Annotated in this window: 47 protein-coding genes and 1 pseudogene; 30 read left to right on the forward strand and 18 right to left on the reverse strand. The window is 54.1% G+C overall.

Going from position 1 to position 52,282, the window contains the following annotated elements:
• From atpD to ACLQ7H_RS27870, 7 genes are all read left to right on the forward strand, one after another.
• The coding region (gene atpD, locus ACLQ7H_RS27840; protein WP_411755466.1) for a F0F1 ATP synthase subunit beta at positions 1–873 on the forward strand (873 nt) is incomplete at its 5' end.
• Between the two features lie 20 nt (positions 874–893).
• On the forward strand, positions 894–1,313 hold the full coding sequence (locus tag ACLQ7H_RS27845) for a F0F1 ATP synthase subunit epsilon (RefSeq protein WP_004933814.1): 420 nt from the start codon (positions 894–896) through the stop codon (positions 1,311–1,313).
• Between the two features lie 294 nt (positions 1,314–1,607).
• Positions 1,608–2,978, forward strand: coding sequence for a bifunctional UDP-N-acetylglucosamine diphosphorylase/glucosamine-1-phosphate N-acetyltransferase GlmU (gene glmU / locus ACLQ7H_RS27850; protein WP_411755467.1), 1,371 nt, complete (start codon positions 1,608–1,610; stop codon positions 2,976–2,978).
• A 349-nt stretch (positions 2,979–3,327) separates the two neighbouring features.
• The gene (gene glmS, locus ACLQ7H_RS27855; RefSeq protein ID WP_411755468.1) at positions 3,328–5,157 is read left to right on the forward strand and encodes a glutamine--fructose-6-phosphate transaminase (isomerizing); all 1,830 of its coding nucleotides are present in this window, start codon (positions 3,328–3,330) and stop codon (positions 5,155–5,157) included.
• 114 nt (positions 5,158–5,271) lie between these two features.
• Positions 5,272–6,387, forward strand: a complete 1,116-nt coding sequence (locus ACLQ7H_RS27860; protein ID WP_411755469.1) for a hypothetical protein — start codon at positions 5,272–5,274, stop codon at positions 6,385–6,387.
• A 1-nt stretch (position 6,388) separates the two neighbouring features.
• A complete protein-coding gene (locus tag ACLQ7H_RS27865) occupies positions 6,389–7,468 on the forward strand; it encodes a GNAT family N-acetyltransferase (RefSeq protein ID WP_411755470.1) in 1,080 nt (359 codons plus the stop codon).
• Positions 7,465–8,463 (forward strand): Rieske 2Fe-2S domain-containing protein, encoded by a 999-nt coding sequence (locus ACLQ7H_RS27870; protein ID WP_411755471.1) that lies wholly within the window; start codon positions 7,465–7,467, stop codon positions 8,461–8,463. The genes ACLQ7H_RS27865 and ACLQ7H_RS27870 overlap by 4 nt, the downstream gene beginning before the upstream one ends.
• Positions 8,464–8,496: 33 nt before the next feature.
• Here the strand turns inward: ACLQ7H_RS27870 and ACLQ7H_RS27875 are convergent, their stop codons facing one another.
• From ACLQ7H_RS27875 to ACLQ7H_RS27900, 6 genes are read right to left on the reverse strand one after another with little or no spacing between them, the layout of a single operon-like run.
• Positions 8,497–9,912, reverse strand: a complete 1,416-nt coding sequence (locus ACLQ7H_RS27875; protein WP_411755472.1) for an alginate export family protein — start codon at positions 9,910–9,912, stop codon at positions 8,497–8,499.
• Between the two features lie 4 nt (positions 9,913–9,916).
• The gene (locus ACLQ7H_RS27880) at positions 9,917–12,208 is read right to left on the reverse strand and encodes a phosphotransferase (protein ID WP_411755473.1); all 2,292 of its coding nucleotides are present in this window, start codon (positions 12,206–12,208) and stop codon (positions 9,917–9,919) included.
• Between the two features lie 27 nt (positions 12,209–12,235).
• Positions 12,236–14,041, reverse strand: coding sequence for an ABC transporter ATP-binding protein (locus ACLQ7H_RS27885; protein WP_411755474.1), 1,806 nt, complete (start codon positions 14,039–14,041; stop codon positions 12,236–12,238).
• On the reverse strand, positions 14,038–15,183 hold the full coding sequence (locus ACLQ7H_RS27890; RefSeq protein WP_411755475.1) for a glycosyltransferase family 4 protein: 1,146 nt from the start codon (positions 15,181–15,183) through the stop codon (positions 14,038–14,040). The genes ACLQ7H_RS27885 and ACLQ7H_RS27890 overlap by 4 nt, the downstream gene beginning before the upstream one ends.
• Positions 15,180–16,427: a glycosyltransferase family 4 protein gene (locus ACLQ7H_RS27895; RefSeq protein WP_411755476.1), complete on the reverse strand. Its 1,248-nt coding sequence runs from the start codon at positions 16,425–16,427 to the stop codon at positions 15,180–15,182. Before ACLQ7H_RS27895 ends, ACLQ7H_RS27890 begins: the two co-directional genes overlap by 4 nt.
• Positions 16,417–17,628: a glycosyltransferase family protein gene (locus ACLQ7H_RS27900; RefSeq protein WP_411755477.1), complete on the reverse strand. Its 1,212-nt coding sequence runs from the start codon at positions 17,626–17,628 to the stop codon at positions 16,417–16,419. The genes ACLQ7H_RS27895 and ACLQ7H_RS27900 overlap by 11 nt, the downstream gene beginning before the upstream one ends.
• A gap of 603 nt (positions 17,629–18,231) precedes the next feature.
• Between ACLQ7H_RS27900 and pstS the strand changes: the two genes are divergently transcribed.
• From pstS to ACLQ7H_RS27940, 8 genes are all read left to right on the forward strand, one after another.
• On the forward strand, positions 18,232–19,272 hold the full coding sequence (gene pstS / locus ACLQ7H_RS27905) for a phosphate ABC transporter substrate-binding protein PstS (RefSeq protein ID WP_411755478.1): 1,041 nt from the start codon (positions 18,232–18,234) through the stop codon (positions 19,270–19,272).
• Between the two features lie 90 nt (positions 19,273–19,362).
• On the forward strand, positions 19,363–20,319 hold the full coding sequence (gene pstC, locus ACLQ7H_RS27910; protein ID WP_024484694.1) for a phosphate ABC transporter permease PstC: 957 nt from the start codon (positions 19,363–19,365) through the stop codon (positions 20,317–20,319).
• A gap of 1 nt (position 20,320) precedes the next feature.
• Positions 20,321–21,211, forward strand: coding sequence for a phosphate ABC transporter permease PstA (pstA, locus tag ACLQ7H_RS27915; protein ID WP_411755479.1), 891 nt, complete (start codon positions 20,321–20,323; stop codon positions 21,209–21,211).
• A 53-nt stretch (positions 21,212–21,264) separates the two neighbouring features.
• Complete coding sequence (gene pstB / locus ACLQ7H_RS27920) at positions 21,265–22,035, forward strand: phosphate ABC transporter ATP-binding protein PstB (protein ID WP_411755504.1); 771 nt, start codon at positions 21,265–21,267, stop codon at positions 22,033–22,035.
• 12 nt (positions 22,036–22,047) lie between these two features.
• Positions 22,048–22,779 (forward strand): phosphate signaling complex protein PhoU, encoded by a 732-nt coding sequence (gene phoU, locus ACLQ7H_RS27925; RefSeq protein ID WP_411755480.1) that lies wholly within the window; start codon positions 22,048–22,050, stop codon positions 22,777–22,779.
• Between the two features lie 167 nt (positions 22,780–22,946).
• A complete protein-coding gene (locus ACLQ7H_RS27930; RefSeq protein ID WP_411755481.1) occupies positions 22,947–23,786 on the forward strand; it encodes an ABC transporter substrate-binding protein in 840 nt (279 codons plus the stop codon).
• Positions 23,787–23,856: 70 nt separating this feature from the next.
• Positions 23,857–24,582, forward strand: a complete 726-nt coding sequence (locus ACLQ7H_RS27935) for an amino acid ABC transporter permease (protein WP_248945222.1) — start codon at positions 23,857–23,859, stop codon at positions 24,580–24,582.
• 1 nt (position 24,583) lies between these two features.
• Entirely contained in the window at positions 24,584–25,324 is a 741-nt protein-coding gene (locus ACLQ7H_RS27940; protein WP_411755482.1) for an amino acid ABC transporter permease, read from the forward strand.
• A gap of 57 nt (positions 25,325–25,381) precedes the next feature.
• Here ACLQ7H_RS27940 and ACLQ7H_RS27945 read toward each other — a convergent pair whose 3' ends face one another.
• Together ACLQ7H_RS27945 and yieH are read right to left on the reverse strand one after the other, a co-directional pair.
• Positions 25,382–25,618 carry a hypothetical protein gene (locus ACLQ7H_RS27945; RefSeq protein WP_411755483.1) on the reverse strand — a complete coding sequence of 79 codons (237 nt, stop codon included), beginning with the start codon at positions 25,616–25,618 and terminating at the stop codon, positions 25,382–25,384.
• Between the two features lie 80 nt (positions 25,619–25,698).
• The gene (gene yieH / locus ACLQ7H_RS27950) at positions 25,699–26,364 is read right to left on the reverse strand and encodes a 6-phosphogluconate phosphatase (protein ID WP_411755484.1); all 666 of its coding nucleotides are present in this window, start codon (positions 26,362–26,364) and stop codon (positions 25,699–25,701) included.
• Positions 26,365–26,576: 212 nt separating this feature from the next.
• Between yieH and ACLQ7H_RS27955 the strand changes: the two genes are divergently transcribed.
• The gene (locus ACLQ7H_RS27955) at positions 26,577–27,914 is read left to right on the forward strand and encodes an NCS2 family permease (RefSeq protein ID WP_024484702.1); all 1,338 of its coding nucleotides are present in this window, start codon (positions 26,577–26,579) and stop codon (positions 27,912–27,914) included.
• An 87-nt stretch (positions 27,915–28,001) separates the two neighbouring features.
• On the opposite strand, the gene ACLQ7H_RS27960 is transcribed toward ACLQ7H_RS27955, so the two are convergent.
• The 8 genes from ACLQ7H_RS27960 to rpmH all read right to left on the reverse strand — a co-directional run bounded on the left by ACLQ7H_RS27960 (position 28,002) and on the right by rpmH (position 34,729).
• A complete protein-coding gene (locus ACLQ7H_RS27960) occupies positions 28,002–29,054 on the reverse strand; it encodes a hypothetical protein (protein WP_411755485.1) in 1,053 nt (350 codons plus the stop codon).
• 92 nt (positions 29,055–29,146) lie between these two features.
• Complete coding sequence (locus ACLQ7H_RS27965; protein WP_411755486.1) at positions 29,147–29,713, reverse strand: NADPH-dependent FMN reductase; 567 nt, start codon at positions 29,711–29,713, stop codon at positions 29,147–29,149.
• Between the two features lie 188 nt (positions 29,714–29,901).
• A complete protein-coding gene (locus ACLQ7H_RS27970) occupies positions 29,902–30,621 on the reverse strand; it encodes a 4'-phosphopantetheinyl transferase family protein (RefSeq protein WP_411755487.1) in 720 nt (239 codons plus the stop codon).
• Between the two features lie 255 nt (positions 30,622–30,876).
• Entirely contained in the window at positions 30,877–32,241 is a 1,365-nt protein-coding gene (gene mnmE, locus ACLQ7H_RS27975; protein ID WP_411755488.1) for a tRNA uridine-5-carboxymethylaminomethyl(34) synthesis GTPase MnmE, read from the reverse strand.
• A gap of 105 nt (positions 32,242–32,346) precedes the next feature.
• Positions 32,347–33,987 carry a membrane protein insertase YidC gene (gene yidC, locus ACLQ7H_RS27980; RefSeq protein WP_411755489.1) on the reverse strand — a complete coding sequence of 547 codons (1,641 nt, stop codon included), beginning with the start codon at positions 33,985–33,987 and terminating at the stop codon, positions 32,347–32,349.
• Between the two features lie 2 nt (positions 33,988–33,989).
• A complete protein-coding gene (gene yidD / locus ACLQ7H_RS27985; RefSeq protein ID WP_411755490.1) occupies positions 33,990–34,247 on the reverse strand; it encodes a membrane protein insertion efficiency factor YidD in 258 nt (85 codons plus the stop codon).
• Positions 34,211–34,570 (reverse strand): ribonuclease P protein component, encoded by a 360-nt coding sequence (rnpA, locus tag ACLQ7H_RS27990; RefSeq protein ID WP_248945211.1) that lies wholly within the window; start codon positions 34,568–34,570, stop codon positions 34,211–34,213. The genes yidD and rnpA overlap by 37 nt, the downstream gene beginning before the upstream one ends.
• Positions 34,571–34,588: 18 nt before the next feature.
• Positions 34,589–34,729: a 50S ribosomal protein L34 gene (gene rpmH, locus ACLQ7H_RS27995; RefSeq protein ID WP_248945210.1), complete on the reverse strand. Its 141-nt coding sequence runs from the start codon at positions 34,727–34,729 to the stop codon at positions 34,589–34,591.
• Between the two features lie 684 nt (positions 34,730–35,413).
• Between rpmH and dnaA the strand changes: the two genes are divergently transcribed.
• The 6 genes from dnaA to ACLQ7H_RS28025 all read left to right on the forward strand — a co-directional run bounded on the left by dnaA (position 35,414) and on the right by ACLQ7H_RS28025 (position 43,626).
• Positions 35,414–36,808, forward strand: coding sequence for a chromosomal replication initiator protein DnaA (gene dnaA, locus ACLQ7H_RS28000; RefSeq protein WP_411755491.1), 1,395 nt, complete (start codon positions 35,414–35,416; stop codon positions 36,806–36,808).
• A gap of 5 nt (positions 36,809–36,813) precedes the next feature.
• Positions 36,814–37,914, forward strand: a complete 1,101-nt coding sequence (dnaN, locus tag ACLQ7H_RS28005; RefSeq protein ID WP_411755492.1) for a DNA polymerase III subunit beta — start codon at positions 36,814–36,816, stop codon at positions 37,912–37,914.
• A gap of 155 nt (positions 37,915–38,069) precedes the next feature.
• Complete coding sequence (gene recF / locus ACLQ7H_RS28010; protein WP_411755493.1) at positions 38,070–39,155, forward strand: DNA replication/repair protein RecF; 1,086 nt, start codon at positions 38,070–38,072, stop codon at positions 39,153–39,155.
• An 18-nt stretch (positions 39,156–39,173) separates the two neighbouring features.
• Positions 39,174–41,588 carry a DNA topoisomerase (ATP-hydrolyzing) subunit B gene (gyrB, locus tag ACLQ7H_RS28015; protein ID WP_411755494.1) on the forward strand — a complete coding sequence of 805 codons (2,415 nt, stop codon included), beginning with the start codon at positions 39,174–39,176 and terminating at the stop codon, positions 41,586–41,588.
• Between the two features lie 124 nt (positions 41,589–41,712).
• Positions 41,713–42,528: a sugar-phosphatase gene (gene yidA, locus ACLQ7H_RS28020; protein WP_411755495.1), complete on the forward strand. Its 816-nt coding sequence runs from the start codon at positions 41,713–41,715 to the stop codon at positions 42,526–42,528.
• Positions 42,529–42,885: 357 nt separating this feature from the next.
• Complete coding sequence (locus ACLQ7H_RS28025) at positions 42,886–43,626, forward strand: acid phosphatase (RefSeq protein WP_411755496.1); 741 nt, start codon at positions 42,886–42,888, stop codon at positions 43,624–43,626.
• Positions 43,627–43,785: 159 nt separating this feature from the next.
• On the opposite strand, the pseudogene ACLQ7H_RS28030 reads toward ACLQ7H_RS28025, so the two are convergent.
• Positions 43,786–43,983 (reverse strand): annotated as a pseudogene (locus ACLQ7H_RS28030) (pyridoxal-phosphate dependent enzyme); the annotation flags it as partial.
• A 279-nt stretch (positions 43,984–44,262) separates the two neighbouring features.
• Between ACLQ7H_RS28030 and ACLQ7H_RS28035 the strand changes: the two are divergent.
• The 6 genes from ACLQ7H_RS28035 (at position 44,263) to ACLQ7H_RS28060 (ending at position 50,427) form a co-directional block, all read left to right on the forward strand.
• On the forward strand, positions 44,263–44,958 hold the full coding sequence (locus tag ACLQ7H_RS28035; RefSeq protein WP_411755497.1) for a FadR/GntR family transcriptional regulator: 696 nt from the start codon (positions 44,263–44,265) through the stop codon (positions 44,956–44,958).
• The gene (locus ACLQ7H_RS28040; protein ID WP_411755498.1) at positions 44,955–45,848 is read left to right on the forward strand and encodes a 2-dehydro-3-deoxygalactonokinase; all 894 of its coding nucleotides are present in this window, start codon (positions 44,955–44,957) and stop codon (positions 45,846–45,848) included. The genes ACLQ7H_RS28035 and ACLQ7H_RS28040 overlap by 4 nt, the downstream gene beginning before the upstream one ends.
• Positions 45,832–46,449, forward strand: coding sequence for a 2-dehydro-3-deoxy-6-phosphogalactonate aldolase (locus ACLQ7H_RS28045; protein ID WP_411755499.1), 618 nt, complete (start codon positions 45,832–45,834; stop codon positions 46,447–46,449). Before ACLQ7H_RS28040 ends, ACLQ7H_RS28045 begins: the two co-directional genes overlap by 17 nt.
• Positions 46,446–47,594 (forward strand): galactonate dehydratase, encoded by a 1,149-nt coding sequence (gene dgoD, locus ACLQ7H_RS28050; RefSeq protein WP_411755500.1) that lies wholly within the window; start codon positions 46,446–46,448, stop codon positions 47,592–47,594. Before ACLQ7H_RS28045 ends, dgoD begins: the two co-directional genes overlap by 4 nt.
• A gap of 213 nt (positions 47,595–47,807) precedes the next feature.
• Positions 47,808–49,100 (forward strand): MFS transporter, encoded by a 1,293-nt coding sequence (locus tag ACLQ7H_RS28055; protein WP_411755501.1) that lies wholly within the window; start codon positions 47,808–47,810, stop codon positions 49,098–49,100.
• 46 nt (positions 49,101–49,146) lie between these two features.
• Positions 49,147–50,427 (forward strand): DUF3748 domain-containing protein, encoded by a 1,281-nt coding sequence (locus ACLQ7H_RS28060; protein ID WP_411755502.1) that lies wholly within the window; start codon positions 49,147–49,149, stop codon positions 50,425–50,427.
• Here ACLQ7H_RS28060 and ACLQ7H_RS28065 read toward each other — a convergent pair whose 3' ends face one another.
• On the reverse strand, positions 50,428–50,790 hold the full coding sequence (locus tag ACLQ7H_RS28065; RefSeq protein WP_411755503.1) for a YceK/YidQ family lipoprotein: 363 nt from the start codon (positions 50,788–50,790) through the stop codon (positions 50,428–50,430). It abuts the gene before it with no gap.
• Between the two features lie 305 nt (positions 50,791–51,095).
• Here ACLQ7H_RS28065 and ibpA point away from each other — a divergent pair, with 305 nt between their 5' ends.
• Together ibpA and ibpB are read left to right on the forward strand one after the other, a co-directional pair.
• Positions 51,096–51,509 carry a small heat shock chaperone IbpA gene (gene ibpA / locus ACLQ7H_RS28070; protein ID WP_021181374.1) on the forward strand — a complete coding sequence of 138 codons (414 nt, stop codon included), beginning with the start codon at positions 51,096–51,098 and terminating at the stop codon, positions 51,507–51,509.
• A gap of 275 nt (positions 51,510–51,784) precedes the next feature.
• Positions 51,785–52,213, forward strand: a complete 429-nt coding sequence (gene ibpB, locus ACLQ7H_RS28075) for a small heat shock chaperone IbpB (protein WP_024483305.1) — start codon at positions 51,785–51,787, stop codon at positions 52,211–52,213.
• Positions 52,214–52,282: the final 69 nt, after the last annotated feature.

Consider the following 52,282-nt stretch of genomic DNA (forward strand, 5'->3'; position numbering starts at 1 on the left):
CACTCCGGTTATTCTGTGTTTGCGGGCGTGGGTGAACGTACTCGTGAGGGTAACGACTTCTACCACGAAATGACCGACTCCAACGTACTGGACAAAGTTTCCCTGGTTTACGGCCAGATGAACGAGCCACCAGGTAACCGTCTGCGCGTTGCGCTGACCGGCCTGACCATGGCTGAGAAGTTCCGTGACGAAGGTCGTGACGTACTGCTGTTCGTCGATAACATCTACCGTTATACCCTGGCCGGTACCGAAGTGTCCGCGCTTCTGGGCCGTATGCCATCGGCGGTAGGTTATCAGCCAACGCTGGCGGAAGAGATGGGTGTTCTGCAAGAACGTATCACCTCTACCAAGACCGGTTCAATCACCTCTGTGCAGGCCGTTTACGTTCCTGCGGATGACTTGACTGACCCATCACCAGCCACCACCTTTGCTCACTTGGATGCAACCGTGGTACTGAGCCGTAACATCGCTTCTCTGGGTATCTACCCGGCCGTTGACCCACTGGATTCTACCAGCCGTCAGCTGGATCCGCTGGTAGTTGGCCAGGAGCACTACGACGTAGCGCGTGGCGTGCAGTCTATTCTGCAACGCTATCAGGAACTGAAAGATATTATCGCCATCCTGGGTATGGACGAGCTGTCAGAAGATGACAAGCTGGTTGTATCCCGTGCGCGTAAAATCCAACGTTTCCTGTCTCAGCCGTTCTTCGTGGCAGAAGTCTTTACCGGTTCTCCGGGCAAGTTCGTATCGCTGAAAGACACCATCCGTGGTTTCAAAGGCATTATGGACGGCGACTATGACCACCTGCCGGAGCAGGCGTTCTACATGGTTGGCACCATTGAAGAAGCAGTGGAAAAAGCCAAGAAACTGTAACGCCTTGAGAGGAGGGTGATATGGCTATGACTTACCATCTGGATGTGGTCAGCGCGGAAAAACAGATGTTTTCCGGCCTGGTGCAGAAGATCCAGGTGACAGGCAGCGAAGGCGAACTGGGGATCTTCCCTGGCCATGCGCCGCTGCTGACTGCCATCAAGCCTGGCATGGTGCGTATTGTTAAACAGCACGGTGAAGAAGAGTTCATCTACCTGTCCGGCGGTATCCTTGAGGTACAGCCGAGCGTGGTAACCGTGCTGGCGGACACTGCCATCCGTGGAACGGACCTCGACGAAGCGAGAGCGCTGGAAGCTAAGCGTAAAGCTGAAGAGCACATCCGTAGCTCTCATGGCGATGTCGACTATGCTCAGGCATCTGCTGAACTGGCGAAAGCGATCGCGAAACTGCGCGTTATCGAGCTCACCAGAAAAGCGATGTAAACTCCCGCGTTGCCTGCAGCGTGTGGAAATAAGAAAGCGGCCCCTGTGGGTCGCTTTTTTTTTGTTTTAAAATAAGCGTTTCAACCGGCTAGGCATTGTGCTGTATTAGCGCTTCCAGTGGAATTAATCGTCGCCGATCGCCGACAGTTTTTTCGCAGTTGAATGAGAATACTCCGGATAATGGCAGGCTTAGAGCCACGGGGCCTGCACCGGATTCGTGTAGAGAAATATGTAGTAATTCCGTCTGCAAACGGGTTTACTTTCGTCCATCAAAATGGAGTTATCAGGTTGCTTATGTCTAACAGTGCATTAAGCGTGGTTATCCTCGCCGCGGGCAAGGGAACACGCATGTATTCCGACCTTCCCAAGGTGTTACATCCGCTGGCGGGTAAGCCAATGGTGCAGCACGTCATTGATGCCGCCATGAAATTAGGGGCTAAAAACGTCCATTTGGTCTACGGCCATGGCGGCGAGCTGCTGAAAAGCACTCTGCGCAATGATGCACTAAACTGGGTATTGCAGGCCGAGCAGTTGGGAACCGGTCATGCCATGCAGCAGGCGGCACCGCATTTTGCTGATGATGAAGACGTACTGATGCTGTATGGCGATGTGCCACTGATCGCCGTCGAAACACTGAAACGTCTGCTGGCAGTTAAACCTCAGGGGGGGATTGGCCTGCTGACGGTGAAACTGCAAGACCCGAGTGGTTATGGTCGTATCGTGCGTGAAAATGGCAATGTGGTAGGCATAATCGAACATAAAGATGCCAGCGATGAGCAGCGCCAGATTAATGAGATCAACACCGGCATTCTGGTGGCCAACGGTCGCGATCTGAAGCGCTGGCTGGGCAAGTTGAATAATAATAACGCGCAGGGTGAATTCTATATCACCGATATCATTGCTCTGGCTCATGCCGAGGGTAACAGGATTGAGGCGGCACACCCGGCGCGCCTGAGCGAAGTTGAAGGCGTGAACAACCGCCTGCAACTGTCGCAGCTTGAACGCGTGTATCAGGCCGAGCAGGCAGAGAAGCTGCTGCTGGCTGGGGTGATGCTGCTGGATCCGGCACGCTTCGATCTGCGTGGCGTGCTGGAACATGGCCGTGATATCTCCATCGATGCCAACGTGATTATCGAAGGCATGGTCAAGCTGGGTAACCGCGTGAAGATCGGTGCTGGCTGCGTACTGAGAGACTGCGTGATTGGCGACGACTGCGAGATCAGCCCTTACAGCGTGCTGGAAGATGCGCTGCTGGAAGCCGCCTGTACCGTTGGTCCGTTTGCCCGTTTGCGCCCTGGTGCTGAACTGGCGGAAGGTGCCCACGTTGGCAACTTCGTGGAAATCAAGAAAGCCCGTCTGGGCAAAGGCTCGAAAGCCGGTCATTTGAGCTATCTGGGCGACGCCGAGATTGGCGACGATGTGAATATCGGTGCCGGTACCATCACCTGCAACTACGATGGTGCCAACAAGCATAAAACTATTATCGGCGACGGCGTGTTTGTCGGTTCGGACACTCAGTTGGTGGCTCCGGTCACCGTAGGCAAAGGGGTGACGATCGCTGCCGGTACCACGGTGACTCGCGATATTGCGGATAATGAGCTGGTATTGAGCCGGGTCAAGCAGGTGCATATTCAAGGTTGGGAGCGCCCAACCAAGAAGAAGTAACACCCCTCACCCCAACCCTCTCCCACAGGGAGAGGGAGCTGTTAGCCCTGCTTTGTTGGGATAGCAGGGGGTAATCTTAGCAACCGCGATCGCCCCTTCAACCAAGGTGAATCAGCCGGTGCTAATGTAGAAGATGTAAGTTCAGACTCTCTCGATCGGTCCCCTATCCCTGTGGGAGAGGGTTAGGGTGAGGGCGTCACTGTTTTGCTCTGTACTTTCGCTAAAGAGCACAGAGCAAAACATAATAATCCCCATTCTCTACAGGCTCGGGGAAGCACGGTAAAACCGGCAAAAATCAGGTCAAGGCATCGCAAGTGCCCTGAAAGGCACTTAATTAGGAATACGACTAATGTGTGGAATTGTAGGTGCAGTAGCGCAACGTGATATCTCAGAAATCCTGTTGGAAGGTTTACGTCGTCTCGAATATCGTGGCTATGACTCAGCGGGTCTGGCTGTCGTTGATAGCGAGGGGAACGTCAGCCGTCTACGTCGTGTCGGCAAAGTACAAAAACTGGCTGAAGCGGCAGAGCAACAGGATCTGCATGGTGGTACCGGGATTGCCCATACCCGTTGGGCTACGCACGGTGAACCTTCAGAGGCGAACGCGCATCCTCATGTTTCAGATTACATCGCGGTAGTGCATAACGGCATTATCGAAAACTATGAACCGCTGCGCGAACAGTTGATTGAGCGTGGTTATCATTTCAGTTCTGAAACCGATACCGAGGTGATTGCTCACCTGGTGCATTGGGAACAAAAGCAGGGCGGTACGCTGCTGGAAGTGGTTCAGCGTGTGATCCCGCAACTGCGTGGCGCTTATGGCACCGTGGTGATGGACAGCCGCGATCCGAGCGTATTGGTTGCTGCCCGTTCAGGTAGCCCGCTGGTGATTGGCCGTGGCGTGGGCGAAAACTTCATTGCCTCCGACCAACTGGCCCTGTTGCCGGTAACTCGCCGCTTTATCTTCCTGGAAGAAGGCGACGTGGTAGAAGTGACCCGCCGCACCGTCAACATTTTTGACAAGCAGGGTAATGCTATTGAGCGCCCAGAGATCGAATCTCAGGTGCAATACGACGCCGGTGACAAAGGCGCGTACCGTCATTACATGCAAAAAGAGATTTTTGAGCAGCCAATGGCGCTGAAAAACACCCTTGAGGGGCGTTTTAGCCATGGCAAGATCGACCTGAGTGAGCTTGGCGCGCACGCCGACGAACTGCTGTCAAAAGTTCAGCACGTGCAGATCATCGCCTGTGGGACTTCCTACCACTCCGGAATGGTGGCGCGTTACTGGTTCGAGTCACTGGCCGGCGTGCCTTGTGATGTCGAGATCGCCTCTGAATTCCGTTATCGCAAGTCAGCGGTACGTCCGGGCAGCCTGATCATCACCCTGTCTCAATCCGGTGAGACTGCTGATACGCTGGCAGCGCTGCGCCTGTCCAAAGAGCTGGGTTATTTGGGTTCTCTGGCCGTGTGCAACGTGGCCGGTTCTTCCCTGGTGCGTGAATCCGACCTGGCGTTGATGACCAAGGCCGGTACCGAAATCGGTGTTGCCTCCACTAAAGCCTTTACCACTCAGCTTGCTGTGTTGTTGATGCTGGTGGCGCGTCTGGGCCGTCTGAAAGGGATGGCGGAAAGCGTAGAACATGACATCGTGCATGGCTTGCAGGCGTTACCTGCGCGTATTGAGCAGATGTTGTCACTGGATAAGAGCATCGAAGCGCTGGCAGAAGGTTTCTCTGACAAGCATCACGCACTGTTCCTTGGCCGTGGCGATCAATACCCGATCGCGATGGAAGGGGCGCTGAAGCTTAAAGAGATCTCCTATATCCACGCTGAGGCGTACGCCGCCGGTGAACTCAAGCACGGCCCGCTGGCATTGATCGATGCCGACATGCCGGTGATCGTGGTTGCGCCTAACAACGAGCTGTTGGAGAAGCTTAAATCCAATATCGAAGAGGTGCGCGCCCGTGGCGGTCAGCTGTATGTGTTCGCCGATCAGGATGCCGGCTTTGTCAGCAGCGAAGGGATGACCATCATCCAACTGCCGCACGTGGAAGAAATAGTCGCACCGATCTTCTACACCGTGCCGTTGCAGTTGCTGTCTTACTACGTGGCGCTGATCAAAGGCACCGATGTGGATCAGCCACGTAACCTGGCGAAGTCCGTTACTGTGGAATAATCGCTAACCTTCCTGCTGTGAATACCGTGTTGGGTTCAACACGGTATTTTTTTATCTTCATTGTCGCTATTGACGCTATGATTGGCTGGCGATACAGCAGGGAATGGGTTGGCAATGAATATTTTGATTACTGGAGCACGGGCTCCTGTCGCGATTGAGTGGGCGCGTATTGCGTTGCGCAGTGGGCACCGTGTCTGGTTAGCAGATAGCCTGAAATGGCCGCTGGGCCGCTTTTTACAAGGGATTGAAGGTTATCTTCGGCTTCCCTCCCCACGCCAGGACCTTGCCGGTTATCAACGGCAGCTGCAAGGCTATCTCGACCAACATGACATTGGGCTGCTGATCCCCACCTGCGAAGAGATCTTCTATCTCTCACAGGCATTTGCTGCGTATATCGGGCCCACCGAGTGGCTGTTACCCGAACGGCGGTTGCTATTTGAGCTGCATCATAAGTACCAAAGCCTGAGCCTGTTAACGGGATTGGGGGAAGTGCGGACTCCCGCAACCCGATTGTTGACCTCCTGCTCGCAAATTGCCGACGACCCCCAGACCATTTTGAAACCGGTTTATTCGCGCTTTGGTCGTAAAGTGATCCGCACGCCAAAGCCTGATTTGTTGAACGATCGGCAGCTCAACGAGCATATTCCCTGGGTCCAGCAGCAGAAATTAAACGGCGTGGCATTGTGCAACTATGCCGTGTTTGAGCACGGCAGGCTAATCGCGCATCAGGCTTATCAACCCAAATACTGCTTCAATCAGGCCGCAGGCAGCTACTTTGTTCCCTATCAGGATCGGCGGCTGGACGATTTTGTCCGTCAGTTTGGGGAAAAAACCGGCTTTCATGGCCAGGTGGCTTTCGATTTTATCGAACAGGACGGGGTGATTTTTGTTATCGAGTGTAACCCCAGGGCCACCAGCGGCCTGCATTTGCTGGGCGCTCAGATGTCGATTGCTGCCGATGGGCAATTGCAATACCTGCCAGCGCCGCCCAAGGCGGGACATGTAGGAGTGATCGTTCTGTTATTCTTTGCCCGGCAGGCTTGGCGCGATAAGCAGCTGGCGACGTTATGGCGGGATTTTCGCCAAGCGCCAAATCTGCTCAACGATCAACGTTGGCCGATCGGTGCCGGAGCGCAGTGGTGTGCTCTGCTGGAAATGGGATACCGCAGCTTACGCTATCGGCGGCCCCTCACCGATGCCAGCACCTTCGATATCGAGTGGGACGGCTAGCATGGAGCCAGTTAATCATTGGCAACGCCTGCAAGTGACTCTGTTGCAACAGCCCGGCATGATCGCCAACCTTCAGACATCGTTAACCGAGTATCAGCAGGATGGCGTCTGGATACCGGCGACGGTCAATGATTACGTGCCCGGTAATTGCTACGTGGTTTCCCCGTTGGCACTGATCGTCGATTATGCTCGGGATGAGATTATCAAAATCGATAACGGCGCGTTGCGGGTGCTGTGCAACGGGCTGACGCTGTTGCTGAAATGGCCTCTATTGCTGGCGCATGTCGATCGGCTTCAGGTGCTGAATAATCAGTGCCTTTCCACCAATATGACCAGCAGCGATTGGCAATCCCTGGATACCGACATACTGCGGCAACAGGCATTGCAGCGCTATCCCCTGCATACTTTGATGATCCGTTCTCTTAATGGACAGCAGACCCCCGATCTATTGGCACGGCTCTCCCGGCAAGGTTGGTTGCCTATCGTCAGCCGTCAGGTTTATTGTCTGGACGATCCTTTACGCTGGTGGGGTAAAATCAATGCGCGCCGGGATGACAAATTACTGCATCAGAGGGGATGGGAGTTCAAACGGCTATCTGCCGATGACCCAGAGCAAATGCAGTGTGCCGAACGCCTGTATAACCAGCTCTACCTGGAAAAATACAGTCGCCAGAATGTGCAGTTCACCGCCGGTTATTTATCTCAGGCCTCGCAGCTTGGCTTGTTGCAACTGTACGGGTTGTTCCACCAGCAGCAAATGGTGGGGGTGTTGGGAATGGTTCAGTTAGAACAGACGGTAACGGTGCCGATCGTCGGCTATCGAACGGAATTACCTGCATCATTGGCGCTATATCGTCGTCTGATCGCCTTTGCGTTACGCTACACCATGAAGCACAAGCTGTTTCTCAATTTGAGTTCCGGTGCGCCGGATTTTAAGCGGTTGCGGGGTTGCCAACCGGTGATTGAGTACAGCATGGTTTATGTCCGGCACCTTAACGGCTATCAGCGTGGCGTCTGGGCGGTGATCTCCTGGCTTTCCCGCCAGGTCTATCAGCCATTACTGAGGCGCTATAAGTTATGACCCGCCCGACTTTCCCTTACCCACATTTACAGCGCTACTGGTATCCGGTGTTATCGCAAAAGCAGCTGGGCCAGAGGCCTCACGCTATTCAGCTGTTGGATCGTCAGTTGGTTCTAGTACGGCTGGCAGGGAAAGTTTGCTGTTTTCTCGATAGTTGCCCGCATCGTTTGGTCCCCCTATCTTTGGGCCATGTGGAACAGGGGCGTTTACAGTGCTGCTACCACGGTTGGCAATTTGATGACCAGGGCGAATTGCGACATACGCCGGGCAGCCAGCAACCAGCCTGCTGTGCCCGGCTACAGCGTTTTGCGGTGAAGGAGTTTCAAGGGCTTATCTGGGTCAGACTGCAAGAGGATGACGGTAGCGCCCCGCTGGTTGCGATGCCTGAAATTAACGGGATGTCGTATCGCCAGGAATACCGCCAGGTTGACTGTGGTGTGTTCCATACGGCCGAAAATTTTCTCGATCCCTGTCATACCCCTTATATCCACCGCAAGCTGTTGCGCCAATCGGGGAAACAGGCCATGACGGTGACGCAGCAAGTTGATATAGAAGAGATCGTCACCGATTACGCTTTACATCAACGGCAAAACGGCTGGATTAACCGATTGTTCGATCGCGGAATCGATCGTAACCTGGCCCGCTTTACGCTGCCGGGCATGATCGAGTTGGATTATTATCAGCAGCAGCGGCTGGTGTTTAAAACGTTGCTGTATTTAATCCCGCATCAGGCTGGGCGTACCGGCATGTGGGTTCGGATCTATCTTCCCCGTTCGCGCGCGATGCCAGACGGTTTGCGCTTTGCCCTGCTGCGGCCGTTTTTGAATCTGCTGTTTCGTCAGGATGGCCAAATCCTGGCTATCCAGCAGCAGGCGCAGCAACGTTATGGTGAGCGGTATCTGTTCTCGCCGACGGACATGGTGGCCAAGCCATTATGGCAACTGCTGCACGGAAAGCATCCGCAGGCGAGTCAGGCTCGTGATATCGAGCTTTAACGTGGCTGAAAAGGTAGCGCTCCAGCCCCTGTTTCAGAATCTGATTTCGGCCTCCAACCCAATAGAATAGGCTTTCTCACTGCGAGGGCTGTGGGGGCTGCTGGCAGAGGCAAAGCGTTTGGATGGTGAGAACATCCCGACGATAGCCTCAACCTTGGTGTTATCCGTTGGCTTCCACCCTAAAACCATATCGACTCCGGATCCCAGGTAGCGGGTATTCTGGCGATCGTATTTGCTGGATAACGCTGTCTGGTTGTTGGCAAAATCGCTTAGTCTGGCCTGGTGATAACGGTGGTAGACGACGTCCAGGGTTGCCTGCTGGGAGAGTTCCATTCCCAAGCTCGCGGTGAAGATATGGAGGTTTGTCAGATCCGGATTTAATGTTTCCCCGTATATTTTGAATTTGGTACTGCCGCCCAAGGTGGCCTCGTTGGAGTGCAAACCCGTTTGCCGGTAATCTTGGCTACCGAAGGCATAGCCTAGCGTCACTCGTGGTTGTAGCGCCCGATCTTCAAATCGATAGGTTCCCCCCAGATCGACCGCATAACCTCGTTTATCGCTATCTGATTGATGTTTTTCAGACATACCCAGCTCAACCCAGTGCTGCAGTCCCTTTTTGGCCGGGTTATGGGAGCGCAGGCCGATATTGAGCTGCCGATCGTAATTATCGCCATGGTATTGGGCGACGGTATAAGCCCCCATTTGCCACTTATTCGCTATTTTTTTGCGTAGTATCAGGCTACCGATATTCACCGGCTCGGTACTGCGGGTGGAGCGATCGAGCAAATCTTTCTGCCAGTAGTTAACCCTGCCACCCAGCGCCTCCAGGTGCCAGTCACCCAGCTTGCTCTGCGCAACAATCCCATCCAGATTTTCATCAAACAGCCACTCGCGTTCATCACGGTACAGCCAACGCCCCAGACGAAAGTGGGTATAAGGAATAATATTCTCTGCCAAACCCACGTAAGCCTGATTCAGCTCCAGCTTGGTCTGCCTTTCCGGCTGTGCCGCCGATTTTCGTTTGGTTTTGCGTTGCCATTCGATTTCCGCACGGCCATAAATCGGGTTATTTTCCATCACCCCCACATTCATCCGCAGTGACGGCTCTTGGGCCAGTTCGTTTTCTCTTTTATCCCCGTGCCTTAATTTTTTGTTGCGCAGATTATACAGCTCCATCTTGGCCCGGAGATTGATACTGATGACCTTCACGGGCTTGGGGCCTTGGGTTGGTCGTTTGGTGTCGTTATGGGTATCAACAATTTCAATCTGATCGTGGCTATCCAGTTGGAGAAGACCAGGGATGTCCTGTTCTATGATGGCCGCCAACAGCGCGTTTTTTTCCCGCTCTTTAAACCAGCGGCCTGGCACCTCATCCGCCAAGGAAAAAAGCGGTGTTAATAACAACCCCAGCCCCATCGCGTGGGTAAAACGATCGCATTGCGTCAACATATCCCTATTCCTGTTTTAATTCCTTAGCCAGGGCTTGTTCACACACAGCGATCAACGTCGCCGTGGTGTGGTGCCGCTCGGTAAACTGCGTGCTTAGAAAAATATGGCGGGCTAACGCCAGGGTGGTAAATGCCATAACGGATCGCGGATCCACCTCCGGCGAATCAGTGAGAAAAGCGGCGGTAAAAGCCTGCTCATGGCTATCTAACGCATGCATATCGCCATACTGGCGTAACGCCAGTTCACGCACATGTGCCAGATAGTTGCCAGCATCCAGAGCTGGGGCACTGGTGCAGCACAGATCAAAATCCAACAGGGTAAACCGTAGAGGGTGTTGGTTACTTATCAGGACCTGATCGGGGTAAAAATCACGGTGGACGCAGGACGTTTTTTCCCTGTTCAACGAAAGGCTTAGGCGTTCACAAGCACGCAACAGGCGAATAAGGTGGGCTTGCCAATAGGGATATAATGTTGCCACTTGGTGCAAGCCTTTGCGCAATACCGCCAGTTCGTCGGCGATACGCCACGTTTTTGCCGCTACGGCAAGTTGTAGCCCTTGATGCTGGTGTAATGCGGCCAAAGCCTTACCCACCTGTGTTCCCAACTCGGCTAGCCGCGGCTCGTTGGGCATGAGCCGTTCGGTTAATGCAACGGCATTGACCTTACGTTGCAGCCAAATATTCCACTCGGGCAGCAGGGCCAGTGGCTCGGGGACGGTGAAAGGGGCTGTGTCATGCCAACCTTGTCGCCAAAGGAGTTGTTGATAGTCAAAGGCGGCACGGTTTACTCCCTTTTTACTGTATTTCCCCAATACCTCATGCAGTTGGTCTGGATCGGCGATCTGATAGTGGATAAGGGCGCGCCGGCCAGGCTTATGCCGTGTAATCCTGCAAGCCTGTAACCGGCTTTGTGGCGGCAGGTTCAATGCCGCGATCAGCGGGTGTGCCATGATCGATGGGGTACTGAGTTGCACCAGCAACTTTTCCGGTGGTGGAGAGACCGGCGAGGTGGTCTGGGCTAGCAGTTGTTGTACACGATTGAGTAATGCCTCGATCTGCTCTGGCCAATCTGTAGCCCTTACGCGAAAGGGCTCTGTCGCCAGACACATTAGCGCCCAGGCCGCATACCAGGCCAGAGCCGGCTTCTCCATCGGGCTGGTACGGGCAGCCGAGTAACCGGACAGAAAAGCGCTCATCACGGCGTCAACGGAGGGATATTGCAGGGTTTTATCAATAGCCTGGAGCTCTAAACGAGCCTGAAAGGAGGCTAAATCCATTAGGGGAACGCCGTAAGTACAACGATCCCAATCGATAATCTGCAGTGCGCCACCGTCGGCGGGTTTCACCACCTGATCGGCGGAAAAATCACCGTGGATCAGTACCGGTTGGATCCGGCAAGCCATCAGGTATTGAGCAATTTGGCTGGCTAACTCACGATAGCGTACGGCACCCGACGGATAGATAACGGTAAGGATATTCAACACGCGCCATAACGCCTGGATGTTCTCATTGTTGCCTGATGCCTGGGGAAGCGAAAACGGCGTGCTGTGGACCTGAGCCAAGGCGCTACCTGCTGCCTCCATGGCGCTCAGAGAGAGCGTTCCGCTATGTTCTGGCCCCAGGCTCTCACCCGCGATCCAACGCGTTGCCAGCATCTGCTGATTGCCGAGGCAGCCAAGCAATGAGATATGGCCTAAAGCCGCGCCTACCGCCGTTCCCTGTAGCATTCGCCCATACTCTTTGGCACTGGCGCAGCGCAGTATGGCTATGGGTTCATTGTGATAAGAGAGTTGGATGATGCTACGGCGCTCTGGTTTATAGCGTAGAAAACGCCAGTCGATATGCTCCACCTCGTTGAAAGAGGGCAAAAGCTGGCGTAATAACGCCTGGCGTGTCTCGTCATGTTTGAGTAAATGCAAAAAACGCAGGGTACGATCGTGTAGCGGATGTTGTAGCAGGATGGCATTCGCGTGCAGAGCCTGAGGAGCATCTGGATCGCCAGCGGCGATCAGTGCCTGGCGCTTGGGGTGTTGCCAGGACTGAATAAACCGCTCGGCGGTCAACGCTTTGGCAAAATAGGTTTTGCGCTGTTGTGAACCCAGCGTCACGGTCAGGCTTGCGGCACAGCTGTTGCCGGGTTTATAGCGTAAATAGTCTAGCGTAACGGATCGGGCATCTTGCAAGGTGGGCAGACCCCGTAGCGCCTGGAGCAGGGCGTCGTTATCCAGCAGCAGTGCCAAACCGGGTAGCTGGAGATCCTGAGCGATGATGCGAAGATCGGCTGCATGTTTTGTCATAGGGGTTATTTTGCCTCCTGGCTTGATTCAGACTGGCCGTTGTAACTGCCACAACTCCCAATAACGGCCCTGCTTGGCCAGCAGCTCGTCATGTGTACCTTGCTCAACGATCGTTCCCTGGTCCAGAAACAGGATGCGATCGGCTCTGCTGGCGAAAGAGAGGTTGTGCGTAATGACCAGGCTGGTGCGGTCATGCATCAACCGTGACAGGGCTTCTATGACGGCATTTTCGTTTTTGCTGTCCAACCCGACGCCTGGTTCATCCAGTATCAGGATTGAATTTTGTCTGATGGCAGCCCGGGCGATGGCAATGCGCTGGCGTTGCCCACCAGACAGTGAGCTTCCTCTCTCGCTGATGACGGTGTCGTACCCCTGCGGCAGGGCCATGATAAATTCATGGGCATTGGCCAGGCGCGCGGCCGCGATTGTCTGTTCCTCTGTGACCTCGCTATGGGCTGCCAGATTGATATTCTCGCGAACCGAGACGCCAAATAGCAGGTTATCTTGCGGAACATAGCTTATCCGCTGGCGAATGCTGTTGAGGGTATAATCGCGAATATCCCGGCCACCGATCTCGATGCGCCCAGAGCCTGGATCGTACAGGCGCAGCAACAGGCCGATCAGGGTGGACTTACCCGCGCCAGAAGGTCCGGTTACCGCCATGCTTTGACCTGCGGGGATATAAAAGCTGGCCCCTTGCAGCGTCTGTCTGAACTCCGCCGCTGTTGTTGTTTGATAGCTGAAATGGATATTGTCAAAACGGATATCCCCACGCGTGGCGGCCAATTCGCCCGCATTGGGGCGCTCTACGATCGCTGGCTGGTGGTGCAGCAGATCGACGATACGCTCTCCTGCCGTGATCGCTTTTGATAAGCGCCCGGTGTACTTGGCGTATTCTCTAACCGGACGAAAGGTATTCTTCAGATAGGACAGGAAGATCAGCAGATCGCCCGGCGACATGCGGCCAGCCAGGACTTCCATGGCGCCGTTTAACAACACTAATCCGGTGGTGAACGCGATCAGAATATCTACCCGGCGTTCCAATCCGGCGGACAGACGCTTGGTTTGCACGTTCTGTTGTAGGCTTTGCGCATCGTCGCCGCGAAAGCTTTTCATCGTCGCCGACTCCAGCGACAAGGCTTGCACCGTCGCAATGCCACCTAGGTATTCGGCTGCCTTGGCGGCCAAAGCCCCTTCCCGTTTACGCTGCCCGCGGCTGACGTGGCTGATTTTCTGGCTGGCACTGCGGGTCATCCACACCAGTAATAGCAACGGCAGCAGGGCGATCAGCGTCAGCTTCCAGTCGAGGAACAGCATAATGCCGAGCATGCCTAACAGGATCACGATGCTCGACAATAGCGGCATGAGTGCGGTAACGGTCACTTCGCGCAGCATGGCTATGTCGTTAACCAGGCGCATCGTCAAATCGCCGGTTCTGGCCTGATGATGAAACTTGAGGGGAAGGCGTAACAGATGGGCAAACAGATCCAGGCGGATCTCGCTGAGCACTCGGCTACCTGCCAACGCCAGGCCAATGGTGCTGAAATAGCTGATGGCTGCCTTGAGGATGGCAATCACGAAGACGCCACCTGCGCACAACCACAGCCCGGTCTGGATGCTCCAGTCACCATAAGTGGCCAGCTTGCCGGACACGGGTTTGTCTGAGACCTCTGCCAAAATGAGATCGATGGCAAACGCCAACGGCCACGGCTCCAGTAAACGTATGCCGGATGCCAGCAACAGCGCCAGAAAGGCGCTTTGGATCAACCTTCGCTGTTTGCGGATATAGGGCAGGAAGAGACGCAACATCTTCGCGTTATTGTGGCTATTCACTTCAGGCCCGCCAAACGCCAGATTTGCGCTGTAATGCTCTGCCAACTCTGGTTTTGTTCTACCTGTTGCCGCCCGGCATCTCCCAGCCGCTGGCAGAGCGGAGCATCGTCCAACAGGCGCTCAATCGCGATGCACAGCGCCAGGGTATCATCCGGCGGGACCAGCAGCCCGGTCTTTCCTTCTGCCACCACCTCAGGCAAATGTCCGACCCGGGTGGTGATCACCGGTAACCTGGCGGCCATGTACTCATAGATTTTCAGCGGTGAGAAATAGAACCCGGCCAACTGCGGATAGGGGGCGACGGCAATGTCCATCGCTGCCAGTAACCTTGGCACGCTGGCATGATTGACCGCACCGGAGAAATAGCAGAAAGAGAGTAACCCATACTGCGTCAATTGGGCACGCAGCTGCGGATATTCGGGGCCATCACCGACGATACAAAGCCGGACAGGGCGGCCGTGCTGGTGCAGGAGGTGAAAGGCTTCAACCAGGGTCTGCACCCCATGCCAAGGTTTCAGTGAACCCACAAAACCAATCACCGCCGGATTATTGCGTACCGTTTTCCGTGCTGGGTATCTTGCCGGATCGACGCCGTTGGCCACCACATGAACCTTACTCCCAGACTCTGGGAAGTTCTCCAGCCAGGTTTTCACCCCAGAGGATACTGCGATGATAGTATCGGCGTTCGTGAGCACCTGGCGTAATGTCTGCTCGGCTTCCTGCTCCAGGGGGAGTTGCCGATATTTACGCTGTTCTTCGATCAATGGGGCATTCACTTCCAGAATACCGGTGATGCCTGATTTACGGGCAAAGGTCATACCCGCATGGCTCCACAAAGAATAACGCTCATAGACCACATCATAAGGCCCGGTGAGCGCCAACTGTTCGGTCACCCAGCTATTGGCTCCCAATGCCTGCCGCGCACGTTCTTCTTCTTGGGTATTAGGTGACACGGACGGCAGTGGCTTAATTTTGATCTCTTTAAACTCAGCGGGCACCGGCCCGCCAAAGCGTTGGGCAAACAACGTAATCGTCATCCCCTGAGCCAGTAAGGCACGTAGCACTTCCTGAATATGTATCGATGCGCCTTTATGGCCAAATACTGGAATGCCGGGATCGGCACAGAGATAAGCGACCTTCACGATAAGCCCCCTTGGGTAGCAGGTATGGGGTGAGCATTGGCTCGAAAGATAGCCCGTAGCTGGGTGGTGTTTTTGTCGATGTCATAGTGCTGCTCGATACGCTCTCTGGCCCGTAGCGATAAAGCAAGACCGGTGGGAGGGTCATCGAGCAGTTGTAACATGGCTTTGGCGAGGGCATGCGGATCCTGAGGAGCGACGCAAAGCCCGGTTTCACCTTCAGTGACCAATTCGGGGATACCCGCGACCCGCGTTGAGATAACGGGGGTTCCCAGCGCCATGGCTTCCAGCAGGATGGTTGGCAAGCCATCCCGATCGCCCTCTTCACTCACGACACAGGGCGCCACTACCATCGCGGCATTTTGCATGGCATAAATGATGCCGGGCTGAGGTAATGAACCCGCCAAAGTGACCCGGTGTGCTATTCCTGCGGCTTGAATCTGTGCTGCCAACGCATCTTGTAACGGGCCATAACCCACGATCGTTGCGCGAAATGCAACGCCGCGTGAATGTAGCAGGCTCAGTGCTTCAATCAGGGTGTCGAAACCTTTCTTGGCGACCAGGCGGCCAACCGCCAAAATATGGCGGGTTTGGTTGGCGGGTGCCTGATAAGGAAATTTCGCCAGATCGATGCCGTTATAGACCCTGATTGCCTTATCGGCATCTTGGCCGTAAACCTGTCTGAGATAGGCCAGGTTGTAGTCGGAAACCGTGATCGCCTGGGCGCTATCGCGTAGCTTGCGGGCCATATCTGTGGTTTCCTCATACGGGTAGTAAATATCTTTGGCATGGGCGGTGAAGGTATAGCTGACCCCGCTCAGGCTGGCTGCCAGCCGTGCGACGGTGGTGGCGCGCGTGGCGAAATGGGCATGCAGGCACTGTATACCTTGTGCACGTACCGCCAGGGCCAGCATGATGGCCTGGGCAAACTCATGAACGTTGTGGTGTTGTGCCAGGAACAGGTTGTTGGCAAAGTCGGGCAGTTGCTGATGAGCCTGTTGCAATAGCGCCCAAAAGCTTTCGCCATTGCGCTGCTTGTCGTTGAGCCGTGTAACAGGTGCCCGCACTTCGGCAATATCGTGCTGGAAGTGGGGTTCATCCACTGGGCCAAGAGCAAAAATAGCGACTTTTGCTCCGGCACGTTCATGCGCCAGGATCTCGTTCACCACGAAGGTTTCGGAAAAGCGGGGGTAACGTTTTACGACGTAACCCACATAAATCGGCAGTGTTTGTGGGTCAGATTTCATCGAACGTCTCCTGTCTGGTTTTTGCTACAGCGTTGCTGGATTGGAACAGTGCTTTAACTTTGTGGGTAAAGGCCCCCAGCCCATTAAAATTCAAAACATGACGTGGGTTTTGCGGCGTGCTTTGTTCTGCCAGCCAGTGGTTGAGGATCGGTAGACTCAAGTGGTCAGGATGTAGGCAAGACACCAGTTGCATCTCCGCCAACCGACTTGCGCGCAGCCATTGTTCCTGGCGAGGGGTAACGCGGGGGACGATCAAGGCACGCTTGTGGAAGGATAAGATTTCCGTAGTGGTGTTATAGCCCCCCATGGCCACTAGGCATTCCGCCTGACGCAATAACTCCAGAGGCTCGGCAACAAATCGGACCACCAGCAGGTCATGACGCTTGGCAGCGATCCTTTGCAGCTCTTCCCGTTGCTCGGCGGGCATCATTGAACCGGTAATCAACACTCCCATCATGCCGGTGGGAAAGGTGGCGTTGGCAAACGTAGTGGCCAGCTCAACACCATCCTGGCCTCCGCCCACCAGGCAAAGCGCATAGGGTTGCCGGATACCGGGCACGATTGCCTGGGGTTTGGCCTGCTGGCGTGGGCGACGGGTAGCATCCAGGTAACCAAGAAAAGAAATTTTTTGGCAGGTATCACCATCAAAGCGATAAGCCTGAGCTAAATTATAAAATGACTTATCGCCATATATCCAAATAGAGGAAAAGTAATTACGAATAGTCTCAATATTATTTAATTTATCCCATTGTCGCCGTACGGTCGCAGGATCGTCAACAATATCACGTAGGCCTAGCACCAAGTGGGTACCATTCTTTACCAGTATAGGTAATACGCTGTCCAATTCTGACATCGCGCCTCTGGGAACGTTGTCGACAATAAAAACATCAGGTTTAAATGTTTTCATTGCCGCTTGAATAATGTCTGCTCTCAGGGATGTCAGGCGCTGGACATCCCTGCCTAGCGAGCGAGGTAAATACTCGCCTTCAGCACTTTTAAAATAGGTTGGTAGGGTGATAATGTCCGCCCCTTTGGGCAAGTTAAAGCTACCGGACTCATGGACGCCGCTGATTAATAGCACCTCGGTTTCCGGCATTGCGGCCAATAACTCACTGGCCAGCAACAGGTTCCTGCGTACATGCCCTAGCCCCATCGTGTCATGGGAATAAAAAACGATTTTTGGTACCGGATATTCACGCATTTAGCACTCCCTACTGTAAATCCCTTTATCCTTGAATAGGGATTGTCTCTATTTTAAATAAATGCCTAGGTATGATTGTGAGTGAAAATTTACGTTGATCATGCATGGTGTAATAATTTTAATAATCTAACCTACCGCTACGGCCATCTGCAATTATTTTATTTTTGTTGAGTTTTGGTTTATTGACTTTTTCGATGTCATTAGTTAGCTGTTATCAGGGTTTTTATTTGGGAATATACTGATTATTGGTGGGTGTTGGGTTGTTGTTGGTAATGATTTAATGTTTTTTTTCTAATCTTCAGTCAGCGCCATTTAGGTCAGAAAGAATAGCGATGCGGCTGTTTTTTTACGGGTTGTCAGGGCATTTCTCCTAGGGACGATTGCGGCATTATCTGACAAACGGTGATTATCCTAGAGAGATAAGCTAATTACTCATTATTTACAGGAATGCTCCTTTTGTTGTTGTGCGAACCGTTGTCATAAAAATGTCATATTTCGTACATTTTACTGTCACCAAACTGTCCTATTTTCCCTCCTGCAGCAATACTTACTCTGATGAAAACGACCCAAGGTCGATTTTGAAATATCCCATTAGGAGGGATTATGAAACTGATGCGTACCACCGTCGCCAGTATTGTGGCAGCGACTTTCTCTTTGGCCTCTGTGTCCGCCTTCGCTGCTGCTAGCCTGACCGGTGCAGGTGCGACATTCCCCGCTCCGGTGTATGCCAAGTGGGCAGATTCTTATCAGAAAGAAACCGGCAACAAGGTTAACTATCAGGGGATTGGTTCCTCTGGTGGTGTGAAGCAAATCATCGCCAACACCGTTGACTTTGGTGCTTCTGATGCCCCGCTGTCCGATGAAAAACTGGCTGCGGACGGCCTGTTCCAGTTCCCTACCGTGATCGGTGGCGTGGTGCTGGCGGTGAATATTCCGGGCATCAAATCCGGTGAGTTGACTCTGGATGGTCAAACCCTGGGTGATATCTACCTGGGCAACATCAAAAAATGGAATGATCCGGCAATCGTCAAACTGAACCCGGGCGTCAAGCTGCCGGATCAGGCAATCGCTGTGGTGCGTCGTGCTGATGGTTCCGGGACTTCTTTCGTTTTCACCAGCTATCTGGCCAAGGCTAATGCGCAGTGGAAAGAGAAAATTGGTGCAGGCTCAACCGTTAACTGGCCAACCGGCCTGGGCGGCAAAGGCAACGACGGTATCGCCGCGTTCGTTCAGCGTCTGCCTGGCTCTATCGGCTATGTTGAATACGCTTACGCCAAGCAGAACAACCTGGCCTACACTAAATTAGTGTCTGCTGATGGCAAAGCGGTTAGCCCAACCGAAGAGAGCTTCAGCGCCGCAGCCAAAGGCGTGGATTGGAGCAAAACCTTCGCGCAGGACCTGACCAACCAGAAAGGCGACAACGTCTGGCCAATCACCTCCACCACCTTCATCCTGGTGCACAAAGAGCAGAAGAAGCCTGAGCAGGGCGCAGAAGTGCTGAAGTTCTTCGACTGGGCTTACAAGACCGGTGCCAAACAGGCCAGCGATCTGGATTATGCCGCCTTGCCTGCCGAAGTGGTTGAGCAAATCCGTGCTGCCTGGAAGACCAACATCAAAGACAGCTCCGGTAAGGCCTTGTTCTAACAACGCAGGGGGTGCGGCAGACCGCGCCTCAACCTGACTGTCGGGGCCTGGCGTGCCGGGCTCTCCAAGCTTTAAACAGAAGAGTAATCTATGGCTGAGTACAAGCCGACCATGAAAGCACCGGGTAAAAACGGTGACATCATCTTCAGCGCGCTGGTCAGACTGGCGGCGCTGATTACCCTATTGTTGCTGGGCGGCATCATCGTTTCGCTGATTATCGCCTCCTGGCCAAGCATGCAGAAGTTTGGTTTTGCCTTCCTGTGGACCAAAGAGTGGGATGCGCCAGCCGAACAGTTTGGTGCGCTGGTACCGATCTACGGCACGGTCGTCACCTCGGTAATTGCACTGATTATCGCCGTACCAGTCAGCTTTGGTATTGCCCTGTTCCTGACAGAGTTGGCACCTAACTGGCTCAAGCGCCCATTGGGGATCGCGATAGAACTGTTAGCGGCGATCCCGAGTATCGTTTATGGCATGTGGGGCCTGTTCGTGTTTGCTCCACTGTTTGCCCAATATTTCCAGACCCCGGTGGGGGAAGTGTTGTCCGGTATCCCGATCGTTGGCGAGCTGTTCTCCGGCCCGGCGTTTGGTATCGGTATCCTGGCTGCCGGGGTGATCCTGGCCATCATGATTATTCCTTACATTGCGGCGGTAATGCGCGATGTGTTCGAACAAACCCCGGTGATGATGAAAGAGTCGGCCTATGGTATCGGCTGCACCACCTGGGAAGTGATCTGGCGCATCGTGCTGCCGTTCACTAAAAACGGCGTGATCGGCGGTGTGATGCTCGGCCTGGGGCGCGCCCTGGGGGAAACCATGGCGGTGACCTTTATTATCGGTAACACCTACCAGCTCGACAGTTTCTCGCTGTTTATGCCGGGCAACAGCATCACCTCGGCGCTGGCCAACGAATTCGCTGAAGCGGAATCTGGGCTACATACCTCTGCATTGATGCAATTGGGCCTGATCCTGTTTGTGATCACCTTTATCGTCCTGGCGCTGTCGAAGTTGATGGTGATGCGCCTGGCCAAGCGTGAGGGCCGCTAACATGGCAACGATGGATATGCAAAACCCGGTGGCGCTGGCGGAAAGCCGCCGCAAAATGCAGGCCTGGCGTCGGCAGAAAAATCGTCTGGCGCTGTTGCTGTCGATGGCGACCATGGCCTTCGGCCTGTTCTGGCTGGTGTGGATCCTGTTCTCGACCATCACCAAGGGCATCGACGGCATGTCGCTGGCGCTGTTTACCGAAATGACGCCGCCGCCGAATACGGCGGGTGGTGGTCTGGCTAACGCTATCGCCGGTAGTGGCTTGCTGATCCTGTGGGCAACCATCTTCGGTACTCCGCTGGGCATCATGGCGGGGATTTATCTGGCGGAATACGGCCGTAAATCCTGGCTGGCGGAAGTGATCCGCTTTATCAACGATATTCTGTTATCCGCACCCTCGATCGTTGTGGGCCTGTTCGTTTACACCGTGGTAGTGGCGAAAATGGAACACTTCTCCGGTTGGGCCGGGATTATTGCGCTGGCTCTGTTGCAGATCCCGATCGTGATCCGCACCACCGAGAACATGCTCAAGCTGGTACCGGACACGCTGCGTGAAGCGGCCTATGCGCTGGGGACACCGAAATGGCGCATGATTTCTGCCATTACGCTGAAGGCGTCGGTCTCCGGCATTATCACCGGCGTGCTGCTGGCGATTGCGCGTATCGCCGGGGAAACCGCCCCGTTGCTGTTTACCTCGCTGTCGAATCAGTTCTGGAGTACCGACCTGATGCAGCCGATCGCCAACCTGCCGGTCACCATTTTCAAGTTTGCCATGAGCCCGTTTGCCGAATGGCAACAGCTGGCCTGGGCCGGGGTGCTGTTGATCACCCTGTGCGTACTGTTACTGAATATCCTGGCGCGTGTGATTTTCGCCAAGAAAAAGCATTCATAAAAATTTAAGTGCCGCTCAGGCGACACCGTGAAAAGAGAGAAGTCTTGATGAGTATGGTTGACTCTACTTCCAGCAGCAAAATTCAGGTACGCGATCTGAACTTTTACTACGGCAAATTCCATGCGCTGAAAAACATCACGCTGGATATCGCCAAGAACAAGGTGACCGCGTTTATCGGCCCGTCTGGCTGCGGCAAATCGACGCTGCTGCGGACCTTCAACAAGATGTACCAGCTCTACCCCGAGCAGCGTGCCGAAGGGGATATCCTGCTGGATGGGCAAAACATCCTGACGGATAACCAGGATATCGCGCTGCTGCGTGCCAAGGGGGGCATGGTGTTCCAAAAGCCAACGCCGTTCCCGATGTCGATTTATGACAACATCGCCTTTGGCGTGCGCCTGTTCGAGAAGTTGTCCCGTGCGGATATGGACGAGCGTGTCCAATGGGCGCTGACCAAGGCGGCACTGTGGAACGAGACCAAGGACAAACTGCACCAAAGCGGTTACAGCCTGTCCGGCGGCCAGCAGCAACGCCTGTGCATTGCGCGCGGCATTGCCATTCGCCCGGAAGTGCTGCTGCTGGATGAGCCTTGTTCGGCACTGGATCCGATTTCCACCGGCAAGATTGAAGAGCTGATCAGCGAGCTGAAGTCTGACTACACCGTGGTGATTGTGACCCACAATATGCAGCAGGCGGCGCGTTGTTCTGACTCCACCGCATTTATGTATCTGGGTGAGTTGATCGAGTTCAGCGATACTGACACTCTGTTTACCGCGCCACAGAAAAAGCAGACCGAAGACTACATTACTGGCCGCTATGGTTGATTAGGATGCATCATGGATAACCTGAATTTAAACAAACACATTTCCGGCCAGTTCAACGCTGAACTCGAGCACATCCGCACCCAGGTGCTGACCATGGGCGGGCTGGTGGAGCAACAGCTGACCGACGCCATTACCGCGATGCATAACCAGGACGGTGAACTGGCCAAGCAGGTGATCGAGGGCGATGCCAAGGTCAATATGATGGAAGTGGCGATCGATGAAGCCTGTGTGCGCATCATTGCCAAACGCCAACCGACCGCCAGCGATCTGCGTCTGGTGATGGCGATCATCAAGACCATTTCCGAGCTGGAACGCATCGGCGACGTGGCGGACAAGATCTGTCGTACCGCATTGGAGAAATTTTCGCACCAGCATCAGCCATTGCTGGTCAGCCTGGAGTCACTGGGCCGCCACACCGTGCAGATGCTGCACGACGTGCTGGATGCCTTTGCGCGGATGGATCTGGATGAAGCGATCCGGATTTACCGCGAAGACAAGAAGGTCGATCAGGAATATGAGGGCATCGTGCGCCAGTTGATGACCTACATGATGGAAGATACGCGCACCATTCCGAGCGTGCTGACGGCGCTGTTCTGTGCCCGCTCTATCGAGCGTATCGGTGACCGCTGCCAGAATATTTGCGAATTCATCTTCTACTTCGTCAAAGGCCAGGATTTCCGTCATATCGGTGGCGATGCGCTGGACAAGCTGTTATCAGACGGTAAAGACGAGAAAAAAGCGTAATTCAACCAGTGATTTATCCAAGAAGGCGCTGAAAACGGCGCCTTTATGCCATTTAAAAACCGCAAAGTTAAAAAGGTTATAACTATAGCGTTTAATATTATTTCCTGACCTAAGTGAGGCTTGCTAGCTTATCAGCCAGCGGGACATCAATCACTTGGGAGCTTTTCATGAAACAGCGCGTCTTAGCCTTATCTCTGTTAGCCAGCCTGACCAGCCTTGCCACTGGTGTGGCACATGCCGATAAACTCGATGATATTCAAAAAGCTGGCGTAGTGCGTATTGCGGTATTTGATAGCAACCCACCGTTTGGTTATGTCGATCCGCAAAGCAAAAAGCTGGTGGGTTATGACGTGGACGTGGCCGAAGCCATCGGTAAGGCGCTGGGCGTCAAGGTTGAACTGCGTGCTACCAACCCGGCTAACCGCATTCCTCTGCTGGTGTCCAAAAAGGTTGATCTGATCGCGGCTAACTTCACCATCACCGACGAGCGTGCCAAAGAGGTGAATTTCAGCGTGCCGTATTTTGCTACCGGCCAGAAATTCATTGCTCATAAGGGCGTGCTGAAAACCCCTGAAGACATCAAGAAGCTGCGCATCGGCGCAGATAAAGGCACCGTGCAGGAAATTACCCTGCGTGAGCATTATCCAACGGCCAAAGTCATCTCTTACGACGATACCCCGCTGGCGTTTGTCGCCCTGCGTAACGGCAACGTGCAGGCGATCACCCAGGACGATGCCAAGCTGGTTGGTCTGCTAGGCAACCTGCCCGCCGCGCAAAAAGCCGACTTTGAAATCTCTCCGTTCAGCATCACCAAAGAGTATCAGGGCGTTGGTATCCCGAAAGGCGAAGATCGCCTCACGGCTACCGTTAACGATACTTTGATCAAACTGGAAAAAGACGGTGAGGCGGTGAAGATTTACGATCGCTGGTTCGGCCCGGAAACCAAAACCGCCCAACCGCGTGGCGATTTCAAGATCGGCCCATTGGATCAGCAACCTAAAGCCTAATCTCCCTTTTCCCTCTCCCCCCGGTTTGGTACCGTGGTGGAGAGGGTTAGGGTGAGGGGAAGTACCTCACATGAATCTGCAACAACTCTCAGACTGGCTGTTGGCGCCGCAGTATCTGAGCTGGCTATGGAATGGCTTCTTGATGACCTTATGGCTGTCGGCCTGTGCCGGGCTGGCGGCAACGCTGCTGGGTTTTGGCCTGGCGGCAATGCGGGACAGCAGCCTGCGCCCGTTAAGCTGGCTGGCGGTGGCCTACAGCGCGCTATTTCGCAATACTCCTCTGCTGGTGCAACTGTTCTTCTGGTATTTCGCCGCCGGGCAGATCCTGCCTTCCTTCGCCATGCAATGGCTGAATACCCCCCATCAGTTAGGTTTGCTCGAGTGGCCCTCTTTTGAGTTTCTGGCAGGGTTCTTCGGCCTGACGCTCTATTCCACCGCGTTTATTGCCGAAGAGATCCGTTCCGGCATCCGTGGCGTCGCCAGCGGGCAAAAGCATGCAGCTTATGCGCTTGGGCTGACTGGCTGGCAATCGATGCGTTATGTGGTGTTGCCGCAGGCGCTGAAAATCGCTTTCCCGCCGCTGCTGGGGCAGTACATGAACGTGATTAAAAACTCATCGCTGACCATGGCGATCGGCCTGGCTGAGCTGTCTTACGCTTCGCGCCAGGTGGAAACCGAAACCCTGCGAACCTTCCAGGCGTTTGGCGTGGCGACGGTGTTGTATATCGCCATTATTGCCCTGCTGGAAGGCTGGGGCATGTGGCGTCAACAGCGTAAGCCGCTGGGGGGACACTAAGATGGACTTTACCGTGATCCAGGAAAACCTGGGCTACCTGCTGTGGGGCACCTTCCCGGATGGGCCTTTAGGCGGCGCTGCGCTGACGTTGGCAATCAGCCTGATGGCCGGACTGGCTTCGGCAATGCTGGGCACGTTGCTGGGCGTCGCATTGGCGATATCACGTGGGGTACTGGCTGGGTTACTGGCGATGGTGCTCGGTTTTTTCCGCGCCATCCCGGTGATCATGCTGATTTTCTGGACTTACTTCCTGCTGCCCATCGTGTTTGGCGTCGATATCCCGGAAATTACCACCGTGGTGTGCGCACTGGCGCTAATCGCCTCGGCTTATCTGGCCCATGCGGTGAAAGCGGGGATCGTGGCTATCGGTGCCGGGCAGTGGCAGGCGGGGTTATCGCTGGGTTTAAATCGCTGGCAGGTGCTGCGGATGATTGTCTTGCCGCAGGCGCTGCGTATGATGGTGCCTTCGTTTATCAATCAGTGGATCTCGCTGATTAAAGACACTTCGCTGGCGTACATCGTCGGTGTGGGTGAGTTGACCTTCCTGGCCACGCAGGTCAATAACCGCAGCATGGTTTACCCGATGGAGGTGTTCCTGTTTGTGGCGTTGGTCTACTTTATTTTCTGCCTGACGCTGGATGTGTTGGCGAACGGGCTGAACAAACGCTTTAGCCCGCAGACCAAAGCGCTAAAACGCAGCTGGCGCTGGTGGCGTAATCGCCCGCCGTTACCGGCTAGTTAAGCGGACCGCTAGGGCTGGTAATGCCCTAATGATTTGATGTATATGGCAGTTTTAAAGTCACGACCATTCAAGTTTCTTAAATTGTTTCCCGAGTACGTAGATCATCACTACGCTAAAAATAAGGAATATTACCTGCCCGGTAAGATAGCTCAGGCTGTATTTATCTGCACCTATTTCATATATTGCCATTATTGTCGCTGCGATCTGGAAAAGGACCAAAAAGGCTGAAATGCAGAAAAAGGCAACCACGATGGCTAAAAGTACGGTAATTATTCTTGAGAGTATGGTTTTCATTTTCAATTCCCTTTGATTACGCGGCAGGATCTCAACCGTCTATGCGTGGAGAGCCCGCCATCTAAGCGGGATCTTTCCAGTTAACGGGTCAACTGCCAGCCGCGTTGCTGCCATAGCGCAGGCAGCTGCGCCAGATCGTCAAACGTCGTCACCAGCGGGTGATCGATCGGTTGATTATGAGGATCGGCGCAGAAGTAGAACACCGGGATGCCAGCCGCGATCCCCGCCTGGGCACCGGCAACAGAATCATCCACCAAAATACAGCGCTCTACCGGTACCTGCATCTGTTGGGCTGCATGGAAGACGATGGCCGGATCGGGTTTCCAGCGTTGAATATCGTAGCCGCTGAACAACCGGTCATCAAAATAGGACAGCATGTCGGTTAACCCCAGCGAATGCTGCATTTTGCTCACCGGGCCGTTAGAAACGGTGCACAGCGGGGCATTCATCTGTGCCAGCAGCTCGCGCGCACCGGCAATCGGCTGGAGCTCGGCATCAAACAGACGGGCCACTTCCTGGCGGAAAATCGGCTCCAGATCGCTGGCGGGTAAATTGACCCCGTGCTCGGCGTTAACCCGCTCAATGATCTCGTAGAGCTTGATCCCTTTGTACTTTTTAAATACCTCTTCCAGCGCCAGCTCGATGCCGTAGTGGGCAAACATATGCACATAGGCCTTGCTACACAGCACTTCACTGTCTACCAGCGTGCCATCGCAATCAAATAAAACACATTCAACCTGATTCATTGGGGTAAGCGCCCTCGGTTAAGTCATGACTGCTGTTACTTTAACCGCATCGCCGTAGATTGTCCCTCTTTGGCTAGCAATCTTAATAAATACAAGTTGTTGGCCATTTTAGCCGTAAAGATGGCGAAAAAAACCTGTGAGCGAGGTCAAAACCCGGACTTTTTGTTATAGGATAGCCAGCGACAGTCCTAATCCCTCTTCGGAATTCTATAATGAGCAAACAAGACCTCAGCCTTGATGCCAATCAGGGCTTGCTTGAGCGTGTGTTTAAACTCAAGCAGCATGGCACCACGGTACGTACGGAAACGATTGCCGGCATCACCACCTTTTTAACCATGGTGTATATCGTGTTTGTGAACCCGCAGATCCTGGGCGCGGCGGGCATGGACACTCAGGCGGTGTTCGTCACCACCTGCCTGGTTGCCGCTTTGGGCAGTATCCTGATGGGCCTGCTGGCTAACCTACCGGTGGCGTTGGCTCCGGCGATGGGCCTCAACGCGTTCTTCGCGTTTGTGGTGGTGGGCGCGATGGGTATTTCATGGCAGGTCGGCATGGGTGCTATTTTCTGGGGCGCAATCGGTTTCCTGTTGCTGACTATCTTCCGTATCCGCTATTGGATGATTGCCAATATTCCGCTGAGCCTGCGCGTGGGCATCACCAGCGGTATCGGCCTGTTTATTGCCATGATGGGGCTGAAAAATGCCGGTATCGTGGTCGCCAACCCCGATACGCTGGTGGCAGTAGGCAATCTGACTTCTCACAGCGTGCTGCTGGGAGCCTTGGGCTTCTTTATTATCGCGGTGCTGGCTTCGCGTAATATCCATGCTGCGGTACTGGTTTCCATCGTCGTGACCACGCTGATCGGCTGGGCGTTGGGCGACGTGAAGTATGGCGGAGTATTCTCCCTACCGCCGGACGTTACCTCCGTGGTCGGCCAGGTGGATATTGCCGGGGCGTTAAATATCGGCCTAGCAGGGGTGATCTTCTCCTTTATGCTGGTCAACCTGTTTGACTCCTCGGGGACGCTGATCGGCGTGACCGATAAGGCGGGTCTGACCGATGAAAGCGGTAAGTTCCCGCGTATGAAGCAGGCACTGTATGTGGATAGTATCACCTCGGTCGCTGGTGCTTTTGCGGGTACCTCTTCGGTTACCGCCTATATTGAAAGCTCCTCTGGGGTGGCCGTCGGTGGGCGTACTGGCCTGACCGCCGTGGTGGTGGGCATTCTCTTCCTGCTGGTGATTTTCCTGTCACCGCTGGCGGGAATGGTGCCAACTTATGCTGCTGCGGGCGCGCTGATTTATGTGGGGGTACTGATGACTTCCAGCCTGGCGCGGGTGAAGTGGGAAGACATGACCGAAGCGGTTCCGGCCTTTGTAACCGCCGCCATGATGCCTTTCAGCTTCTCGATCACCGAAGGGATTGCCCTGGGCTTTATCTCTTACTGCATCATGAAGCTGGGCACCGGCCGCTGGCGTGAAATCAGCCCCTGCGTGATCGTGGTGGCGCTGCTGTTCGTGCTGAAAATTGCGTTCGTTGACGGGCATTAATCATCTTCGGTAATCAAAAGGGGCGTTCAGCCCCTTTCAGATCGATGACAAAGGTTAAACGGGCGCAGCATGCAGCGCCCCCCTACGTTATGCACCCGGTGACGCATCCTGTTCTCTACCCATTACCCAGCGTAAAGGCCGGTTATACCGCGTCTGCCAGCCACCGATATTATCTTCCCCCTCGGCAAAGTTAGCGATCTCGACCTGATTTTTGCCTCTGAACAAGTCGGCAAAATTAAGAGCCAGCGCTCGATCGTTGAAATTCTGCCGATCGTAATAGGCGATCATGATGCGTTTGTTTTCTGCCAGTGAATGCTTCGCCGGGGGAAGGCGGCCCTTCGGGGCAATCAACATCGCTCCGGAATAAAACTGCGGGTAATTGGCCATCAGGTTAGCCGCGTGTAGCGCCCCCTGACCGCGAGCGGTCAGGTAAACCTGTTCGAGATTAAGCTTCAGCTTAGGGCCAAGGCTTTGTAGGGTGCGTTGAATGGCGTTCTGGGTGCTGGTAGAGCTATAGTTAGACCAGCGAAAGCTCCCTTCCGCCAGCATCTGCGTGCCGTTTATTTCAATATAGGCTACCCCGGCCTCGGTAAACAGCAACCGATCTTCTGGGATGATAGCGGCGGCTTTTCCGTAGGGATGGAGGTAGACGATGGTTGGCCAACCTCCGGCCGGGGGCTCGCCACTCGGCACGGCATAGTGAGGTTTCCCTTCAAACTTTGCGGCGTGTTGTTGATAGCGTGCTTTGGTGGTTGCCAGAATGGAACGATAGGTGTCACTTTGCTGAATGCTGCTGAACGCGTTGTCTTCCAGCAGGTTGTAGTAATACCACAATCCTCGTTTGGCGCTAAGTTGCAGATAACGTTCGGCTAGTTCGGTCTGGCCCTGTTCGGCCGAGGAGGCAGCCAGTTGAAAGGGGGCCCAGATATTACGGCCATCTTCACGCATCAGCGTCAGATATAACGATGTGGCGCCGGCTTTTTTATCCTCCTGATTGTAGGCTGAGCGGGGCAATGGTTTACTCAGCGGGCTATGGATAGGCAGTTCTAGCGGCTCTTCTCCCTCAGGATAAAGCATGGGTGCAGCAAACAATGGACTGGTGGCAAAAGCCAAGAATACGGCTAAAATAAAAAAAGGCATGATTTTATGACTTTGTTTTTAAATAATATTAATGAGAAAACGAGTGAAAACGGCGCCTTCGATAGTGTTATCTTTGGGCGCCGCCTGGCCGCTTATTTTACACGGCGGATATAGTCGCTGAATGCGGACAACTGGCCGGTCAGGAAATCCCGCGTGCCTTGGTCCACCAGTTCACCCGCTTGCTCATCAACCTTGTTCTGTATCACTCCCCCCATAAACTCAGGTTTGTTGAGCACCATGGCATCCAGGAACACCAGGATCTGCCGCAGGTGATATTGGCAACGAGCGCCGCCAATCGGCCCCATTGAGCTGGTCTGGATCGCCACCGGCTTGCCGGCCAGCGGTTGGTTAGGCAAACGTGACAGCCAGTCGATGGCATTTTTCAAGCCGCCTGGTACAGAGTAGTTATATTCTGGCGTTACGATGATCACGCCATCAGCCTGGCGAATTTGTTCGGCAATGGCTTCTACCGTGGCTGGGAAACCTTCTTCTTGCTGGAGGTCCGCGTCGTAGAGTGGGATATCGCGGATGGAGGGAAGGGCTTCGATACTGAGACCCTGAGGAGCTAACTGAGGTAAAGCGCGTGCGACTATAGCGTTATAAGAGCCTTTACGTAGGCTCCCTAGTAGCGTGACGATCTTTAGTGCTTGCTCTGACATTTTGATTCTCCCTTTTCTGATGAACAGACTCAGCTTAGAACAACCAGCAGATAATAGGGGAAATGGGGGACGTATCCTAGGTAGAGACTGAATCTTTATCTGTTTTTACAATTCAAAGTAGTAAATCATGCGTTAAGAAAAGTTTTGTTTTGTAGATTCCCTCGAAGACAGACGTTAAATCGGTGCTTTCAACGTGTAACAGAGGCAAGGCTGGTCAGCTTCAAAAAGTGTGTGGAGAGGGGCGGGTTGCGTGGTGAAATTTCGTCGCATTTCTGTAAGCCCTGGTTATCGTCATATTGCCAGCAAATCAGCCGATCCAAGCCAGGTTGATGGGCGCAGGCCCAACTGAGATACTCACCGGCATCACTCATGACGTGCACGTTGGGCAGGGTGTTGCAGCGTAATTGGCCGGAAAAAGGGTGCAAATTCAACAACCCCTGGCCGCTGTTACCCAAGCCGGCCAGTTTCAGCACGCATTGGCGGATGCTCCACAGCTGGGTTTCGGCTTCCAGACGGTCGTGTTGCGCCGCAATCCACGCGTTCTCCGTGGTGCTGGAGTATTGATGCAGCAGGTTGTGGCTCCGTGCGCGCATCACCTCAATATCCAACCCTACCTTGCCTTCCAGGCTCAGTAGCACGCCTATGGTATTGCCAGCATAGGCGAGGCTGAAGTCAGGTAGATGATGATCGGCAAAGCACGGGCGCCCGGTCGGTGCCGTAGCAATCGGGGGAAGTACCGGGATACCATACAAATAAAATATCATTTCGGCCAACAGGATGCGGCCTTGCAAAAAACGCCGACGGCGCTTAACCGAAAAGCTGGCAGTTCTTTCGATCAGGTCTTTAGGGAGCCGATGGGTCTCTAAACGCTCAGCAACCGTATCCCATCGGACAAAATGACAAGCCATTGTTCACTCCATGACCGAGGCTCATAAAAAAACTGGAGTGTTAGAGTAAGCATTACGTTAAGATTTTTCATTAAGAATTCGCATGATCTTTATCTTAATTATTCTTCCCTTGAATGAAAAAGCAGCGGCATGACGGGAGTGTTGTGTGGTGACTTGTGGGGTTTGTTTTGGCGTATGTAAAAATAAAGCCAAGCATTAACAGTGAGTTAATGCTTGGCTTTGGACGCTAAAGAGGCCGTGTATCTGGACGTTGGGTTACTTACCAATACAGAAACTGGAGAAGATACGCCCGAGTAGGTCATCGGAGGTAAACTCCCCGGTGATTTCGCTCAATGCTTGCTGTGCCAGCCGCAGTTCCTCGGCCAGCAGTTCCCCCGCGTAAGCGCTCACTAACTGTTCTTTGCCCTGCAACAGATGCTGTGCCGCCTGCTCCAGTGCCTGCAAGTGACGGCGGCGGGCCAGGAAACCGCCTTCCATATTGCTGGTGAAGCCCATACTCTGCTTCAGATGGTCGCGCAGCAGGTCGATCCCCTCACCGGTACGCGCCGACAGGCGAATAAGTGAGTGACCATTTACTTCGCTCAGGCCCAATGCCTCGCCGGTAATGTCGGCCTTGTTGCGCACGACGGTGATCGGCAGGGTGCTTGGCAGGCGTGCCATAAACTCTGGCCAGATCTCGGCGGGTTCGGTGGCGGCGGTGGTGGTACCATCCACCATAAACAGCACGCGATCCGCCTGTTCGATCTCGTTCCAGGCACGTTCGATACCGATACGCTCAACTTCGTCGCTGGCTTCCCGCAGCCCGGCGGTATCGATAATGTGCAGTGGCATGCCATCGATATGAATATGTTCACGCAGCACATCGCGCGTGGTGCCAGCAATGTCGGTAACGATCGCCGCTTCGCGCCCTGCCAACTCATTAAGCAGGCTGGATTTCCCAGCGTTTGGCCGCCCAGCGATCACCACCTTCATCCCTTCACGCAGCAGGCTACCCTGACGCGCCTCGGCTCGAACGCCGTCCAGATCGGCCATCACACCGTTCAGCTGGGCTTCGATTTTGCCGTCTGAAAGGAAGTCGATCTCCTCATCCGGGAAGTCGATTGCCGCTTCTACATAGATGCGCAGGTGAGTGAGCGCTTCCACAAGCTGATGGATACGGACGGAAAAAGCGCCTTGCAGCGAGTTCATGGCTGAACGGGCAGCCTGTTCGGAACTGGCATCGATCAGATCGGCAATGGCTTCGGCCTGGGCCAGATCCAGCTTGTCATTGAGGAAAGCGCGCTCCGAGAACTCCCCTGGGCGGGCAATCCGCACATCTGGCAGCGCCAACACGCGTTTGAGCAGCAGATCGAGGATCACCGGTCCACCGTGGCCCTGCAGTTCCAGCACGTCCTCACCGGTAAAGGAATTGGGGCCGGGGAACCACAGTGCGATCCCTTGATCCAGCGTGCTGTCTTCGGCGTCACGAAACGGCAGATAATCGGCATAACGCGGCTTTGGTAGTTTACCAAGCACCGCCATGGCGACGTCTTTGGCTCCCCGGCCTGAAATGCGCACAATGCCGACACCGCCGCGTCCGGGCGGAGTAGCAAGAGCAGCGATGGTATCGGTGATGTTCATAGCGGCTATCTCTCTGACAATATGCAAAAAGGCGGTCTAATGACCGCCTCTACTGGCAACGTAACGGGTGTCGTAGGGGCAAGCCCCTACGGTTGTTGCCTGGTATTACGTTTTTTTCTTGTCGCGGCTGTGCAGACCACGTTTTTCCAGCCCGCGGTAAATCAGCTGCTGCTGGACGATGGTCACCAGGTTACTGACGATATAGTACAGCACCAGACCAGACGGGAACCACAGGAAGAACACTGTGAAGATCACCGGCATAAAGGTCATGATTTTCTGCTGCATCGGGTCAGTCACGGTGGTGGGTGACATCTTCTGGATGAAGTACATGGTCACGCCCATCAGCACTGGCAGGATGTAGTACGGGTCTTGCGCCGACAGGTCATGGATCCACCAGATGAACGGCGCATGACGCAGCTCAACCGAGCCCATCAGCATGTAGTACAAGGCCAGGAAGATTGGCATCTGGATAACCAGCGGCAAGCAACCCCCTAACGGGTTCACCTTCTCAGCTTTGTACAGCGCCATCATTTCCTGGCTCATACGCTGCTTGTCATCACCGATACGTTCGCGCATCGCCTGCAGTTTTGGCTGCAGCATACGCATTTTGGCCATCGAGGTGTACTGCGCTTTGGTCAGCGGGTACATGATGCCGCGCACGATGAAGGTGATGATGATGATCGAGAAGCCCCAGTTGCCGATGAAGCTGTGAATGAACTTCAGCAGTTTGAACAGCGGTTGGGAGATGAACCACAGCCAGCCGTAATCAACGGTCAGATCCAGATGCGGTGCCAGTTGGGCCATCTGATCTTGCAGCTCCGGGCCAACCCACAGGGTAGCATTCAGCTGCTTCTCAGCGCCTGGCTGTACAATCACTGGCTCAGCTTTAAAGCCGATGGCAGACAGGTTGGTACCTGGCTTGGCGGTATAGAAAGTGTTGACGCCCTGAGTCTGCGGCACCCATGCGGTGGCGAAGTACTGTTGCAACATGGCAACCCAGCCGCCTTGGGTGGTGACGCTCAGATTCTCATCCTTGTCGAACGCATACTTTTGGTATTTGTCTTCGCTGGATGAGTAAGCCGCACCACGGAAGGTGTGCAGCGCAAAGTTGTTGCTGCCGGTATCACGATGCTTAGGCAATTCGGTGGTCTGCTTCAACTGGCCAAACAGGGTCAGTTCCAGCGGAGTCGCGCTTTTGTTGACGATGGAGTAGTCCACGCCAACGGCATAATGGTTACGCTTGAGCACAAAGGTCTTGGTGAAGACCGAACCGTCTTTACCGGTAAAGGTCAGCGGAATACGCAGTTCATCCTGGCCATCAGCCAGCGTGAAGGTATCTTGCGCTGCCTCAAACAGAGGACGCTCGCCGTTGGCCGGGTTATCCGGGCCGTCTCTGCCAGTCAGGCCGCTTTGTGCCTGATAGACGAATGACGGAGTAGATTCCAGCAGCGTAAATGGAGTCGATGAACCCAGGGTATCCGGGTAGGCCAACAGTTTAGCCTGCTCGATATCGCCACCACGGGTATTGATGGTCAGCGACAGCACGTCAGTGTTAACGGTGATCAGTTTACCCTGGCCACTGCCTGGTACAGCTGAGCTTGCGGCATCACCGGTTGCTGGGTTCGCAGTCTGTTGCGTGGTCTGGGTGGCTGCTGGTTGCGGAGCGTTGTCCACTTGCCAGGCCTGCCAGATCATGAAAGACACGAACAGCAGAGCGATGAGGAGAAGATTGCGTTGCGAATCCATCGTTAGTGTTCTCTGTTATCGTCGATTTTCGGCGGCACGGGATCATCGCCACCTGGGTTCAAAGGATGGCATTTTAATACGCGTTTCAATGTCAACCAACTGCCTTTTACCATGCCAAACCTGCGTAATGCCTCAATTGCGTAATGAGAACATGTCGGCTGGAAGCGACAACGTGGCCCAAGCAGCGGGCTGAGCACGAGCTGATACGCCCGAACCAGCCCGATCAGGATGCGGGAGCCTGGCGACAGTGGCGACGCCATAATTTTTCCAAAGCTTCCGTCAGTGCATGATTATCCAAATCCGCTATCCCTTTTTTGGCCACCACCACAAAATCCATCGCCGGTAGCTCGTGCTGACGTAAACGGAAGCTTTCGCGGGTTAGGCGTTTGATCCGGTTGCGTTCATGCGCGCGTTTGACGTGTTTTTTGGCGACGGTAAGACCGATGCGGGGATGCCCCAGCTGGTTCAGGCGGCCGAGGATGGTGATTTGCGGCGTGCCAGCCCGTTGTGGCTGCTGGAAGACGAAAGTGAAATGAGTGGGAGTTAACAAACGTAACTCCCTAGGAAAAGCGAGCTTAACCACTCAGCAGATTAGCTTTTATTACTTAGAAGCAGTCAGACGAGTACGGCCTTTCGCACGACGGCGGGCCAGAACTTGACGACCATTCTTGGTGGCCATACGAGCACGGAAACCGTGGCTACGGTTACGCTTCAGTACGGACGGTTGGAAAGTGCGTTTCATAGCGATTTCTACCTAAACTTAAATGAAATACTGATAAGTCAAATGCGTTTGGCTACTCGGCGTGAAGATGACCGACGCCTCAATCGCAATACATAAAGAGGCGGGATTGTAATAATTGTACAGTCCTGAGTCAATTCACATCGCGCTAGCCTACCTGGTTGTCTGCCAATTCGGAGTAAAATCCGGTGTTGGCCCGTGGTCACCGCAGAATCCTGTCTTGGCTAATGACTCACCATTAAGGAACCAGGTATCACACGTGGGCGAAGATTATACGGACTCGGGGCTAAATCACAAGGATCTCCGTACGATCCTGCGCGTTTTCTGCAAGGATCCGCGTGGATAACCAGGTATAACCTGTGAAAGGCGCTAAAACCTGGCCCTACAGGCTCAGATCTCATCGGTGTCGATCCTGGGTTGATTAAAAACTAGCCACTCTTCACGGGCTGTGGATAAAATGGATCTAATCTGTGATGAAGGGGAGGATCTCTTGCGCGGATTGCGCTATGATCCGTCATTCCGATCGCGATCCCAAAATCAGGATCGTTAAGGGCATAAACCGTGAAAGGCGGTTCGCATACCCTACAGGTTTTTCAGCCGATACCGGGCGTGTGTCAAAAATCATGAGTTATAAAAAAGTAGCCTGATTCTTTTCTTTTTATTGATCTTGTTCGAGTGGAGTCCGCCGTGTCACTTTCGCTTTGGCAGCAGTGTCTTGCCCGATTGCAGGATGAGTTACCTGCCACAGAATTTAGTATGTGGATACGCCCATTGCAGGCGGAACTGAGTGACAATACCCTGGCGCTGTATGCGCCCAATCGCTTTGTGCTGGATTGGGTTCGCGATAAGTACTTAAACAATATCAATGGCCTGTTGAATGATTTCTGCGGTACGGATGCTCCGCTGTTGCGTTTTGAGGTGGGTAGCAAACCACTGACACCAACCCTCAGCCAGCCCGTGATGGCCAGCGTCAACAGCGCTCCGGTAGCCCCGGTGGTGCGCACGGCGGCACCGTCCCGTCCAAGCTGGGACAACGCGGCACCGCCGCCTGAGCTGTCCTATCGTTCCAACGTCAACCCCAAGCACACCTTCGATAACTTCGTTGAGGGTAAGTCTAACCAGCTGGCTCGTGCTGCGGCGCGGCAGGTGGCAGACAATCCAGGGGGCGCTTATAACCCACTGTTCCTGTATGGCGGTACCGGCCTGGGTAAAACGCACCTGTTGCACGCGGTAGGCAACGGCATCATGGCGCGTAAGGCCAATGCCAAAGTGGTGTACATGCACTCGGAACGCTTTGTGCAGGACATGGTCAAGGCGCTGCAAAATAACGCCATTGAAGAATTCAAACGCTACTACCGCTCGGTGGATGCGTTGCTGATCGATGATATTCAATTCTTTGCCAACAAAGAGCGTTCACAGGAAGAGTTCTTCCACACCTTTAACGCTCTGTTGGAAGGTAATCAACAGATCATCCTGACCTCGGATCGCTATCCAAAAGAGATCAACGGGGTGGAGGATCGTTTGAAATCCCGCTTCGGCTGGGGCCTGACGGTGGCGATCGAGCCGCCGGAGCTGGAAACCCGCGTGGCGATCCTGATGAAAAAGGCCGACGAGAACGATATCCGTCTGCCGGGCGAAGTGGCGTTCTTCATAGCCAAACGCCTGCGTTCTAACGTGCGTGAGCTCGAAGGGGCGCTGAACCGGGTGATCGCCAACGCCAACTTTACTGGCCGCGCCATCACCATCGATTTCGTGCGCGAAGCGCTGCGGGATCTGCTGGCGTTGCAGGAAAAGCTGGTCACCATCGACAATATCCAGAAGACGGTGGCCGAGTACTACAAAATCAAAATCGCGGACCTGCTGTCTAAACGGCGTTCGCGCTCGGTTGCCCGCCCACGCCAGATGGCGATGGCATTGGCAAAAGAGCTCACCAACCACAGCCTGCCAGAAATCGGCGATGCGTTTGGTGGCCGCGACCATACTACGGTGTTGCACGCCTGCCGGAAGATCGAGCAGCTGCGTGAGGAAAGTCACGACATCAAAGAAGATTTCTCCAATTTAATCAGAACATTGTCGTCATAGCCCATATGAAATTTATCGTTGAACGTGAGCATCTGCTAAAACCGCTGCAACAGGTGAGCAGCCCATTGGGTGGCCGCCCGACGCTGCCAATTCTGGGTAATCTGCTGCTGCAGGTGACGGAAGGTTCCCTGTTGTTGACAGGGACCGATCTGGAGATGGAGATGGTGGCCCGCGTTGCCCTGTCTCAGCCCCATGAAGCGGGCGCGACGACCGTCCCCGCGCGTAAATTCTTTGATATTTGCCGTGGCCTGCCGGAAGGTGCGGAGATTACGGTGATCCTCGAAGGCGAGCGTATGCTGGTGCGTTCTGGCCGTAGCCGCTTCTCGCTATCCACGCTGCCGGCGATAGACTTCCCGAATCTGGATGATTGGCAGAGTGAGGTGGAGTTCACCTTGCCGCAGGCGACGTTAAAGCGCCTGATAGAAGCCACCCAGTTTTCGATGGCTCATCAGGATGTACGCTATTACCTGAACGGTATGCTGTTTGAAACCGAAGGGGAAGACCTGCGCACCGTGGCCACCGACGGCCACCGCCTGGCGGTATGTTCGATGCCGATTGGCCAGCAATTGCCTACTCATTCGGTGATCGTCCCGCGTAAAGGGGTGATGGAACTGGTTCGCTTGCTGGACGGTGGTGATACGCCGCTACGGGTGCAGATTGGCAGTAACAACATCCGTGCTCACGTCGGTGACTTTATCTTCACCTCCAAGCTGGTTGACGGCCGTTTCCCTGATTATCGCCGCGTATTGCCGAAGAACCCGGACAAAACGCTGGAAGCGGGCTGCGACTTGCTCAAGCAGGCGTTTGCCCGAGCGGCCATTCTGTCGAACGAAAAGTTCCGCGGCGTGCGCCTGTACGTCAGCCAGAACCAGCTCAAGATCACCGCCAACAACCCGGAACAGGAAGAGGCGGAAGAGATCCTTGATGTCAGCTATGATGGCACCGAGATGGAAATTGGTTTCAACGTCAGCTATGTGCTGGACGTGCTGAACGCGCTCAAGTGTGAAGATGTGCGCCTGCTGCTGACCGATTCCGTCTCCAGCGTGCAGATCGAGGACGGTGCCAGCAAGTCTGCCGCCTACGTCGTCATGCCAATGCGACTGTAGAAATTATCGGGCTATCTTACTTGTCCCTTTGCGATTGGGCAGTGCTCGCAATCCTCACGTACTTTAAGTACGCTGCGGTTGCTGTGCGCTGGCCGCACGCAAATGACCTGCGACGATAACGCCCTGGATTGTTAGATGATTAAGACAACTACAGTATGGCTCTGACGCGCTTACTGATTAAAGATTTCCGCAATATCGAAGCTGCCGATCTGGCGCCTGCACCGGGGTTTAACTTTCTGGTGGGAGCTAACGGCAGCGGCAAGACCAGCGTGCTGGAGGCGGTTTATACCCTTGGTCATGGGCGCGCGTTTCGCAGCCTGCAGGCCGGGCGAGTTATCCGCCACGATCGGCCGGAGTTTGTGTTGCATGGCCGGATCGAAGGCAGCGGGCGCGAATTATCGGTAGGACTGAGTAAAAGCCGTCAGGGTGACAGCAAAGTGCGCATCGATGGCAGCGATGGCCATAAGGTGGCAGAGCTGGCACAGCTACTGCCCATGCAGTTGATCACCCCCGAAGGTTTTACCCTGCTTAATGGCGGGCCGAAGTATCGGCGTGCCTTCCTGGACTGGGGTTGTTTTCATAACGAACCCGGCTTTTTCACCGCCTGGAGCAACCTGAAAAGGTTACTGAAGCAGCGCAATGCCGCGCTGCGCCAGGTCAATCGCTATGCGCAGATCCGCGCCTGGGATCAGGAACTGATCCCGTTGGCCGAGCGTATCAGCGAGTGGCGGGCAGCTTACAGCGACGCAATTGCCGCGGATATCACCGCGACCTGCGCGCAGTTTTTGCCCGAATTTGCCCTGAGTTTCTCTTTCCAGCGCGGCTGGGACAAAGAGAGCGACTACGGAGAGCTGCTGGAGCGCCAGTTTGAGCGCGACAGGGCGTTAACCTATACCGCGGTGGGGCCGCATAAAGCGGACTTCCGCATTCGTGCCGAAGGCACGCCGGTAGAGGATTTGTTATCGCGCGGTCAGCTTAAACTGCTGATGTGCGCATTGCGCTTGGCGCAGGGTGAGTTTCTCACCCGCCAGAGCGGGCGGCGTTGCCTGTATCTGATTGATGATTTTGCCTCCGAGCTGGACACCGGCCGTCGCCGGTTGCTGGCCGATCGCCTGAAAGCCACCCAGGCTCAGGTTTTTGTCAGTGCGGTAAGCGCTGAACAAGTAACCGACATGATGGGTGAAAAGGGCAAGATGTTCCGCGTGGAACAAGGTAAAATAGAGGTTCAACCACAGGACTAAAATGAGCGAGAAACGTTGATGTCGAATTCTTATGACTCCTCAAGTATCAAGGTATTAAAAGGGCTGGATGCGGTACGTAAGCGTCCGGGCATGTATATCGGTGATACTGATGACGGCACCGGTCTGCACCACATGGTATTCGAGGTCGTGGACAACGCTATCGACGAAGCACTCGCTGGCCACTGTAGCGACATTCAGGTGACGATCCACGCCGACAACTCCGTCTCGGTGCAGGATGATGGCCGTGGTATCCCAACCGGTATCCACGAAGAGGAAGGGGTGTCTGCGGCGCAGGTCATCATGACCGTACTGCATGCCGGCGGTAAGTTTGACGACAACTCCTATAAGGTTTCCGGCGGTCTGCACGGCGTAGGCGTTTCGGTTGTTAACGCCCTGTCAGAAAAGCTGGAGCTGGTGATCCGCCGCGAAGGCAAGGTCCATGAGCAAACTTACAAGCATGGCGAACCGCAAGCTCCTCTGAAAGTCGTCGGTGAAACCGAGCAGACCGGTACCACCCTGCGCTTCTGGCCTAGCTACCAGACCTTTACCAATAACATCGAGTTTGAGTACGACATCCTGGCCAAGCGCCTGCGTGAGCTGTCGTTCCTCAACTCCGGCGTATCAATTCGCCTGAAAGACAAACGCAACGACAGAGAAGACCACTTCCATTACGAAGGCGGTATCCGGGCGTTTGTGGAATACCTGAACAAGAACAAGACTCCGATCCACCCAACGGTGTTCTACTTCTCAACCGTGAAAGACGATATCGGTGTGGAAGTGGCGCTGCAGTGGAACGATGGTTTCCAGGAAAACATCTACTGCTTCACCAACAATATCCCGCAGCGTGATGGGGGGACTCACCTGGCCGGCTTCCGTGCCGCGATGACCCGTACCCTGAATACCTACATGGATAAAGAAGGCTACAGCAAAAAGTCCAAGATCAGCGCCACCGGTGACGATGCGCGTGAAGGTCTGATTGCCGTGGTTTCGGTGAAAGTGCCCGATCCTAAATTCTCTTCACAGACCAAAGACAAGCTGGTGTCTTCGGAGGTGAAAACGGCGGTTGAATCGCTGATGAACGAGAAACTGGTGGATTATCTGATGGAAAACCCATCGGATGCCAAGATCGTGGTCGGTAAAATCATCGATGCGGCCCGTGCTCGTGAAGCAGCGCGTAAAGCGCGTGAAATGACCCGCCGTAAAGGCGCGCTGGATTTGGCTGGCTTGCCAGGCAAATTGGCGGACTGTCAGGAACGTGACCCGGCGTTGTCCGAACTCTACCTGGTGGAAGGGGACTCCGCGGGCGGCTCAGCTAAGCAGGGCCGTAACCGTAAGAACCAGGCGATCTTGCCGCTGAAAGGGAAAATCCTCAACGTTGAGAAAGCCCGCTTCGACAAGATGCTGTCCTCACAGGAAGTTGCCACGCTGATCACCGCGCTGGGCTGCGGCATTGGCCGTGACGAATACAACCCGGACAAACTGCGTTATCACAGCATCATTATCATGACCGATGCCGACGTCGACGGTTCGCACATCCGTACGCTGCTGTTGACCTTCTTCTATCGTCAGATGCCGGAAATCATCGAGCGTGGTCATGTGTATATTGCCCAACCGCCGTTGTACAAGGTGAAAAAAGGCAAGCAGGAACAGTACATCAAAGACGACGAAGCGATGGATCAGTATCAGATCTCCATCGCCCTCGACGGCGCTACCCTGCACACTAACGGTTCTGCACCCGCCTTGGCCGGAGAGCCATTAGAGAAGCTGGTGGCTGAACATTACGCCGTGCAAAAGCAGATTGGCCGGATGGAACGCCGCTACCCGCGTGCGTTGCTGAACAACCTGATCTACCAGCCAACCTTGAACGAAGACGATCTGGGCGACCGTGCCAAGGTAGAAAGCTGGATCGAATCGCTGGTGAAATTGCTCAACGATAACGAGCAGCACGGTAGCAGTTACAGCTCTGTGCTGGTTGAAAACCGTGAGCGCCAGATGTTCGAACCCGTGCTGCGTATTCGTACCCATGGTGTAGATACTGACTATCCGCTGGACTTTGAATTTATCCGCGGTGGTGAATACCGCAGGCTCTGTGCGCTGGGTGAAAAACTGCGCGGCCTGCTGGAAGAAGATGCCTATATCGAACGTGGCGAACGTCGCCAACCGGTAGACAGCTTCGAACAGGCGTTGGAGTGGCTGGTGAAAGAGTCGCGCCGTGGCCTATCGATCCAGCGCTATAAAGGGCTGGGCGAAATGAACCCGGACCAGCTGTGGGAAACCACCATGGATCCCGATCAGCGGCGTATGCTGCGCGTAGCGGTGAAAGACGCTATTGCGGCCGATCAGCTGTTCACCACCCTGATGGGCGATGCGGTTGAACCACGCCGTGCCTTTATCGAAGAAAACGCCCTGAAAGCGGCGAATATCGATATCTAACGCTTTTTTGGCGATTAAAAATCCGCGCCGGTTCGCCCGCGCGGATTTTTTTATGCCGTTTTTAGCACTAACATGGCAAGCTGAAACGCGTTAGCATGAGAAAAAACCACTGGGAGACGCTCGAATGGCTATTGAACTGATTGCAATTGATATGGACGGCACGCTGCTCAATCCGCAGCACCAGATCACGCCAGCGGTAAAGCTGGCGCTGACGGCGGCGCGCGCTAAAGGCGTGCATGTGGTGCTGGCTACCGGGCGGCCTTATGTCGGTGTGCAGGACTATCTACGTCAGTTGGATATTCAGGGTGAGGGCGATTTCTGCATCACCTATAACGGTGCCCTGGTGCTGAAAGCGACGGACGGGGCCTGCGTGCTGCAAGAAACGCTCGACTTTGACGATTACCTCTATTTTGAGCAGTTGGCACGGGAGCTTGGCGTTCATTATCAGGCGTTTGATTTTGACACCCTGTACACACCGAATAAAGACATTGGTAAATATACCGTCCATGAATCGCAAATGACCGGTATCCCACTGAAATACCGCAGCGTGGAAGAGATGGATCGCACCATGCGTTTTCCGAAGGTGATGATGATTGATGAGCCTGCCTTGCTGGACAGCGCGATAGCCCGCTTGCCCGCAGAGGCCTGGGATCGCTACACCATTATGAAAAGCGCCCCTTACTTCCTGGAGATCCTGCATAAGAATGTTGATAAGGGCGCGGGCGTCAGAATGCTGGCAGAACATTTGGGCATCAAGCAGGAAAACGTGATGGCGTTAGGCGATCAGGCTAATGATATTGCGATGATCGAGTATGCCGGGCTGGGCGTGGCGATGGGCAATGCTATTGCAGAATTAAAGGAAATTGCCCAGCACGTGACCGGCACCAATACCGAAGACGGTGTCGCACAGGCAATTGAGAAGTTTGTGCTGAACGTTTAGTTGTTGCCAGCCCCCTATTCTGGGGGCTAAGAAAATTATCGGCGTCAACCCGATTGCATTCACAAAATAGCGGCGTTTACTAACGCCCGTCATGGCTGACGTCCTGCAGGTTATTTTTCTTTACCGAAATAACTAAGGCTGCCTTAAAAGAATTTTTTATTGAAATTATATCTCCGTAAATATAAGTATTCCTGTTAATTAATTGCGTTAAGTTAAAAGGTATAAATAAAATTTATTTTTGCGTTCTGTATTTTTTGCTGTAATTTAAATGATGCTATGGTTATTTATCACCCCATATATCAATTGCGGTTATTCACGATGCTGTAAAACAACTAATAAGGATCGCTAGGAGATAACATGAAAAAAATTCTAATTTCATCATTGGCTTATATTGCATTAACGCAATTATCCTTTGCTGCCAGAGACGTGACGACGTTACCGGATTTCTACTTTCTTAAGGAGGATCAGTCTATTGATAGCCTCTCCTTATTACCCCCGCCACCGGCCGTTGACAGCATCGACTTTCTTAATGACAAGGCTCAGTATGACGTCGGTAAGTTGCTGAGGAGTACGCCAAGAGGCAAGCAAGCTTATAACGATGCGCAGATTAGAGGCGATGGCGTACCCATGGCATTTTTCAACGCCTTCGGTATGGAAATAACACGGCAGAAAACGCCAGAGTTATATCGCCTGATCACGAAAATGCTTGAGGATACCGGTGATTTAGCGACCCGTAGCGCCAAGCAGCATTATATGCGGACCCGGCCTTTTGCTTTTTATCATCAGGCGACCTGCCGCCCGGAGGAAGAAGGCGTGCTATCAACCAACGGCTCCTACCCTTCTGGCCATACGAGTATCGGTTGGGCGACCGCACTCGTGCTGGCGGAGATCAATCCTGTTCGCCAGGGGGAGATCCTCAAACGGGGTTATGAGATGGGGCAAAGCCGCGTGATCTGCGGTTATCATTGGCAGAGTGACGTTACCGCCGGGCGCCTGGTGGCTGCCGCCATCGTGGCACGTTTACACGCCGAGCCAGCGTTTGTTGACCAACTCCAAAAGGCCAAAGCCGAATACAAACTGTTGGCAAAAGCTGAGTGATAGGTAACCAGCCACGGTGGTGGAATTCTTCACCAGTCTTCAAAACGTAGGGGCGCAGCATGTTGCGCCTTTCTAGCCGCATACGACTCAGTTATCACCGATAGCCTGCAGGTATTTTTCCAGCACGATATTTTTCCCGCATAGCACTACCGCCACTTTTTTACCCTGAAATTCCGGGGCCAGTCTGCAAGCGGCGGCCAATTCGGCGTTCAGCGCCTCTCCAGGTACCCGTTCGACCTGGCCACCCAGCGCGCGGATGGTATCCAGCTTGATGGCAGCAGCGCTTTCTGGAGCATAGACTGAAACGTTAACTCACATCAGTTTGCCTGCTAGCGCAACGGCCTGACCGTGTTTTCCGTTTAGAAGGCTCTTCGCGATACCGCACCTGCTTGGCCTTGGCTCGTTACAGCACGGAAATTGTACTATTTACTTCAGTCTGTAAATCAAAGTCGATAAAAAGAGGTTGATTGTCTGTTTTGTGATCTTTATTGTAGTACAACAAATATTATTAGTACTACAATATTGAAAATTCAAAGTTCAACAAGTCAAGATTGTGCTGCAATCAAAGGACGCCAGGATAAAGCGCGAGGTAAAGTGGAGCGATTATCCCAACATGGCGAACGTTACGGAGAAGCAATGAAGCAGCAGATCAGTAAAACCGACCGCATCATCATTGAGATAGGCCAGCAGATCGTGGGCGGCAAATATGTCCCGGGTTCGGCTCTGCCAGCGGAAACCGAGCTGTGTGAGGAGTTTCAGACCTCGCGCAACATCATTCGCGAAGTGCTCCGCGCCTTGATGGCTAAGCGCTTGGTGGAAGTGAAACGTTATCGTGGCGCGTTTGTCACGTTACGCAATCAGTGGAATTACCTGGATACCGAGGTCTTGAACTGGGTGTTGGCACAGGATTACGACCCACGCCTGATCGCGGCGATGAGTGAGGTGCGTAATCTGGTGGAGCCCACCATTGCCCGCTGGGCTGCAGAACGAGCAACGTCCAGCGAACTGGCGGTGATAGAGGCTGCGCTCAACGACATGGTCGCTCACCATCAGCAGCGGGAGCTGTTTAACGAAGCCGATATCCGTTATCACGAGGCGGTGTTGGCTGCGGTGCATAATCCGGTGTTGCAGCAGCTCAGTGTGGCTATCAGTTCACTGCAGCGGGCGGTGTTTGAACGCACTTATATGCCGGATGAAGACAATATGCCGCTGACTCTGCGTGAGCATCAGGATCTATATGACGCCATTCGTCATCAGGATGCGGATGCTGCAGAGCGGGCAGCGCTGGCGATGATTGCCAGCTCGACCAAACGCCTAAAGGACATAACATGAGTGACAGCTTTATCGCGATTGACTGGGGTTCCACCAACCTGCGTGCTTGGCGCTATGAGCGCGGGGAGTGCGTAGACAGCGTGCAGTCACAAGCCGGCGTAACCCGCTTGGGGGATCGATCTCCCCAGCAGGTGTTTACCGAACTGATGACGCGTTGGGCGGAACCGTTGCCGGTGGTGATGGCGGGAATGATCGGCAGCAATGCTGGCTGGTTGCAAGTGCCTTATCTGTCTTGCCCGACTCGTCTTACACAGGTAGTCACGCAGTTAACCGTGATAAAGCAGGCTTTGCCGGTAAAAACCTGGATTATCCCAGGGATATGCGTTGAACGTGCGGACAATTACAACGTTATGCGCGGCGAAGAGACTCAGCTGATTGGCGCTTATGCAGAGCAACCCGCGGCACTCTATGTCATGCCTGGAACCCACAGTAAATGGGTGCAGATGGATGGCGACACGCTGGTGGATTTTCGTACCGTTATGACGGGTGAACTGCATCATCTGCTGCTCAATCACTCTTTGATTGGCGTGGGGTTAACCGAACAGCAACCTGATCCGCAGGCTTTTGCATGCGGATTGGAAACCGGGCTTAACGAAGCGCATCTCGTGCGCCGTCTGTTTGAAACCCGGGCAGCCCACGTGCTTGGCAAACTGGAGAAAAGCGCCGTCAGTGATTGGCTTTCCGGCCTGCTTATCGGTAATGAAGTGGCGCAAATGCAGCGTCAGTATCCTTTGCCTGCGGATACGGCACTTACGGTGATTGGTAACCCAACCTTGGGAAAACGTTACGCGCAAGCACTGGAGCTGGCCGGAATACGCCATCGGATGCTGGATGGCGATCGAGCTTTTCAATCTGGGATAAGGAGTATTGTGAATGAGCTGGAACACTGAGCTGCCGCTGATTGCCATTCTGCGCGGTATCACCCCGCAGGAAGTGCATGTCCACGTACAGGCATTACTGGATGCCGGATTTGATGCCATCGAGATCCCGCTGAACTCGCCGCAATGGCAACAGAGCATCGGCGATATGGTGCAAACCTTCGGCGATCGAGCACTGATTGGGGCGGGAACCGTGCTGCAACCGCAGCAGGTGGATGAGCTGGCTGAACTGGGGAGCAAACTGGTGGTAACGCCCAATACGCAACCGGCAGTGATTAGCCGAGCGGTGCAACATGGGATGACGGTCTGCGCGGGTTGTGCCACGGCATCTGAAGCCTTCAATGCGCTGGAAGCCGGGGCGCAGGCGCTAAAAATTTTCCCATCGGTCTCCTTCGGCCCGGACTATATCAAAGCATTAAAGGCGGTATTACCGCCGCAGGTACCCGTTTTCGCCGTGGGTGGGATCACGCCGGAAAACCTGCATCTTTATTTGGCCGCAGGCTGTGTTGGCGCAGGGCTGGGGGGCGATTTATACCGTGCTGGCCAATCGGTAGAGCGCACCGCACAGCAGGCCGCCGCTTTTGTTCGAGCCTATAAGGAAGCGACACGATGAAAATCACCAAAATGACCACCTACCGGCTACCACCGCGCTGGATGTTCCTGAAAATAGAAACCGACGAGGGTATCGTGGGCTGGGGAGAGCCGGTCATTGAAGGCCGCGCCCGCAGCGTCGAAGCCGCGGTACAAGAACTGGCAGAATATGTGATTGGTCAGGATCCTGCGCGGATAAATGATATCTGGCAAACCTTATACCGGGGCGGTTTCTACCGCGGCGGGCCGATACTGATGAGCGCCATTGCCGGTATCGATCAGGCTCTGTGGGATATTAAAGGGAAAGCGCTCGGCGTGCCGGTCTATCAACTGCTCGGGGGTCTGGTGCGGGATAAAATCAAGGCCTATAGCTGGGTGGGTGGAGATCGTCCTGCCGATGTGATCGACGGTATCAACCAATTGACGCAAATCGGCTTCGATACTTTCAAGCTCAATGGCTGTGAGGAGATGGGGATTATCGACAATGCCCATAAGGTGGATACCGCCGTGGCGGTAGTCGCACAAATCCGCGAAGCCTTTGGCAAAAATATCGAGTTTGGTCTGGATTTCCATGGCCGGGTGACCGCGCCGATGGCGAAAGTGCTGATCAAAGAGCTGGAGCCTTATCGCCCGCTGTTTATTGAAGAGCCGGTGTTGGCGGAGCAGGCAGAGTATTATCCGCGGCTGGCGGCACAGACGCACATCCCTATTGCTGCCGGTGAACGCATGTATTCGCGTTTTGATTTCAAGCGCGTGCTGGCAGACGGCGGATTGGCGATTATCCAGCCCGATCTTTCCCATGCTGGTGGTATCACTGAATGCTTCAAGATTGCGGCAATGGCAGAAGCTTACGACGTGGCGCTGGCACCGCATTGCCCACTTGGGCCAATCGCTCTGGCATCTTGCCTGCATCTCGATTTTGTCGCTCGCAACGCGGTGTTCCAGGAACAGAGCATGGGCATTCATTACAATCAGGGTGCCGAGCTGTTGGATTACGTAGTGAATAAAGACGATTTCAAAATGAGTGATGGCCACTTCTATCCGCTGACCAAACCGGGGCTAGGTGTGGAAATCAATGAGGAACTGGTGATCGAACGCAGTAAACAGGCAGCGGATTGGCGTAACCCGGTCTGGCGTTATCCTGACGGTGCCGTCGCAGAGTGGTAATTCTGAATTAACTTAGCTTATTTAAATATTTATTGATAACGACATGGTGCGTGGCTTGATTTTGCCTTTGGGGTAGGCGCGCGCCTAAATAATGTAACGCCGGTGTTGAATTAAAAGCATTAACCAGATCCACCATTAAATATTATGCACCTTCGGGCAGGTACCCTACATCAACTTGCCAATATTAAATCCGAAATTAACGGAATAATAATTATGGACATGACATTAACTTCAGCGCCAAGAAGCAAGCGCCGCTATCTGACATTATTGATGATATTTGTCACCGTGGTAATTTGCTATGTTGACCGGGCTAACCTGGCAGTGGCCTCCGCCCATATTCAAGCGGAGTTTGGCATCAGTAAAACGCAAATGGGCTATATTTTCTCTGCATTTGCCTGGACTTACACCCTGTGCCAAATTCCTGGCGGTTGGTTTCTCGATCGCATGGGTTCAAAAGTAACCTATTTCATCGCCATTATGGGATGGTCGATTGCCACGCTATTGCAAGGGTTCGCCACTGGCCTGGCCTCGTTGATTGGGCTACGTGCCATTACCGGGATGTTTGAAGCCCCGGCGTTTCCAACCAATAACCGCATCGTTACCAGTTGGTTCCCTGAACAGGAACGCGCTTCGGCCGTAGGATTCTATACTTCAGGCCAGTTTGTCGGGTTGGCATTTCTTACCCCTCTGCTGATTTGGGTTCAGGAAATCCTGAGTTGGCATTGGGTATTCATCATCACCGGGGCTATCGGTATTGTCTGGGCACTGATCTGGCATTTTGTTTATCAACTGCCGCGTAAAAGCAAAGGCGTCAACAACGCTGAGCTTGAGTACATTCAGGCCGGTGGCGGGATGATCGATGGTGATGTGGTGACAGGGAAGAAAGCTCGTGTCGCTATAACCTCCGCAGATTGGAAGCTGGTATTCCACCGCAAACTGGTGGGGGTGTATCTCGGCCAGTTTGCCATTACCTCCACGCTGTGGTTCTTCCTGACCTGGTTCCCGAACTATCTGACACAGGAAAAACATATTACCGCGCTGACCGCGGGTTTTATGACGACGGTGCCTTTCCTGGCGGCATTCTTTGGCGTATTGCTTTCCGGCCTCGTTGCCGATCGCCTGTTACGCAGTGGCAAATCCATCGGCTTTGCGCGTAAAACCCCGATCATCTGTGGGCTGCTGCTTTCCACCTGCATCATGGGTGCCAACTACACCGACGATCCGCTGTGGATTATGGTGCTGATGGCGTTGGCCTTCTTCGGTAACGGTTTTGCTTCCATCACTTGGTCGTTGGTGTCTTCGCTGGCCCCGGTACGCCTGATTGGCCTGACCGGCGGGGTGTTTAACTTCGTTGGAGGTTTGGGTGGGATCACCGTTCCGCTGGTGGTGGGTTATCTGGCTGAGGATTACGGCTTTGCCCCTTCGCTGATTTATATCTCGGTAGTTGCCCTGTTGGGTGCGTTGTCCTACCTGCTGCTGGTAGGTGATGTGAAACGGGTGGGTTGATCGGGTACTATGGCGGTTCTATACCAGCCGGTATTCAGGAGCCGCCATGAGCCATCAGGAACAACAGCTGACTTTTGATCCGCGAGGTCATCAGCTCACCAACATTAACGTCTGGACGCCGTGCAGCCACTGGCTGGCGTATGATGTACGGCCAAGCGGTGCCTCCTTTACCGGGCTGAGCATTGAGCGGGTGAACGTTGCCACCGGTCAGGTAGAAGTGGTTTATCGGGCTCAGCATGGTGCCCATGTTGGCGTGGTGACGGTGAGCCCAGATGCGCCAGCACGCTATGCGTTCATTCATGGGCCGGAACATCCAGACAGCCACTGGCATTATGATTTCCACCATCGCCGTGGCGTGATCGTCAGCGAGCCGGATCGTGAACTGGCAATCACCCTTGATGCATTGGACATTACCGCCCCCTATACTCCAGGCGCGCTGCGTGGCGGCACCCATGTGCATGTCTTCAGCCCGGATGCCAGCCGCCTGAGCTTCACCTATAACGACCATGTGATGCACGAACTCGATCCGGCACTGGATTTGCGTAATGTCGGCGTAGCGGTGCCATTGCAGGGAGTGAATCCACCTAAACAGCATCCGCGTGAGTATGACGGTAGCCACTACTGCGTTCTGGTCAGCACAACGACGCCAACCCCGCAGCCGGGCAGCGATCAAATCAATCGGGCTTACGAAGAGGGCTGGGTTGGCCTGCAAGGCTACAGCAAACCCGATGGTAGCCGTCAGCGTTGGGCGTTGGCGTTTATCGGCGATACCCTCTCGCCGCAGGGGGAAAAACTGCCAGAAGTGTTTGTGGTGGATTTGCCGGAAAACGATGCCGATTATGCTAAAGCCGGGGATGCTCCCTTGCAGGGAACGGCAACGACCTTACCTGCGCCACCGTTAGGCATTCGACAACGGCGGTTAACCTATACTGGTCAACGTAAATATCCTGGGGTTGCCACCACGCCACGTCATTGGTTACGTAGTTCGCCAGACGGCAGCGCCATCGCCTTTCTGATGCAGGACGATCGGGGCATTGTGCAATTGTGGGCTATTTCCCCGAATGGCGGTGAGGCGGATCAGGTGACACAAACAGATCACAGCATCCAGTCGGCATTCAGTTGGCATCCGCAGGGGGGGAAGATTGCGCTGGTGTGTGATAACAGTGTGATGCTGTGCGATATCACCAACGGCAATCTGCAACGCCTGACCAAACGGACTGCGCAGCCACCATTGGGGGACGCCGTGGTGTTCTCACCGGATGGCAAACAGGTGGCCTTTATGCGTGAAGTCGCCGGATTCAACCAGATTTTTGTGGTGGCGGTTTAACTACAGCCCGGCTGGTGCTGAGGACGAGGTTGTCATGCCCTGGCCAGGATTGCCGCTGGCAGCCAGATTTTGTTCTTCATCATGCTGGATACGGGCTTTGGGTGAGGCTGCGGTTTTATCGCTGCCTGAGCGTAGGTAGTCGTAAGGCAGCAAAATGGTGTCCATCGCCGCCGACAGGGGCAGATCGATCGCCAGCAGGGGCATCATGGCCCAACTGGTATCTTCGCTCTTCATCATATCAACATTGGCGCGTGTACCGGAGTAATAACCCTGGTCGGCCCCGGTGTGACTGGCTACGCTGGAGCAACCGTTAGTGGTCAGCAGCAGGCAACCGGTCGCTATCATTTTTTTTATGGGTTTCATTCTTCCATCCTGAGGGGGACACATCCCCTGAAATTTGCTGATTTATAACATCCAGCCAACGCATTGAAAGATGCAACATTCCGCACTGTGGCGGCTCTCTCACTTTGAGTGTATGTGATAAACAAATTTTCGCCGTTTCCGTTGGCAATTATTTAATCATCGCCAGTTGAAATGTGGAAAGCAAACCCCATCTTCTCTACAAGGCCAAATTAAGAATTTGCCGTAAGGGAATTCAAGCCTGATAGCCTGTCCATGATGGAAGGCTACATTATCAACCTCGCTGAAGTGCCTTAGGAGGCTGTTTTATGCGCAACTTTGATCTTTCCCCGCTGTACCGTTCCGCGATCGGTTTTGATCGCCTGTTCAACGCCCTTGAGGCTGGCCAAAGCCAGGGTAACGGTGGCTATCCGCCGTACAACGTTGAGCTGGTTGATGAAAATCATTACCGCATTGCCATCGCGGTGGCCGGGTTTGCCGAGCAGGAACTGGAGATCACCACGCAAGACAATCTGTTGATTGTGCGCGGGGCCCACACCAACGAGCCTGCTGAGAGAACCTATTTATATCAAGGCATTGCCGAGCGTAACTTTGAACGCAAATTCCAGCTGGCCGAGCATATTCAAATTAGAGGCGCCAAACTGGAAAACGGCCTGCTGTATATCGATCTGGAACGTATCGTGCCGGAAACATTAAAGCCACGTCGGATCGAAATTAAGTAATTGTTGTTTTATCACCGTGCCTGCCGTTAGGGGGCAAACTTTGAATTACCCTATGAATTTCAAGCCGCAGCTAGGCGACCAATTTGCTCATCCCCAGGAGCTTACTTTTAGTAAGTGACTGGGGTGACAAATCTGTCGGGAACAGATTTGAACGCTGTACACAGCGGCCCCGAAGGGGTGAGGTCCATGGATGGGCCGAATAGCTATGTGCAGATAACAACGCTGTGGCTTGAAAGGCGACGGGTAAAAACCTCGCTTCTTGGAAGGAGAGTACTATGCGTAACTACGATTTATCCCCACTTCTGCGTCAATGGATCGGTTTTGACAAGCTGGCCAGCTCAATGGGAGGCCAGGAGCCACAAGGGTTCCCGCCATATAACATTGAGAAGAGCGACGATAACCACTATCGCATTTCCCTGGCGTTGGCCGGGTTCAAACAAAGTGAACTGGATATTGAAGTGGAAGGCCCGCGCCTGACCGTGCGTGGCAACCCCACACCGCCGGAAAAACAGGTGGAGTATCTGCATCAGGGGCTGGTGTGCAAAGAGTTCAGCCTGACATTTACCCTGGCAGAGCACCTGCAGGTGGCCGAAGCCAAATTTGAAAACGGCCTGCTGCATATCGATCTGGTACGCCACGTGCCAGAAGCCTTGCAGCCACAACGCATCAGCATCGGCAGCACTCCGGAGCTGGAAGCCAAATAACCGGCTGAAAAAAAACAAAAACTTGCGGGGGAGGTCCATTCGGGCCTCCCCCGTTGCATTCTGTGGCAT

Source organism: Serratia sp. (in: enterobacteria) (genome assembly GCF_046715635.1).
Classification (GTDB): Bacteria; Pseudomonadota; Gammaproteobacteria; order Enterobacterales; family Enterobacteriaceae; genus Chania.

Excerpts from the sequence above, each read along its gene's own strand:
- ACLQ7H_RS27845 (WP_004933814.1), top strand. The coding sequence starts at position 894 with ATGGCTATGACTTACCATCTGGATGTGGTCAGCGCGGAAAAACAGATG.
- glmU (WP_411755467.1), top strand. The coding sequence starts at position 1,608 with ATGTCTAACAGTGCATTAAGCGTGGTTATCCTCGCCGCGGGCAAGGGA.
- glmS (WP_411755468.1), top strand. The coding sequence starts at position 3,328 with ATGTGTGGAATTGTAGGTGCAGTAGCGCAACGTGATATCTCAGAAATC.
- ACLQ7H_RS27860 (WP_411755469.1), top strand. The coding sequence starts at position 5,272 with ATGAATATTTTGATTACTGGAGCACGGGCTCCTGTCGCGATTGAGTGG.
- ACLQ7H_RS27865 (WP_411755470.1), top strand. The coding sequence starts at position 6,389 with ATGGAGCCAGTTAATCATTGGCAACGCCTGCAAGTGACTCTGTTGCAA.
- ACLQ7H_RS27870 (WP_411755471.1), top strand. The coding sequence starts at position 7,465 with ATGACCCGCCCGACTTTCCCTTACCCACATTTACAGCGCTACTGGTAT.
- ACLQ7H_RS27875 (WP_411755472.1), bottom strand. The coding sequence starts at position 9,912 with ATGTTGACGCAATGCGATCGTTTTACCCACGCGATGGGGCTGGGGTTG.
- ACLQ7H_RS27880 (WP_411755473.1), bottom strand. The coding sequence starts at position 12,208 with ATGACAAAACATGCAGCCGATCTTCGCATCATCGCTCAGGATCTCCAG.
- ACLQ7H_RS27895 (WP_411755476.1), bottom strand. The coding sequence starts at position 16,427 with ATGAAATCTGACCCACAAACACTGCCGATTTATGTGGGTTACGTCGTA.
- ACLQ7H_RS27900 (WP_411755477.1), bottom strand. The coding sequence starts at position 17,628 with ATGCGTGAATATCCGGTACCAAAAATCGTTTTTTATTCCCATGACACG.
- pstS (WP_411755478.1), top strand. The coding sequence starts at position 18,232 with ATGAAACTGATGCGTACCACCGTCGCCAGTATTGTGGCAGCGACTTTC.
- pstC (WP_024484694.1), top strand. The coding sequence starts at position 19,363 with ATGGCTGAGTACAAGCCGACCATGAAAGCACCGGGTAAAAACGGTGAC.
- pstA (WP_411755479.1), top strand. The coding sequence starts at position 20,321 with ATGGCAACGATGGATATGCAAAACCCGGTGGCGCTGGCGGAAAGCCGC.
- pstB (WP_411755504.1), top strand. The coding sequence starts at position 21,265 with ATGGTTGACTCTACTTCCAGCAGCAAAATTCAGGTACGCGATCTGAAC.
- phoU (WP_411755480.1), top strand. The coding sequence starts at position 22,048 with ATGGATAACCTGAATTTAAACAAACACATTTCCGGCCAGTTCAACGCT.
- ACLQ7H_RS27930 (WP_411755481.1), top strand. The coding sequence starts at position 22,947 with ATGAAACAGCGCGTCTTAGCCTTATCTCTGTTAGCCAGCCTGACCAGC.
- ACLQ7H_RS27935 (WP_248945222.1), top strand. The coding sequence starts at position 23,857 with ATGAATCTGCAACAACTCTCAGACTGGCTGTTGGCGCCGCAGTATCTG.
- ACLQ7H_RS27940 (WP_411755482.1), top strand. The coding sequence starts at position 24,584 with ATGGACTTTACCGTGATCCAGGAAAACCTGGGCTACCTGCTGTGGGGC.
- ACLQ7H_RS27945 (WP_411755483.1), bottom strand. The coding sequence starts at position 25,618 with ATGAAAACCATACTCTCAAGAATAATTACCGTACTTTTAGCCATCGTG.
- yieH (WP_411755484.1), bottom strand. The coding sequence starts at position 26,364 with ATGAATCAGGTTGAATGTGTTTTATTTGATTGCGATGGCACGCTGGTA.
- ACLQ7H_RS27955 (WP_024484702.1), top strand. The coding sequence starts at position 26,577 with ATGAGCAAACAAGACCTCAGCCTTGATGCCAATCAGGGCTTGCTTGAG.
- ACLQ7H_RS27960 (WP_411755485.1), bottom strand. The coding sequence starts at position 29,054 with ATGCCTTTTTTTATTTTAGCCGTATTCTTGGCTTTTGCCACCAGTCCA.
- ACLQ7H_RS27965 (WP_411755486.1), bottom strand. The coding sequence starts at position 29,713 with ATGTCAGAGCAAGCACTAAAGATCGTCACGCTACTAGGGAGCCTACGT.
- ACLQ7H_RS27970 (WP_411755487.1), bottom strand. The coding sequence starts at position 30,621 with ATGGCTTGTCATTTTGTCCGATGGGATACGGTTGCTGAGCGTTTAGAG.
- mnmE (WP_411755488.1), bottom strand. The coding sequence starts at position 32,241 with ATGAACATCACCGATACCATCGCTGCTCTTGCTACTCCGCCCGGACGC.
- yidC (WP_411755489.1), bottom strand. The coding sequence starts at position 33,987 with ATGGATTCGCAACGCAATCTTCTCCTCATCGCTCTGCTGTTCGTGTCT.
- yidD (WP_411755490.1), bottom strand. The coding sequence starts at position 34,247 with ATGGCGTCGCCACTGTCGCCAGGCTCCCGCATCCTGATCGGGCTGGTT.
- rpmH (WP_248945210.1), bottom strand. The coding sequence starts at position 34,729 with ATGAAACGCACTTTCCAACCGTCCGTACTGAAGCGTAACCGTAGCCAC.
- dnaN (WP_411755492.1), top strand. The coding sequence starts at position 36,814 with ATGAAATTTATCGTTGAACGTGAGCATCTGCTAAAACCGCTGCAACAG.
- recF (WP_411755493.1), top strand. The coding sequence starts at position 38,070 with ATGGCTCTGACGCGCTTACTGATTAAAGATTTCCGCAATATCGAAGCT.
- gyrB (WP_411755494.1), top strand. The coding sequence starts at position 39,174 with ATGTCGAATTCTTATGACTCCTCAAGTATCAAGGTATTAAAAGGGCTG.
- yidA (WP_411755495.1), top strand. The coding sequence starts at position 41,713 with ATGGCTATTGAACTGATTGCAATTGATATGGACGGCACGCTGCTCAAT.
- ACLQ7H_RS28025 (WP_411755496.1), top strand. The coding sequence starts at position 42,886 with ATGAAAAAAATTCTAATTTCATCATTGGCTTATATTGCATTAACGCAA.
- ACLQ7H_RS28035 (WP_411755497.1), top strand. The coding sequence starts at position 44,263 with ATGAAGCAGCAGATCAGTAAAACCGACCGCATCATCATTGAGATAGGC.
- ACLQ7H_RS28040 (WP_411755498.1), top strand. The coding sequence starts at position 44,955 with ATGAGTGACAGCTTTATCGCGATTGACTGGGGTTCCACCAACCTGCGT.
- ACLQ7H_RS28045 (WP_411755499.1), top strand. The coding sequence starts at position 45,832 with ATGAGCTGGAACACTGAGCTGCCGCTGATTGCCATTCTGCGCGGTATC.
- dgoD (WP_411755500.1), top strand. The coding sequence starts at position 46,446 with ATGAAAATCACCAAAATGACCACCTACCGGCTACCACCGCGCTGGATG.
- ACLQ7H_RS28055 (WP_411755501.1), top strand. The coding sequence starts at position 47,808 with ATGGACATGACATTAACTTCAGCGCCAAGAAGCAAGCGCCGCTATCTG.
- ACLQ7H_RS28060 (WP_411755502.1), top strand. The coding sequence starts at position 49,147 with ATGAGCCATCAGGAACAACAGCTGACTTTTGATCCGCGAGGTCATCAG.
- ACLQ7H_RS28065 (WP_411755503.1), bottom strand. The coding sequence starts at position 50,790 with ATGAAACCCATAAAAAAAATGATAGCGACCGGTTGCCTGCTGCTGACC.
- ibpA (WP_021181374.1), top strand. The coding sequence starts at position 51,096 with ATGCGCAACTTTGATCTTTCCCCGCTGTACCGTTCCGCGATCGGTTTT.
- ibpB (WP_024483305.1), top strand. The coding sequence starts at position 51,785 with ATGCGTAACTACGATTTATCCCCACTTCTGCGTCAATGGATCGGTTTT.